General features: G+C 64.2%; 62 protein-coding genes (2 of these 62 cut by a window edge). 26 read left to right on the top strand and 36 right to left on the bottom strand.

Annotation, left to right across the window (positions count from 1 at the left end; genetic code table 11):
* Both ACGYK2_RS16240 and ACGYK2_RS16235 read left to right on the top strand, forming a co-directional pair.
* Nucleotides 1–252: the 3' portion of an ABC transporter permease gene (locus ACGYK2_RS16240; protein WP_209217402.1), read on the top strand. The gene continues 606 nt to the left of window position 1, outside the view; 252 of the gene's 858 nt are visible here — the last part of the coding sequence; its start codon lies off the left edge, out of view; it ends in the stop codon at nt 250–252.
* 4 nt (nt 253–256) lie between these two features.
* Nucleotides 257–1,108, top strand: a complete 852-nt coding sequence (locus ACGYK2_RS16235; protein WP_067261320.1) for an ABC transporter permease — start codon at nt 257–259, stop codon at nt 1,106–1,108.
* Between the two features lie 41 nt (nt 1,109–1,149).
* On the opposite strand, the gene ACGYK2_RS16230 is transcribed toward ACGYK2_RS16235, so the two are convergent.
* The 5 genes from ACGYK2_RS16230 to ACGYK2_RS16210 all read right to left on the bottom strand — a co-directional run bounded on the left by ACGYK2_RS16230 (nt 1,150) and on the right by ACGYK2_RS16210 (nt 6,943).
* Nucleotides 1,150–1,716, bottom strand: a complete 567-nt coding sequence (locus ACGYK2_RS16230) for a poly-gamma-glutamate hydrolase family protein (RefSeq protein ID WP_271689393.1) — start codon at nt 1,714–1,716, stop codon at nt 1,150–1,152.
* Between the two features lie 22 nt (nt 1,717–1,738).
* Nucleotides 1,739–2,674, bottom strand: a complete 936-nt coding sequence (locus ACGYK2_RS16225; protein ID WP_271689394.1) for a class II glutamine amidotransferase — start codon at nt 2,672–2,674, stop codon at nt 1,739–1,741.
* A gap of 164 nt (nt 2,675–2,838) precedes the next feature.
* On the bottom strand, nt 2,839–3,126 hold the full coding sequence (locus ACGYK2_RS16220; protein ID WP_209217398.1) for an SH3 domain-containing protein: 288 nt from the start codon (nt 3,124–3,126) through the stop codon (nt 2,839–2,841).
* A 60-nt stretch (nt 3,127–3,186) separates the two neighbouring features.
* Entirely contained in the window at nt 3,187–5,583 is a 2,397-nt protein-coding gene (locus ACGYK2_RS16215; RefSeq protein WP_271689395.1) for a PAS domain S-box protein, read from the bottom strand.
* Between the two features lie 211 nt (nt 5,584–5,794).
* On the bottom strand, nt 5,795–6,943 hold the full coding sequence (locus ACGYK2_RS16210) for an alpha-D-ribose 1-methylphosphonate 5-triphosphate diphosphatase (RefSeq protein ID WP_271689396.1): 1,149 nt from the start codon (nt 6,941–6,943) through the stop codon (nt 5,795–5,797).
* Nucleotides 6,944–6,990: 47 nt separating this feature from the next.
* On the opposite strand from ACGYK2_RS16210, the gene ACGYK2_RS16205 reads away from it, so the two are divergent.
* Nucleotides 6,991–7,668: a DUF1045 domain-containing protein gene (locus ACGYK2_RS16205; RefSeq protein ID WP_271689397.1), complete on the top strand. Its 678-nt coding sequence runs from the start codon at nt 6,991–6,993 to the stop codon at nt 7,666–7,668.
* Here the strand turns inward: ACGYK2_RS16205 and phnN are convergent.
* From phnN to phnG, 7 genes are read right to left on the bottom strand one after another with little or no spacing between them, the layout of a single operon-like run.
* Nucleotides 7,644–8,192 carry a phosphonate metabolism protein/1,5-bisphosphokinase (PRPP-forming) PhnN gene (gene phnN, locus ACGYK2_RS16200; RefSeq protein WP_271689398.1) on the bottom strand — a complete coding sequence of 183 codons (549 nt, stop codon included), beginning with the start codon at nt 8,190–8,192 and terminating at the stop codon, nt 7,644–7,646. The genes ACGYK2_RS16205 and phnN overlap by 25 nt on opposite strands.
* Nucleotides 8,189–8,872 carry a phosphonate C-P lyase system protein PhnL gene (gene phnL / locus ACGYK2_RS16195; RefSeq protein WP_209217393.1) on the bottom strand — a complete coding sequence of 228 codons (684 nt, stop codon included), beginning with the start codon at nt 8,870–8,872 and terminating at the stop codon, nt 8,189–8,191. The genes phnN and phnL overlap by 4 nt, the downstream gene beginning before the upstream one ends.
* A 52-nt stretch (nt 8,873–8,924) precedes the next feature.
* Nucleotides 8,925–9,695 carry a phosphonate C-P lyase system protein PhnK gene (gene phnK, locus ACGYK2_RS16190; protein ID WP_007117460.1) on the bottom strand — a complete coding sequence of 257 codons (771 nt, stop codon included), beginning with the start codon at nt 9,693–9,695 and terminating at the stop codon, nt 8,925–8,927.
* The gene (locus ACGYK2_RS16185) at nt 9,692–10,561 is read right to left on the bottom strand and encodes an alpha-D-ribose 1-methylphosphonate 5-phosphate C-P-lyase PhnJ (RefSeq protein ID WP_271689931.1); all 870 of its coding nucleotides are present in this window, start codon (nt 10,559–10,561) and stop codon (nt 9,692–9,694) included. Before ACGYK2_RS16185 ends, phnK begins: the two co-directional genes overlap by 4 nt.
* 47 nt (nt 10,562–10,608) lie before the next feature.
* Nucleotides 10,609–11,712, bottom strand: a complete 1,104-nt coding sequence (locus ACGYK2_RS16180) for a carbon-phosphorus lyase complex subunit PhnI (RefSeq protein ID WP_271689399.1) — start codon at nt 11,710–11,712, stop codon at nt 10,609–10,611.
* Nucleotides 11,712–12,272, bottom strand: coding sequence for a phosphonate C-P lyase system protein PhnH (gene phnH / locus ACGYK2_RS16175; RefSeq protein ID WP_271689400.1), 561 nt, complete (start codon nt 12,270–12,272; stop codon nt 11,712–11,714). Before phnH ends, ACGYK2_RS16180 begins: the two co-directional genes overlap by 1 nt.
* The gene (phnG, locus tag ACGYK2_RS16170; RefSeq protein ID WP_271689401.1) at nt 12,272–12,730 is read right to left on the bottom strand and encodes a phosphonate C-P lyase system protein PhnG; all 459 of its coding nucleotides are present in this window, start codon (nt 12,728–12,730) and stop codon (nt 12,272–12,274) included. Before phnG ends, phnH begins: the two co-directional genes overlap by 1 nt.
* 101 nt (nt 12,731–12,831) lie before the next feature.
* On the opposite strand from phnG, the gene phnF reads away from it, so the two are divergent.
* Nucleotides 12,832–13,545, top strand: a complete 714-nt coding sequence (phnF, locus tag ACGYK2_RS16165) for a phosphonate metabolism transcriptional regulator PhnF (protein ID WP_271689402.1) — start codon at nt 12,832–12,834, stop codon at nt 13,543–13,545.
* On the opposite strand, the gene ACGYK2_RS16160 is transcribed toward phnF, so the two are convergent.
* The 5 genes from ACGYK2_RS16160 to phnC form a co-directional block, all read right to left on the bottom strand.
* The gene (locus ACGYK2_RS16160) at nt 13,542–14,156 is read right to left on the bottom strand and encodes a chloramphenicol acetyltransferase (RefSeq protein ID WP_271689403.1); all 615 of its coding nucleotides are present in this window, start codon (nt 14,154–14,156) and stop codon (nt 13,542–13,544) included. The two genes, phnF and ACGYK2_RS16160, sit on opposite strands and share 4 nt — an antisense overlap.
* On the bottom strand, nt 14,156–15,391 hold the full coding sequence (phnE, locus tag ACGYK2_RS16155) for a phosphonate ABC transporter, permease protein PhnE (RefSeq protein ID WP_271689932.1): 1,236 nt from the start codon (nt 15,389–15,391) through the stop codon (nt 14,156–14,158). The genes ACGYK2_RS16160 and phnE (ACGYK2_RS16155) overlap by 1 nt, the downstream gene beginning before the upstream one ends.
* 65 nt (nt 15,392–15,456) lie before the next feature.
* On the bottom strand, nt 15,457–16,335 hold the full coding sequence (phnE, locus tag ACGYK2_RS16150) for a phosphonate ABC transporter, permease protein PhnE (RefSeq protein WP_271689404.1): 879 nt from the start codon (nt 16,333–16,335) through the stop codon (nt 15,457–15,459).
* Between the two features lie 73 nt (nt 16,336–16,408).
* Entirely contained in the window at nt 16,409–17,317 is a 909-nt protein-coding gene (gene phnD, locus ACGYK2_RS16145) for a phosphonate ABC transporter substrate-binding protein (RefSeq protein ID WP_271689405.1), read from the bottom strand.
* Nucleotides 17,318–17,362: 45 nt separating this feature from the next.
* Nucleotides 17,363–18,157 (bottom strand): phosphonate ABC transporter ATP-binding protein, encoded by a 795-nt coding sequence (gene phnC / locus ACGYK2_RS16140; RefSeq protein ID WP_271689406.1) that lies wholly within the window; start codon nt 18,155–18,157, stop codon nt 17,363–17,365.
* 432 nt (nt 18,158–18,589) lie between these two features.
* On the opposite strand from phnC, the gene ACGYK2_RS16135 reads away from it, so the two are divergent.
* The 6 genes from ACGYK2_RS16135 (at nt 18,590) to ACGYK2_RS16110 (ending at nt 20,963) form a co-directional block, all read left to right on the top strand.
* On the top strand, nt 18,590–18,844 hold the full coding sequence (locus ACGYK2_RS16135) for a hypothetical protein (protein WP_209217383.1): 255 nt from the start codon (nt 18,590–18,592) through the stop codon (nt 18,842–18,844).
* Nucleotides 18,841–19,602 carry a ChaN family lipoprotein gene (locus ACGYK2_RS16130; protein WP_271689407.1) on the top strand — a complete coding sequence of 254 codons (762 nt, stop codon included), beginning with the start codon at nt 18,841–18,843 and terminating at the stop codon, nt 19,600–19,602. The genes ACGYK2_RS16135 and ACGYK2_RS16130 overlap by 4 nt, the downstream gene beginning before the upstream one ends.
* 11 nt (nt 19,603–19,613) lie before the next feature.
* On the top strand, nt 19,614–19,931 hold the full coding sequence (locus tag ACGYK2_RS16125) for an antibiotic biosynthesis monooxygenase (RefSeq protein ID WP_209217381.1): 318 nt from the start codon (nt 19,614–19,616) through the stop codon (nt 19,929–19,931).
* 160 nt (nt 19,932–20,091) lie between these two features.
* Nucleotides 20,092–20,268: a hypothetical protein gene (locus ACGYK2_RS16120; RefSeq protein ID WP_271689408.1), complete on the top strand. Its 177-nt coding sequence runs from the start codon at nt 20,092–20,094 to the stop codon at nt 20,266–20,268.
* 5 nt (nt 20,269–20,273) lie between these two features.
* Nucleotides 20,274–20,438 (top strand): hemin uptake protein HemP, encoded by a 165-nt coding sequence (locus ACGYK2_RS16115; RefSeq protein WP_082851946.1) that lies wholly within the window; start codon nt 20,274–20,276, stop codon nt 20,436–20,438.
* 96 nt (nt 20,439–20,534) lie between these two features.
* Nucleotides 20,535–20,963 (top strand): YqaA family protein, encoded by a 429-nt coding sequence (locus ACGYK2_RS16110; protein WP_271689933.1) that lies wholly within the window; start codon nt 20,535–20,537, stop codon nt 20,961–20,963.
* 3 nt (nt 20,964–20,966) lie between these two features.
* Here ACGYK2_RS16110 and ACGYK2_RS16105 read toward each other — a convergent pair whose 3' ends face one another.
* Complete coding sequence (locus ACGYK2_RS16105) at nt 20,967–21,488, bottom strand: cell wall hydrolase (RefSeq protein WP_271689409.1); 522 nt, start codon at nt 21,486–21,488, stop codon at nt 20,967–20,969.
* 182 nt (nt 21,489–21,670) lie between these two features.
* On the opposite strand from ACGYK2_RS16105, the gene ACGYK2_RS16100 reads away from it, so the two are divergent.
* Nucleotides 21,671–22,360, top strand: a complete 690-nt coding sequence (locus ACGYK2_RS16100; protein ID WP_271689410.1) for a UTRA domain-containing protein — start codon at nt 21,671–21,673, stop codon at nt 22,358–22,360.
* A gap of 37 nt (nt 22,361–22,397) precedes the next feature.
* On the opposite strand, the gene hutU is transcribed toward ACGYK2_RS16100, so the two are convergent.
* From hutU to hutI, 4 genes are read right to left on the bottom strand one after another with little or no spacing between them, the layout of a single operon-like run.
* On the bottom strand, nt 22,398–24,065 hold the full coding sequence (hutU, locus tag ACGYK2_RS16095) for a urocanate hydratase (RefSeq protein WP_271689411.1): 1,668 nt from the start codon (nt 24,063–24,065) through the stop codon (nt 22,398–22,400).
* Complete coding sequence (hutG, locus tag ACGYK2_RS16090) at nt 24,062–24,862, bottom strand: N-formylglutamate deformylase (protein ID WP_271689934.1); 801 nt, start codon at nt 24,860–24,862, stop codon at nt 24,062–24,064. Before hutG ends, hutU begins: the two co-directional genes overlap by 4 nt.
* A gap of 11 nt (nt 24,863–24,873) precedes the next feature.
* A complete protein-coding gene (gene hutH, locus ACGYK2_RS16085) occupies nt 24,874–26,412 on the bottom strand; it encodes a histidine ammonia-lyase (RefSeq protein WP_271689412.1) in 1,539 nt (512 codons plus the stop codon).
* Nucleotides 26,409–27,617 (bottom strand): imidazolonepropionase, encoded by a 1,209-nt coding sequence (gene hutI / locus ACGYK2_RS16080; protein ID WP_271689413.1) that lies wholly within the window; start codon nt 27,615–27,617, stop codon nt 26,409–26,411. Before hutI ends, hutH begins: the two co-directional genes overlap by 4 nt.
* Before the next feature lie 85 nt (nt 27,618–27,702).
* Here hutI and ACGYK2_RS16075 point away from each other — a divergent pair, with 85 nt between their 5' ends.
* The 4 genes from ACGYK2_RS16075 to ACGYK2_RS16060 all read left to right on the top strand — a co-directional run bounded on the left by ACGYK2_RS16075 (nt 27,703) and on the right by ACGYK2_RS16060 (nt 31,844).
* Nucleotides 27,703–29,061, top strand: a complete 1,359-nt coding sequence (locus ACGYK2_RS16075) for a formimidoylglutamate deiminase (RefSeq protein WP_271689414.1) — start codon at nt 27,703–27,705, stop codon at nt 29,059–29,061.
* A 108-nt stretch (nt 29,062–29,169) separates the two neighbouring features.
* Nucleotides 29,170–29,388 (top strand): hypothetical protein, encoded by a 219-nt coding sequence (locus ACGYK2_RS16070; protein WP_209217373.1) that lies wholly within the window; start codon nt 29,170–29,172, stop codon nt 29,386–29,388.
* Nucleotides 29,389–29,508: 120 nt separating this feature from the next.
* Nucleotides 29,509–30,498 carry an ROK family protein gene (locus ACGYK2_RS16065; RefSeq protein WP_271689415.1) on the top strand — a complete coding sequence of 330 codons (990 nt, stop codon included), beginning with the start codon at nt 29,509–29,511 and terminating at the stop codon, nt 30,496–30,498.
* A gap of 47 nt (nt 30,499–30,545) precedes the next feature.
* A complete protein-coding gene (locus ACGYK2_RS16060; protein ID WP_271689416.1) occupies nt 30,546–31,844 on the top strand; it encodes a glycerate kinase in 1,299 nt (432 codons plus the stop codon).
* Here the strand turns inward: ACGYK2_RS16060 and ACGYK2_RS16055 are convergent.
* The 6 genes from ACGYK2_RS16055 to ACGYK2_RS16030 all read right to left on the bottom strand — a co-directional run bounded on the left by ACGYK2_RS16055 (nt 31,841) and on the right by ACGYK2_RS16030 (nt 37,791).
* Nucleotides 31,841–32,929, bottom strand: a complete 1,089-nt coding sequence (locus ACGYK2_RS16055; RefSeq protein ID WP_271689417.1) for a Zn-dependent alcohol dehydrogenase — start codon at nt 32,927–32,929, stop codon at nt 31,841–31,843. The two genes, ACGYK2_RS16060 and ACGYK2_RS16055, sit on opposite strands and share 4 nt — an antisense overlap.
* 72 nt (nt 32,930–33,001) lie before the next feature.
* Nucleotides 33,002–34,222 carry a TCR/Tet family MFS transporter gene (locus tag ACGYK2_RS16050; RefSeq protein WP_271689418.1) on the bottom strand — a complete coding sequence of 407 codons (1,221 nt, stop codon included), beginning with the start codon at nt 34,220–34,222 and terminating at the stop codon, nt 33,002–33,004.
* A gap of 120 nt (nt 34,223–34,342) precedes the next feature.
* Nucleotides 34,343–35,146: a 3-oxoadipate enol-lactonase gene (pcaD, locus tag ACGYK2_RS16045; RefSeq protein WP_271689419.1), complete on the bottom strand. Its 804-nt coding sequence runs from the start codon at nt 35,144–35,146 to the stop codon at nt 34,343–34,345.
* Nucleotides 35,147–35,315: 169 nt separating this feature from the next.
* On the bottom strand, nt 35,316–36,287 hold the full coding sequence (locus tag ACGYK2_RS16040) for a threonine/serine dehydratase (protein WP_271689420.1): 972 nt from the start codon (nt 36,285–36,287) through the stop codon (nt 35,316–35,318).
* Nucleotides 36,284–37,105 (bottom strand): alpha/beta fold hydrolase, encoded by an 822-nt coding sequence (locus tag ACGYK2_RS16035; protein ID WP_276154537.1) that lies wholly within the window; start codon nt 37,103–37,105, stop codon nt 36,284–36,286. Before ACGYK2_RS16035 ends, ACGYK2_RS16040 begins: the two co-directional genes overlap by 4 nt.
* Nucleotides 37,105–37,791, bottom strand: a complete 687-nt coding sequence (locus tag ACGYK2_RS16030; RefSeq protein WP_271689422.1) for a haloacid dehalogenase type II — start codon at nt 37,789–37,791, stop codon at nt 37,105–37,107. Before ACGYK2_RS16030 ends, ACGYK2_RS16035 begins: the two co-directional genes overlap by 1 nt.
* Before the next feature lie 195 nt (nt 37,792–37,986).
* Between ACGYK2_RS16030 and ACGYK2_RS16025 the strand changes: the two genes are divergently transcribed.
* A complete protein-coding gene (locus ACGYK2_RS16025; protein WP_394374343.1) occupies nt 37,987–38,424 on the top strand; it encodes a peptidylprolyl isomerase in 438 nt (145 codons plus the stop codon).
* Between the two features lie 97 nt (nt 38,425–38,521).
* Nucleotides 38,522–39,637 (top strand): class I SAM-dependent RNA methyltransferase, encoded by a 1,116-nt coding sequence (locus ACGYK2_RS16020; RefSeq protein WP_271689424.1) that lies wholly within the window; start codon nt 38,522–38,524, stop codon nt 39,635–39,637.
* A gap of 189 nt (nt 39,638–39,826) precedes the next feature.
* Here the strand turns inward: ACGYK2_RS16020 and ACGYK2_RS16015 are convergent, their stop codons facing one another.
* Nucleotides 39,827–40,618 carry an enoyl-ACP reductase gene (locus tag ACGYK2_RS16015; protein ID WP_271689425.1) on the bottom strand — a complete coding sequence of 264 codons (792 nt, stop codon included), beginning with the start codon at nt 40,616–40,618 and terminating at the stop codon, nt 39,827–39,829.
* A gap of 9 nt (nt 40,619–40,627) precedes the next feature.
* A complete protein-coding gene (gene fabB / locus ACGYK2_RS16010) occupies nt 40,628–41,857 on the bottom strand; it encodes a beta-ketoacyl-ACP synthase I (protein ID WP_067261394.1) in 1,230 nt (409 codons plus the stop codon).
* A gap of 163 nt (nt 41,858–42,020) precedes the next feature.
* Here fabB and ACGYK2_RS16005 point away from each other — a divergent pair, with 163 nt between their 5' ends.
* Together ACGYK2_RS16005 and ACGYK2_RS16000 are read left to right on the top strand one after the other, a co-directional pair.
* A complete protein-coding gene (locus ACGYK2_RS16005; RefSeq protein WP_271689426.1) occupies nt 42,021–43,400 on the top strand; it encodes an NAD-dependent succinate-semialdehyde dehydrogenase in 1,380 nt (459 codons plus the stop codon).
* 65 nt (nt 43,401–43,465) lie between these two features.
* Nucleotides 43,466–44,068 (top strand): SDR family oxidoreductase, encoded by a 603-nt coding sequence (locus ACGYK2_RS16000; RefSeq protein ID WP_271689427.1) that lies wholly within the window; start codon nt 43,466–43,468, stop codon nt 44,066–44,068.
* 59 nt (nt 44,069–44,127) lie between these two features.
* Here ACGYK2_RS16000 and fabA read toward each other — a convergent pair whose 3' ends face one another.
* Nucleotides 44,128–44,637 (bottom strand): bifunctional 3-hydroxydecanoyl-ACP dehydratase/trans-2-decenoyl-ACP isomerase, encoded by a 510-nt coding sequence (gene fabA / locus ACGYK2_RS15995; protein WP_067261401.1) that lies wholly within the window; start codon nt 44,635–44,637, stop codon nt 44,128–44,130.
* Nucleotides 44,638–44,800: 163 nt separating this feature from the next.
* Between fabA and irrA the strand changes: the two genes are divergently transcribed.
* Nucleotides 44,801–45,220 (top strand): iron response transcriptional regulator IrrA, encoded by a 420-nt coding sequence (gene irrA, locus ACGYK2_RS15990; RefSeq protein WP_067261468.1) that lies wholly within the window; start codon nt 44,801–44,803, stop codon nt 45,218–45,220.
* A 31-nt stretch (nt 45,221–45,251) separates the two neighbouring features.
* Here irrA and ACGYK2_RS15985 read toward each other — a convergent pair whose 3' ends face one another.
* The 4 genes from ACGYK2_RS15985 to ACGYK2_RS15970 form a co-directional block, all read right to left on the bottom strand.
* Nucleotides 45,252–45,869 carry a class I SAM-dependent methyltransferase gene (locus ACGYK2_RS15985; protein WP_271689428.1) on the bottom strand — a complete coding sequence of 206 codons (618 nt, stop codon included), beginning with the start codon at nt 45,867–45,869 and terminating at the stop codon, nt 45,252–45,254.
* Between the two features lies 1 nt (nt 45,870).
* A complete protein-coding gene (gene pssA, locus ACGYK2_RS15980) occupies nt 45,871–46,650 on the bottom strand; it encodes a CDP-diacylglycerol--serine O-phosphatidyltransferase (RefSeq protein WP_067261404.1) in 780 nt (259 codons plus the stop codon).
* Nucleotides 46,651–46,660: 10 nt separating this feature from the next.
* Nucleotides 46,661–47,353: a phosphatidylserine decarboxylase gene (locus ACGYK2_RS15975; RefSeq protein WP_209217358.1), complete on the bottom strand. Its 693-nt coding sequence runs from the start codon at nt 47,351–47,353 to the stop codon at nt 46,661–46,663.
* 323 nt (nt 47,354–47,676) lie between these two features.
* Nucleotides 47,677–48,546 (bottom strand): hypothetical protein, encoded by an 870-nt coding sequence (locus tag ACGYK2_RS15970; RefSeq protein ID WP_271689429.1) that lies wholly within the window; start codon nt 48,544–48,546, stop codon nt 47,677–47,679.
* A 122-nt stretch (nt 48,547–48,668) separates the two neighbouring features.
* Between ACGYK2_RS15970 and miaB the strand changes: the two genes are divergently transcribed.
* Nucleotides 48,669–49,973 (top strand): tRNA (N6-isopentenyl adenosine(37)-C2)-methylthiotransferase MiaB, encoded by a 1,305-nt coding sequence (gene miaB, locus ACGYK2_RS15965; RefSeq protein ID WP_271689430.1) that lies wholly within the window; start codon nt 48,669–48,671, stop codon nt 49,971–49,973.
* Between the two features lie 55 nt (nt 49,974–50,028).
* Here the strand turns inward: miaB and ACGYK2_RS15960 are convergent, their stop codons facing one another.
* Nucleotides 50,029–50,373 carry a hypothetical protein gene (locus ACGYK2_RS15960; RefSeq protein WP_209217356.1) on the bottom strand — a complete coding sequence of 115 codons (345 nt, stop codon included), beginning with the start codon at nt 50,371–50,373 and terminating at the stop codon, nt 50,029–50,031.
* 457 nt (nt 50,374–50,830) lie between these two features.
* On the opposite strand from ACGYK2_RS15960, the gene ACGYK2_RS15955 reads away from it, so the two are divergent.
* The 5 genes from ACGYK2_RS15955 to ACGYK2_RS15935 form a co-directional block, all read left to right on the top strand.
* Nucleotides 50,831–51,373, top strand: coding sequence for an OmpA family protein (locus tag ACGYK2_RS15955; RefSeq protein ID WP_394374346.1), 543 nt, complete (start codon nt 50,831–50,833; stop codon nt 51,371–51,373).
* Between the two features lie 13 nt (nt 51,374–51,386).
* Nucleotides 51,387–51,710 (top strand): hypothetical protein, encoded by a 324-nt coding sequence (locus ACGYK2_RS15950; RefSeq protein ID WP_197470808.1) that lies wholly within the window; start codon nt 51,387–51,389, stop codon nt 51,708–51,710.
* Nucleotides 51,711–51,857: 147 nt separating this feature from the next.
* On the top strand, nt 51,858–52,841 hold the full coding sequence (locus tag ACGYK2_RS15945; protein ID WP_271689935.1) for a PhoH family protein: 984 nt from the start codon (nt 51,858–51,860) through the stop codon (nt 52,839–52,841).
* Complete coding sequence (gene ybeY / locus ACGYK2_RS15940; RefSeq protein WP_271689432.1) at nt 52,816–53,361, top strand: rRNA maturation RNase YbeY; 546 nt, start codon at nt 52,816–52,818, stop codon at nt 53,359–53,361. Before ACGYK2_RS15945 ends, ybeY begins: the two co-directional genes overlap by 26 nt.
* Before the next feature lie 27 nt (nt 53,362–53,388).
* Nucleotides 53,389–53,428, top strand: partial view of a hemolysin family protein gene (locus tag ACGYK2_RS15935; protein WP_067261410.1) — the 5' end (the start) only. It continues 863 nt past the right edge of the window; only the first 40 of its 903 coding nucleotides appear in the window; it begins with the start codon at nt 53,389–53,391; its stop codon lies off the right edge, out of view.

The following is a 53,428-nucleotide window of genomic DNA, read 5'->3' as shown; positions in this document are numbered from 1 at the left end:
CATGCCATGCCCGGTATTGTGTCGGGCTGTATCGTGGTCTTCATGCTGAGCTTGGGCAACTACCTGACGCCGACGATGCTGGGCGGCAAGGACAGTCTGTGGTTCACCGAAATGATCTATAACCAGTTCATCGTGCGCTCCAATTGGGAGCTGGGCGCCGCCTTTGGCTTTATGCTTTTGGTGCTGTCTTCGGTGATCGTCTGGGGGATGCTCTGGCTGACGGGCCGGACCCTCAAGGAAACGATGGGGTGATCCAATGATCCCGACAATCCCGCAATCGCGCAGCTTTCGCATTGTCTACGGTGGCTATGTGGCGCTGTTCTTTCTCTATCTGGCCCTGCCGCTGACCGTGGTGGCGGTCTTCGCCTTCAACGACAGCCAGTTCCCCTCTCTCCCGTGGGAGGGGTTCACATGGAATTGGTTCTTTGGCGAGGAGCGCCCGCAGATCGGCGTCTTTCACGAACGCGGCATTCTGCGCGCGGTCGGCACCTCGGCCTTTGTGGCGCTTTGCGTGGCGGTGCTTTCCGTCTGCGTGGGCACGACCAACGCCTTTTTGTTCAACCGCTATGAGTTCCGTGGCAAGGGGTTCCTCTATGTGCTGATGCTGCTGCCGCTGGTGATCCCCGGCATCGTCTTAGGCATCTCGGTGCTGGTGTTCTCCTCAACACTGGCCAATGGCGTCTGGGACTTGGCACAGATCGACATTCAGGCGCTGCGCCCCGGTCTGCTTTTGGTGATCCTTGGGCAGTTCAGCTTTATCACCACCATCGCCACGCTTGTAATCTCGGCCCGGTTGCAGAAATTCGACCGGACCTTGGAAGAGGCGGCGCTGAACCTTGGCGCGGACCGGCTGACGGCGGTGCGCACGATCACGCTGCCCTTCCTTGCGCCTGCGATGGTCGGGGCCGTAGTGGTGGCGTTTTTGATGAGCTTCGAGAACTTCAACACAACGCTGATGCTCGTGGGCTCCGACGCGCCGCTGACCATCGCCATGTTCGACCGGCTGAAAGAGGGGTCGACCCCGCTGCTGAACGCCGTGTCGCTGCTCTTGATGCTGGGCTCGTCGCTTTTGGCGCTGCTGGTGATCCTTTTCCAGAAAAAGGGTTAAGCCCCCTCGGCAGGCCCGCCAGCCGGGCCTGCCGCTTTCGGCTAGAGTGCGGCACGCACCGCCCGGCTGAACCTTTCAAGCGAATCCGCATCCTCCGCCAAATGGCGCCTCAGCGACCGGGGCAGTTCAAGCTGCACCCCCGTGCCCTTGCGGGTGCGGTTGCAAATGTTCGTCTCATGCAGGCCGGGCAGGGTGGTGTTTACCTCCGCCCCGAAGCCCGCCGCGCGCAGGGCGGCACCAATGGCATCGCGCATCACGTTGTCCCGCCCGCCAAGCCATACGGTTTCTGTGCCATCGTCTTTGCGGCCATGTACGGCGATGGCCCCCTCGGCGCCGCCGACAAGCGCCAGCGCCTGCGGCTCATCGAAACGGTGCGAGGTGATGTGAAAATCCCCATGCGCCCCCGGCTTTAGCGCCTCGAAGACATAGAACGACAGGTCGCGCCCCGCGATGGCCTTGGCGATCAGGCCCGTCTCGGGTTCGATCGTGCCGCCATGCGGGGCCAGAATGACGACCGCGCTGCCGCGGTCCTCGGCCCGGATGCGGTAATCGACGCCCGCGACCATCTCGGCGGAGAGGTCGGCAAAATTCTGGAAGCGATCTGCCATAAAGGCTCCTGTTAAATGGCGGTTACACGTCGAGCTTGCGGACCGTTTTGCGGATCAGCCCGTCCTTCCGCTCCAGAAACACGATCTCGCCGAATTCGATCTTCAGCCATTCCTCTGCGTTTTCGGTCAGAGGCTCCGACGCGAGGATGGCCGAGGTTGCCTCCCCTTCGGGGCAGGCGTCGATGTCATAGGTGTTCGCATAGTCCTGAAAATTCGCCCCGGTCAGCAGGTAGATCGGCTCGAGCAGCATCGACAGGGGCAGGTCCTCATCCCGCAGCTTTTGCCAATCGCCTGTGACATCCGTCTCGCCCTCATGGCCGCAGCCAAAGTTCGCGCCGATGATCCGCTCCCGGCTGACCAGCGCGATCTTGAGTTTGGTGAGCGCGGCGAGGTCGAGGTCGCGGGCAGCCTTGCAGATCACCTGCAACAGCTTTTCAAACCCGCGCTGCACGTCTTCGTCGCTGTCGCCCTCCAGCAGGGACAGCAGCAGCACATAGAGGAATTCCGTATCCGTCGTGCCGCGCATCTGGGTGAGGTAGCGATCCTTGCAATGGGGCAGGAGCTCGCGCTGCAATTGCCGCCAATGGGGCAGGGCGCCGTTCTGGGCGATGATCCACGGCGTATGGTCAAAGGAGAACGGGTGGCAGTTCTCATCGGCCTGCACCACGCTGGCGTCATAAGAAGCCGCGCGGATATGCGACAGCAGCGTGTGCGCCTGAAGGCTAGGGATCACCGATTTGGCGTTGTCGTCGTGAAAGGCGGCCTTGGGCCGGTGGTAGCGCAGCGGCGCTTCGGGATGCAGAAGATGGTCGCTCCAGGCGGCGAAACCCCATCCGGCCAGTTGCAGGCTCGGGTGCAGTTCCGGGTCGAGGCTTTGGTTCAGCAGGCTGTTCTCAGGCGCAAGGAGCAGCGACTCGATTGGCAGTTCAGGTCCGATATAGGCGAGGAAGCGGCACATGGTTTTCCTTACTCTTGAGATATTTCAGCGACTTCGAAAAAGGGTTTGAAGGGCTGAGATAGAGCAAGGCGCGCGAAAATCGACTTGGGACGCGGCAGCGCAGTTAGGGCGAGGCGCCCGTCGGCTGGGGGCAGCCCGGCAAACGGGCCACCCGAGTTCATAAATCAGATGTCAGAGATATAATCCGCGGAGACATAGCCCTGCACCTCAGGCGCATCGGCGAGTGAGACGCGGCACCACAACTGCCCGATCTCGGTCACGCAGTCCCGGCGGTTCAGGACGGTGCCGTCGGGCAGCCCCATGATGATCCCGAAATCCAAACCCGGCCCGGACCGCAGTTTCAAAAGCTCATCCGGTCCGGTGCGGTGCACCATCACGCGGTCACTGGCCACGCCCGCGCAACCAGCGATGAACATAGCGGTGGAAACGGCTGCGAATGTAATACTGCGCATGATCTGCCTCTCTTTTGTTTTCTTTCTCATAGATCGAAAACCGGGCTGATCCTAGCCGCCTTATTCCGTCGCCGCCTTGCACTGCTCCAACGCCCGTTTCAACGAATGTTCGTCATAGGGTTTCATCAAACTGACATAGCGCGCCGCCTCTGCATCGCCTTCGGCATATTCCCGCGGATCGGCGCCCGAGGCGATGATCACGGCGATCTCGGGGCGCAGCTGCGTCACATGCTGCACCAGTTCCATGCCAGAGCCATCGGGCAGGCCAAGGTCGGTGAACATGACATCGAACCGCTCTGTCTGAAGGCTGCGCTCCGCGGCGGCGACGCTGTCGGCCTCGGTTACCGCATAGCCCAGATCAGAGAGCATATCCGCCGTGGCCATGCAGATCAGCGCATCGTCTTCGACCAACAGCACCTTCGGCGCGTCATCGGTGCTCGGCGCGGTCTCCGCCGCTGGCGGGGCGGTGTCGGCATTGGTTTGGCGCGAGAGGATCTCATGGATTTTCAGCGCCAGCCGTTCGCGGGTGTAGGGTTTGCTCAGCAGATCGACCCCTTCGTCGAGCCGTCCGGCATGAACGATGGCGTTCTGCGTATAGCCCGAGGTAAAGAGCACGCCGACATTCGGCAGATGCGCCTTGGCCTCGCGGGCAAGCTCGGGGCTGCGGATTTTGCCGGGCATGACCACATCGGTGAACAGCAGCTTTATCTGCACCCCGCTTTTGACGATTGCCAGCGCGCTGTCCGCATTCTCGGCGGTAAGCACGCCATAGCCAAGATCGCGCAGTTGATCGACGGCGGTCTCGCGCACGGCGGCATCGTCTTCGACCACGAGGATCACCTCGCCGCGGCCGGTGGGCGTGTCGGTGGTGGCGGGCAGCGGGGTGCTTTCCTCCTTGCGCTGTGTGCGTGGCAGGTAGACCCGCACGGTCGTGCCTTGCTTCTCTTCGCTGTAAAGCTTGATGTGCCCGCCGGATTGTTTGACGAAACCGTAGACCATGCTGAGGCCCAGCCCCGTGCCCTCTCCGGTCTCCTTGGTGGTGAAGAAGGGGTCAAAGACCTTCTCCATGATGTCGGGCGGGATGCCCGTGCCGGTGTCGGTGATCGCCAGCATGACATATTGGCCCGGCGCCACGTTCGGATGGTTCTGCGTATAGGCATCATCCAGCGCGGCATTGCCCACTTCGATCGTCAGCTTGCCGTGATGAGCCATCGCATCGCGCGCGTTGATAGCGAGGTTCAGGATCACATTCTCCAACTGCGCCAGATCGACAAGACAGTTCCACAGGCCCCCCGAGATCACCGTTTCGACCTCGATCCCTTCGCCAAGCGTGCGGCGCAGCATGTCGTCCATGCCCCGCACCAATCGGCCAAGGTTCTGCGGTTTCGGCTCCAAGGGCTGCTGCCGCCCAAAGGCCAGCAACTGCGCGGTGAGCTTGGCCCCGCGCGACACGCCCGCCATGGCATTGTCGACGAACCGCCGCTTGGCGTCGCCCTCGGGCAATTCTTTCGACAGAAGTTGCAGGTTGCTGCCCACCACTTGCAGCAGGTTGTTGAAGTCATGCGCGATGCCGCCGGTCAACTGGCCCACGGCTTCCATCTTTTGCGCCTGCACCAATTGCGCCTCAAGCCGGTCCCGCTCGGCCATGGCCTCTTCGATCTTGGTTTTCAGCGCGTTGTTGAACTCGATCTCGGCATTGCGGGCGCGCAGTTCTTCGCGCAGGTCGCGCACCTCGATCACCGTGCCCACGGTTTTGCCGGTCTCGTCCTTCATCGGGGAGGCGGTGAAACCCACGGGGTAGAAGCTGCCGTCCTTATGGACAAAGGTCTCTTCCCCTTGGGTCTGGTGGTTCTCGGGAAAGGCGCGGTCGATGGCGCAGTCTTCGATGGGAAAGTGCCGCCCGTCCGGATGGGTGTGGTGGATCACATCATGCAGCGGTCGGCCCGCGGTTTCTTCGAACCGATAGCCGGTCAGCTCTTCTGCGGCGCGGTTCATGAAAACGCATTGCTGCTTGTCGTCCATCATGAAGATGGCCATCGTCGTGTTGCTCAGGATGGCGTCCAGCCGGGCCGAGACTTTGGTCAGCGCCGCGTTGGCCTCTTTTTGTTTCGTGATGTCCTGAATGGCCGCGTAGAGGACCGGGTCATTCTCGGTCACGATCAATTGCAGATGGGTCAGCACGTTATAGCGCGACCCGTCCTTGCGCTGGTGGATCGTCTCATATTCCAGCGCCGTCTTCTCACCGCTCAGCAGCGGTTGGACGAGTTCCAGAAACGCTTCGCGCGAGAGTTCGGGCTTGATGTCCCAAGCCGCCATGCCGCGCAGCTCATCCATCGAATAGCCAAGGTTCTCCCGCGCGCCGCGATTGGCGAGGGTGAAGGTGAAATCTTCGACTGAAAACAGGTAAACTTCGCTGGCCGCATCTTCGACGATCTGGCCAAGGCGATCACTCGCCAATCTGAATGCTTCTCGCACCACTTTCCTCAAACTTGTCGGCCATGATGACCGGCTAAATTATTCTGCAAGATGCAGGTTTGCTTAACCTAGCCTTATGGAGCGACAAGACGAGGGCAAAAAGCCGCATTCGTACAAGGGGCGGGTTTTCGCGCAGATAAAAGAGAGAGGCGCACCCGCCAAAACCGGCGGATGCACAGGGGGCCGGGCGCGGTCACGCCACGCGGTTGCCCATGGCATAGACCGAAGCCAGGATCGGCGCGTCTTTCATGATGTCAAAGAGGATCAGATCGGCCCGCGCGCCCAGAGCGATCTCGCCCCGGTCGGTCAACCCTGCATGATGCGCGGGCGTGCGGGTCACGGTGGCGAGCCCGCGTGCCATATCGCCCCATAGGTTGCCCAGTTGCACCGCGCCCAGCAAAAGGGCTGCGGGCACATAGTCGGACGACAGGATATCGAGCAGGTCCAGTTCCGCCAGTTCCTTGGCCGCGACATTGCCCGAGTGCGAGCCGCCGCGCACGAGGTTCGGCGCGCCCATGATCGTGGCGATGTCTTGGGCATGGCACGCCTCTGCCGCTTCGCGGGTGGTGGGGAATTCGGCCAGCCGCACGCCATGGGCATAGCTGGTCGCGACCTGTTCGGCGGTGGTGTCGTCATGGCTGGCCAGCGCTGCGCCATAGCGCGCCGCCGCCGCCACCGCTGCCGCTTCATGTTTCGCGCCAAGCCGGTCCTGCAATCCATGTAGGAAGGTAACGTAATCGCCAAAATCCTCCCGCGGCAGGCCGTTCTTGCCGCAGACGTAGTCCTCGAATTTTTGCACGTCGCGGAATTGCCGCTGGCCGGGGGTGTGATCCATTAGGCTGACGATGCCGACCTTGTCGTCGGGGCCAAACTCGGCCAGTTCCTCCTCCAGCGTTTCCGAACAGATCTCGGCGCGCAGGTGGATATGGTGGCTGATCGCCAGCGCCCCGCTGTCGCGCATCATCAGGATCTCATCGGCCATGTCGCGGGCGTATTTCCCGTAACGTTTGCGCCCTTCGTCCGAGAGGATCGACCCCACCCGGATCGCGTCGAAAACCGTGGTGATCCCGGTGCCCGCCAGTTCGCGGTCATGGGCAATGATTGCGGCACGGTGCGGCCAGTCGACCTTGGGCCGCGGCTTCATATGGCGCTCAAGGTTGTCGGTGTGCAGTTCCACCAAACCGGGGGCGAGGTAGCGCCCCTCGCAATCGACCGCCCCCTGTGGCACGGCGGAGCCTTCGGCGATATCCGCAATCACCCCGTCGCGCAGCACCACGCTGCCGGGGATCACCGCATCGGGCAGGATGATTTTAGCATTGGCGAGAATGGTTTCTTTTGTCATGTGAAGGTCACGCTTGTTGCGCATCCATGGATGCAGGGAGAAGATGAATGAAGTTCGACCGCTACGCGATCTATTACACGCCCAAGGGCGCATTGGCCGAGGCTGGGGCCGCTTGGCTGGGGTGGGATTTGGCGCGCGGGCGTGCCGTGGCGCATCCTGAGGTCGCGGGGCTGGACGTGGCCGCCCTGACCGAAACGCCGCGCAAATACGGGCTGCACGCGACGGTCAAACCGCCGTTCGTACTGGCCGAAGGCACATCGGCTGACGGGTTGCTGGCCAAGTTCAAGACGCTTTGCACGCGGCTTGCGCCCGTCACGCTGGATGGGCTGGCGCTGACCCAGCTGGGCCGGTTTCTGGCGCTGACGCCCGAGGGGGACACCGCCGCGCTCAACACCATGGCCGCCGAGGTGGTGCGCGGCCTTGATACTTTCCGCGCGCCACCGACCGAGGCCGATCTGGCCCGCAGGCGTCAGGCCAATCTGACCCCGGTGCAAGAGGCTAACCTCAGCCAATGGGGCTACCCTTATGTGATGGAGGCGTTCCGCTTTCACATCACCCTGACCGGCAAACTGCCCAAGGGCGATCTGCCGCAGGTCACCGCAGCGCTGGCCCCCTATATCACGCCGCATCTGCCGCAGCCCTTCGTGCTGGACAGCCTGACGCTGGTGGGGCAGGCCCCAGACGGTATGTTCCATGAGGTTCACCGCGCGGCCCTTTCGGGATAAAGCGCCGCCAGCGCCAGTGCCACGGTTTGCTTCAGCGGGCCGGAGTTGTCGATCTCGATGGCGGCGATATGGTCGGGCAAGACCCGTTCGGCGCGCGCCAGCCGGGCGGTGATTTCCGCTTCACTCTCGCGCCCACGGCCCCGCAGCCGCGCGGCCAGCACTTCGGGCGCGGCGGTGAGCGACAGCACCTCGAACCGGTCAAACCTGAGCTTCGCTTCGGTCAACACCGCGCGCGAGAGGTTGGCCAGCACGTCGCGCCCCTCGGCCAGCGCCATATCGACCGCGATGGGGATGCCATAGCGCAGCCCATGCGCGGCCCAGCTGAGGGCAAAGGCGCCCTCCGCCTCCAGCCGCAGGAACGTGGCCTCGTCGATCCCGTCGAAGTCTTCGCCGCCCGCTTCGCTGGGCCGGGTGATGGCGCGGCGGGCGAGGAAGAGATCGGGCTGGGCCTCGGCAAGCGCTTCCATCACGCTGTCCTTGCCCACGCCCGACGGCCCCACAACCGCGATGAAACGCCCGCTCATGCCGCCAATCCGGGGGTGAAGCGGGTCACGTCCACTTCGCGGTCGCAGATTTGGTCGCGGGCGGCTTCGTCGTGGAAGATGCCCAAGATCGCCGTGCCACGGGCCTTGGCCTCTTCGATCAGCGCCAGCACCGTGGCGCGGTTGGTGGCATCAAGGCTCGCCGTCGGCTCGTCCAGCAGCAAGACGGGGTAGGGATGCGCAAAGCCGCGCGCGATGTTCACCCGCTGCTGCTCCCCGCCGGAAAAGGTCGTGGGGCTGAGCTGCCAAAGTCGTTCGGGGATGTTGAGTTGTGCGAGCAATTCTCCGGCCCGCGCCCGTGCCTCGGCCTCGCTGCTGCCCACCGCGCGCAGCGGCTCGGCCACGACATCCAGCGTTGCCACCCGTGGCACGACGCGCAGGAACTGGCTGACATAGCCCAGCACATGACGGCGCAGCTCCAGTATCTCGCGCGGGGCGGCTTGGGCGACATCCAGATCGCCGACCATGATCCGGCCCGAGGCGGTCAGGTAGTTGCCATAGATCATCCGCATCAGCGTCGATTTCCCGGCGCCCGACGCCCCGGTCAGCGCCACGCATTCGCCCCGCGCGACGGTCAATTCACCGCCGCGCATCACCGGGATCACCGCAGCGCCTTGGTTGTGCAGGGTGAAGGATTTGCTCACATTTTCCACGCGTATCATGGTTTAGCCTTGCTCGGTATAATTCTGAAATTGAATGGTTTTCTTTGCATGTTCACACCTGTAGCACGCTAGAGACCAAAAGCTGCGTATAGCCGTGCTGCGGGTCGTCGAGCACCTGATCGGTCAGGCCGGTTTCCACCACATGGCCGTCTTTCATCACCATCAACCGATCCGCCAAGAGCCGCACCACCGCCAGATCATGGGTCACGATGATGGCGCTCAGCCCCATCTCGCGCACAAGCCCGCGCAGCAGGTCGAGAAGCCGCGCTTGCACGCTCACGTCCAGCCCGCCGGTGGGTTCATCCATGAAGACCAGCCGCGGCCCGGTCACGAGGTTTCGGGCGATCTGCAAACGCTGCTGCATCCCGCCAGAGAAGGCCGAGGGCCGGTCGTCGATCCGGTCTTCGTTGATCTCGACCCGGCCCAGCCAATCGGTGGCGCTGGCGCGGATGTCGCCGTAATGCCGCGCGCCCACGGCCATCAGCCGCTCACCCACATTGCCGCCTGCGCTGACGTTCATGCGCAGCCCGTCGCGGGCGTGCTGGTGGACAAAGGCCCAATCGGTGCGCGACAGCATCCGGCGCTCCGGCTCGCTCATCGTCACCGTGTCGCGTAGCCCATCGGCGCGGGTGTCGAAACGCACCGCCCCGCGATCTGGGGTCAGATGCCCCGCCAGCGTGTTCAGCAGCGTCGACTTGCCCGAGCCGCTTTCGCCGACGATCCCCATGACTTCGCCGGGGTAGAGGTCAAAGCTGACATCGGTGCAGCCGATCCGCGCACCATAGAATTTCGCGATGTTTTCAACTTGCAACAAGGGGGTCATGCCATGCCCTCGACCACAGGTGCCGCATCCGCGCCGCGATGTCCCGCCGCCTGACGGGCCGCGCAATAATCGGTGTCGGAACACATGAACAGACGCCCGCCAGCGTCATCGACGATCAACTCATCCAGATAGCTGTCCTCGGCTCCGCAGAGGCCGCAGGGATGGTCGGCCTTACTCGCCTCAAAGGGGTGGTCCTCAAAATCCAGCGAGACGACCTGCGTATAGGGCGGCAGCGCATAGATCCGCTGCTCGCGCCCCGCGCCGAAGAGTTGGATCGCGGCCATTTCCAGTTTCGGATTGTCGAATTTCGGGATCGGCGAAGGGTCCATCACATAGCGCCCCCCGACCTTGACCGGATAGGCATAGGCCGTGGCAATCGCTCCGTGCTGGGCGATGTCTTCGTAAAGTTTCACATGCATCAGCCCGTATTCCTCCAGCTCGTGCATTTTGCGGGTCTCGACCTCCGAAGGCTCAAGAAAGCGCAGCGGTTCGGGGATTGGCACCTGATAGACCAGCACCTGATCCTCGCGCAGCGCGGCTTCGGGGATGCGGTGGCGGGTTTGGATGACGCTGGCCTCGGTCGTGGCTTCGGTCACCGCGACGCCAGCGGTCTTTTGGAAAAAGCGGCGGATCGAGACGGCGTTGGTCGTGTCGTCGGCCCCTTGGTCGATCACCTTGAAGGTATCCTCGGGCGTCAGCACCGCGGCGGAGACCTGCACCCCGCCGGTGCCCCAACCGTAAGGCATCGGCATCTCGCGGCTGGCAAAGGGCACCTGATAGCCCGGGATCGCCAGCCCTTTCAGGATCGCGCGGCGGATCATCCGCTTGGTCTGCTCGTCCAGATAGGCAAAATTGTAGTCGTTCATGCCCCGGTCCTCCTGCAAGTCCTGGTCACTCTGTGTCATGGCAGGGCTCATTCCGCGGCCTCCCGTGGTGCGTCTTGCGCCGCGGCTGTCGCCTCGCGGCGCAGTTTGCGGATCAGTTCGAGTTCGGATTGGAAATCGACGTAATGGGGCAGTTTGATATGCTCCAAGAACCCCGTCGCCTGAATGTTGTCGGCGTGATAGAGCACGAATTCCGCGTCCTGCGCAGGCGCCCCGAGGTTGTCTTCGCCCAACTCCTCCCAACGCAATGCCCGGTCCACCAGCGCCATGGAGATCGCCTTGCGCTCAGACATGCCGAAGACCAGCCCATAGCCGCGGGTGAACTGCGGCGGCTCGGTTTTGGAGCCTGCAAATTGGTTCACCGTCTCACATTCGGTCAGCTCGACCTCGCCGATCTCGATGGCGAAACCCAGTTCGGGAATATCCATTTCGACCGCGACTTTGCCGATGCGCAGTTCCGCGACAAAAGCGTGGTTGCGCGCATAGCCGCGTTGCGTGGAATAGGCCATGCCGAGCACGAAGCCCTCGTCGCCGCGGGTCAGCGCTTGCAGGCGCAGGTCGCGGGTGGCGGGAAGTTCCAAAGGCTCGCGGGTTAGGTCGCGCGGCGGGGTCTTGCTGTCCGTGTCGCGCTGCATCAGCCCTTCGCGGTCGAGGAATTCCATGATGTGCGGCGTCTCCGCGGGCGGCTCGCCCTCGGACGCTTCGGGGGCCGGGGGCACCTCACCATCGGCGGCGAGTTTGAAATCCAGCAGCCGGTGCGTGTAGTCGAAGGTCGGCCCCAAGACCTGTCCGCCCGGCGCGTCCTTGAAGGTGGCCGAGACGCGGCGGTCGCAGGCCATGGTTCCGGTGTCCATCGGGCGCGAGGCCCCGAAACGCGGCAGGGTGGTGCGATAGGCGCGGATCAGAAACACCGCTTCGATCAGATCGCCCCGCGCCTGTTTGATCGCCAGCGCAGCGAGGTCGGGATCATAGAGTGAGCCTTCGGCCATCACCCGGTTCACCGCCAGCGTCATCTGCTCGCGAATTTGCGCGACGCTGAGTTCGGGCACCTTTGCGTCACCGCGCCGCTCTTCGGCAAGCCATGCGTGGGCGTTGTCGATCGCCCGCTCGCCGCCTTTTACCGCTACATACATCAGGACACCTTTGTGTTTCGGGGCAGCGCCGCCAGACGGTCGCCGCAGGTGAAAATGAAATCCAGCCCACGCGGGAAGAGCGCCGCGTTCTGCTGGAAGGCGGCGCGCTCGGGCAGCGACAGTGCCGCAGTATCCTTGATGCCGGGGCCGGAGAGGGTCGCGCCATCGCCGCGCAGATCATCCACCTCGACGATCAGCGTGGCAGAGCGGTCGGGGTAGGCGGCGGTCCCGAGGGGGAAGTCGCCGCGCGGCAGGTCGTCCCATGCGCCCAAGGCGAATTGTGCCGCAGTTGCGGGGGCGAAGGGCGCGCCGGTGTGGAAGGTGATCCAATCGCGCACTTCGGGCCGGTCGAAGCCGGGCGCGAGGTAGAGCGGCGTTTCGGGGTCGCAGAGCGTCAACAGGACGACCCCGGCGGCGGCGGAGAGACCCGCAGGCGGTTCGGCCCCGGTCACGCTGTTGATCTCCCCCGGTTTGGCCATGGCGTTCATCACCGCGCGAAAGGCAAAAGCGGCGTCTTTGGGCGCGTCGCGAAACCCACCTGTCAGCGATAGGGTCTGCATCAGTCTTCTCCTCTGACCATGGTGAAAAAGTCGACCTTGGTGGCGGCGGCCTTGGCGGCACGGCTGGCGCGGTGCTGGCCCTCGATCTCGGCCAGCGGGTCGAGCAGTTTGGCGCGGACCTCATCCGCCGCATCGCCCTGCATCAGCGCGTCGGTAAGGGCTGCTTGCAGCGCCTTGTCGCGGCTGCGGCCCTGCACATAGGCGTGGCCGTCTGCCCCATCCGTCAGCCGGACCGAACAGCGCGTGACCGACATCTCGCCCATGTTGAAGGCATCGCCCACAGCGCCCATGCGGCCCCGCAGCATGACGCCGCCGATCTCAGGCGCGCGGAGCACCTCATGGGCGGGCAGGGGGCCGAAGCCCTCCCAAAGCCGGGCGAGATCGCGGGCCTCGGCCCGTGCGAGCAGGCCCATCCACGCCTGCCTGTCGCGGGACTTTTCCTTGGTTTCAACCGTCATCTAGACACCTTGTGCATTTGTCTAATTTACTATACAACTAGACAAGTATTAGCCGCTGGCCTTCCGCTGGCGCAAGCTTGGATATGTGAAACTTCTGCGACATGGCCCGTACTGCGATCTGGAAAACCATCACCGCCGCCCTGACCCATGACATCGCCGCGGGGAAATACGCCCCCGGTGACCGGCTCCCGACCGAGGCGCAGTTGGCGGCGCGCTTTGGGGTCAATCGCCACACGGTGCGCCGCGCGATCAGCGACATGAACGAGAGCGGGCTGACCTATAGCCGCCGGGGGGCGGGGGTCTTCGTGGCGCAGCGGCCCACGGATTATCCAATCGGCAAACGGGTGCGGTTTCACCAGAACCTCGCGGCGGCGGGGCGGGTGCCAGCCAAGGAGGTTTTGACCTTGGAGACACGCGCCGCCTCGGCCCATGAGGCCGCGCAGTTGGGGCTGGGTGGGGATGCAATGGTGCATGTCTATGAGGGGCTGTCACTGGCCGATGAGCAGCCCATCGCGATCTTTCGCAGCATCTTTCCCGCCGCGCGGTTTCCCGACCTGTTGGCGGCGCTTGAGGCCAGCCGCTCGGTCACCACGGCCTTGGCGCAGGGCGGGGTGGCGGACTACACCCGCGCCTCGACCCGGCTGACGGCGAAACTGGCCAATGCCACGCAGGCGCTGCATTTGCGATTGTCCGAAGGCGCGCCGATCCTGCGCTCGGCGGGGATCAACGTGGACCCCGAAGGCGTGCCGGTGGAATACGGGGTGACGTGGTTCGCGGGTGACCGGGTGACGCTGACGCTCAACCCCGGCGACTAGCCGTATTTCTCAAGAAACGCTTCGGCGGGCAGGGTTTGGAAGTCCTTGAGCGATGCTTGCAGTCGATCATGCGGCCAATCCCACCACGCCAATTCCTCCATCCGCGCGGCGATGCTTTCGGAAAAGCGGCGGCGCAGCGGTTTGGCGGGGATGCCGGCGACGATCATATAGGGGGCGACATCGCGGGTGACGATGGCCCCGCCTGCCACCACCGCGCCGTGCCCGATGGTTACCTCGGGCCGGACCTGCGCGCCGTGGCCCAGCCATGTGTCATGGCCGATCACCGTGCGGCGGCTGCGGCGCAGGGCGAACCAGTCGGCGTCATCCTCGGCCCCGTCGAAGTAGTCCCCGGCGCGGTAGTGGAAGTGGTGCAGGCTGGCCTTTTCCATCGGGTGATCGGTGGCCCCGATGCGCACACTGGCGGCGATATTGCTGAACTTGCCGACTTGCGTGTTGGCGATGTCGCACCAGCGGTCGCAATAGGAGTAATCCCCGATCTCGGAATGGGCGAGGCGCGTGGCGCGCCCGATCTCGACATAGCGCCCGAACTGCGTGTCAGTCACTTCGCAGTCCGGGTGAAGGAAGGGCGCATCCGCTTTGAGACGCGCCATCAGTGGCCCGCCTCATTGCCCGCGATCAGTTTGCGGCGCAGCCAGCCCGAGAAGCTGTCCATCGCCACGACCATCAGAATGATCAGCACGATGTAATAGCTCACCTCTTCCCAGTCTTTCTGGGTGATGATCGCTTGGGTCAGCAAAAGACCGATGCCGCCCCCGGTGATCGCGCCGATGATGGTGGCAGAGCGGGTGTTGGATTCCAGATAGTAAAGTACTTGGCTCAGCAGAACCGGGGTGATCTGCGGGATCACGCCAAAGCGGTAGCGCTGCACGGGGGTGGCCCCGGTAGAGGCGATGCCCTCGATCTGCTTGTCGTCCACATTCTCAAGCGCTTCGGAGAAGATTTTGCCGAAGGTGCCGGTATCGGTCAGCAGGATTGCAAGCGATCCGGTCAGCGGGCCGGGGCCAAAAGCGCGTGACAGCACGATGGTCCAAATCAGCCCGTCGACCCCGCGCAGGAAGTCGAAGAGCCGCCGCGCGGCAAAGCGCAGACCGCCAAGCGGAGAGAAGTTCTTGGCCGCAAGAAACCCCAGCGGCAGGGCGATCATCGCCGCGCCAAAAGTGCCGAGGAAGGCCATGAGAACGGTCTCGACCAGCGCCCAAGCCACATCGCCGTGACGCCACATCTTGTTGGTCCAAAAGTCCTGCCAGATCGCGCCATATTCACCGCTGCGCAACAGCTCAAGCGGGGACATGCCGTAGTAGGGGCTGTCGAGCGTGAAGAAGAACAGCTCCCACCCGTTGAAATAGCGGAAGACCTCGGCGCGGTTGCGGGTGATCGTCAGGCGGCCTGCCTCCGTGGTCACGGCAAGACGGTTTTTCGAGGCGTTGATCCACGCGGGCAAGGGGCCATCGGGCAGGGTGGCGTTGACGCCGCTGCGCCCCGGCGTGGCGGTGATCAGCCCGTAGCCCGGCACGTCATAGCGCACCTCTGGCCCCAGTTTGACGGTATGGCCGTTGCCCAGCTCGACGATAGAAGTCTCGCCCAAGGTGACCCAATCGGGGGCGGTGCCGGGGGCATAGCGGCCCTTGCGCTCGCCTTCGATGGCGATCTCCATCTCGCCGTTGCGGTTGTCGCGGGCGACATGGGTTTTGTAGCTATAGCTGTCGGCCACCAGCGTCTTCATGTTCGACACGTTGATGCGATAGCCCAGCCCTGCCACGTCAAAGGCAAAGAAGACGTAAGTGAGGTAGGCAAGGGTCAGCACCGGGGCGGCAAGGCTCGCCATGCGTTTGCGCCGGAAGCTACGGCTGGCGACCTGCTGAGCGGGGAGGGTGGAAGCGGTAAGGTCGGTCACAGGATGGCTCCCTTGTCCTTATAGGCGCGGCCATGGGTCAGCCGATCACGGAAATGGCTTGAGACTTGGTCGACGATGATGATGGTGCCGAAGAGCAGCAGAAAGATCGCCGCCGCCTCGTCGAATTTGCCTTGGCCCCAAGACATCGTGTTGCGCAGGTCATAGCCGATGCCGCCTGCGCCGACGAAGCCAAGGATGGCCGAGGCGCGGATGTTGATCTCGAACCGCAGCAGCGCATAGGAGAGGTAGTTGGGCGCGACCTGCGGCACGACGCCCAAGACCATCCGTTGCAGCCAGCCTGCGCCAACGGATGCCAGCCCGTCCACGGGTTTGAGAGAGGCGTTCTCGTTCACCTCGGAGAAGAGCTTGCCAAGCGCGCCCACCGTATGCAGCGCGATGGCGATCATCGCGGGCACCGGGCCGCCGCCCAGAAGGAAGATCAGCACCAGCGCGACGACGATCTCAGGCACCGCGCGCAGCACGTCCAGCAGGCGGCGCAGCGGCGCTACGAGCCACGGCGCGGGGGCAAGGCCGCGGGTGGCCAGAAGGGCAGCGAAGAAAGCCAGCAGCGCGCCGATCAGCGTGGCGGCCCCGGCGATGTTCACCGTCTCGATCAGAGAGGGGAGGTATTTCACGAAATAGCCGGGCAGCAGATGGATGCGCTCCCAAGCCTCGCCCAGTACATCGGCGGGGAAGTCAAAGATATTGGGCAGCCCTTTCCAGAAACCGCCTGCGTTGCGGGCATTGGCGGTGCCGAAACCGCCGATCAGCAGGGCCAGGAAAACGACCAGCAGGATCATGTTCATCACCCGCTTTTGTCGGGTGTGGGCAAGGTAATCCGCCGTGATCTGCGGTGCGGTGGTGGTCTGGTGCATCTGTCGTCCCCCTATGACGACAGGCCCCGACAATCGTTGTCGGGACCTGCCAGATGTCTTGTAATCGCTGCGATCAGTTGGATTTCGCCTTGCGCGCTTCGACGATGGAAACATAGGCGTCATGCGCGATCGGATCGAAACCAAGGCTCTCGCCCGCGGCCACGCCGTAGGCGCAATCGGCGTCTTTCTCGTGCAGTTCATCCACCAGTTGGGTCATCGTCGCCTTGACCTCTTCAGGCAGGGCCTTGCGCAGCACGACCGGGCCTTCGGGGATCGGCTTGGAGCGCCAGATTTCCACCAGATCGTTCATGTCGACGAGGCCCGCGTCCACAGCTTTGCGCAGCGCGCCGGAGTTGTAGCCGTCTTCCCAGTTGCCCTGACCGTCGGCCCATGTCACGCCGCCGTCGACGTCACCGTTGTTGACCGCGACGATGGTCTGCTCATGGCCGCCGGTGAATTTCACTTCGCCGAAGTAATCGCCGGATTCCATCGTGGCACCGGTGGTCTGGGGGATTTCGATGGAGGGGATCAGGTAGCCCGAGGTGGAGTTCGGATCGCCAAAGCCAAAGACCTTGCCCTGCATGTCTTCGAGGCTCTCGATGCCCGCATCTTTGCGCGCGAAACCGATGGAGTGATAGCCGTAGGAGCCGTCGAGGTTGATCTTGACCAGCACCGGCTCGACCGCTTCGGGGTCTTGCAGGTGCACGGCGGCATAGGCCGAAGCGCCCAGCCATGCCATGTCGAGCGTGCCGCCCAGCAGACCTTGGATCACGCCGTTATAGTCGGCCGGGGCAAAGAGTTTGGCCGGAACGCCAAGGCGCTCTTCGGTGTAGCCGCGCAGACATTCGTAGGAGTTCATCCGGTCCTGCGCGTTTTCCCCGCCGAGGATGCCGATGCGGAATTCGTCGATCTCGGCACTTTGGGCCATGGCGGTGCCGGTGAGGGCCGTGGTTGCCAAGGCGGCGGCGATGAGCTTTTTCATTGTGTCGTCTCCGTTTACAAAAAATGCCCTTTGGGGCGGGTCGTGTCAGGCTGGCACTTTGTCCAGCGTTTCGATCTCGGTTGAGGTGGCAGCTTCGGAAAAGCTGCTGTCCGCACAGTAGATTTCGCGGGCCATGCTGGTGGTCAGCTGCTCGGGCGTGCCGTCAAAGACGATTTTCCCGTCGCGCATCCCCACCACGCGGTCGCAATAGCGGCGCGCGGTATCCAGCGTGTGAAGGTTGGCGATGACCATACGGCCGTCTTCCTCGTGAATGCGACGCAGCGATTGCATCACCACCTGCGCGTTCATCGGGTCGAGGCTGGCGATGGGTTCATCGGCCAGAATGATCTGCGGGTCTTGCATCAGGGCGCGGGCGATGGCGACGCGCTGTTGCTGCCCGCCGGAAAGCGCCTCGGCCCGTTTGGGAGCGTGCTGTGCGATGCCCAGCCGGTCGAGAATTTCGATGGCGCGGGTGATGTCGGCATCGGGGTAGAGGTTGAAGATGCTGCTGAGCGTCGAGCGACGGTTGAGCGTGCCGTGCAGCACGTTCGATACCACATCCATCCGCGGGACGAGGTTGAACTGCTGAAAGATCATCGCGCATTCCGCCTGCCAGCCACGCCGGGCCGCGCCGCGCAGGGCGGTCACATCGCGCCCTTGAAACAGGATCTGCCCCGAGGAGGCATCGGTCAGCCGGTTGAGCATCCGCAGGATTGTGGATTTCCCCGCGCCGGAGCGGCCGATGATTCCGATCATCTGCGGCTTGTCGACCTCTAGGTTGGCGCGGGCCACCGCTGTGTTCGCGCCGAATGTTTTGGTCAGTTCAGAAATGACGAGCATAAGTCCCCCGGGGTTTGCGGGGCGAGCTATCGCAGCGGTGAATGTCACGAATGTTTAAGTTTGACGAAGCTTTTGTAACGCGTCCCTTTTTGCGGAACGGCTGTCCAAGCGTGCGCGTTTGTGCTTGTTTTATATGCGGTTGTGCGACGCTCCTTCCGCTGCGCCGGGGGGCGAGAGCGGCGAAGATGCGGGGACCGAGAGGCCGCCAATCCCAATGAACCAAGGGTCTGCGAAATAAGGCTTGCGGAACAAAGCGCCGGGATTAATGCTTTCTCTCTTAAGGCGGTTCAGATAGGGCCGCATCTGGTCAGGCCGCGCAATTGGCGCAGCGACCGTTAAGATCTTTGGCCGGATCACCGCGCGCGCAGTGTCCTCCACCCGCGCCCCCTATGGTGAGACAGGCCCCCGACAAGCATTCAAAGGAGCGCGTTCATGGACGCCCAAGTTATCGCATTTCTGATTCTGCTGCCGATCACGCTGGTTTTCGTCTACGCAGGCATCCACGAGTTTCGGCGCTACAAAAGCGAGGGCAAGGCGAACTACGGGTTGGTCTTTGACGAGGAAAGCGGCACCACCCATGTCAGCGGCATCGCCGAAGACGAAGACCCGTTCGACCCCGAAGACTTTGACCCCAACGATTACAACGACCCCGAAATCAAAACCGACACGGATGAGCGCAAATCGTGAGCGCGAAGCGTCTTTGCGCTGCGCTGCTGCTCTGGTCGGCGCTGCCCGCGAACGCTGACACCCCCGCCGAGATCGTGATCTTGGGCGAGGTGCACGACAATCCCCATGCCCATCTCGAACAGGCCGCCGCATTGAAGGCGCTGCGTCCTACGGCTGTGGTGTTCGAGATGCTCACCGCCGAAGAGGCGGCAAAGGCCGACGCCGATCGCAACCAGATTGCGCAGGCTTGGGCGGCGAGCGGGTGGCAGCGCTTCGATATCTATGCCCCGATCTTTGACGCTTTGGGAGACGCCCGCATCATCGGCGCCGCCGCTCCGCGCGCTGCTGTGCAGCGCGTGTACCGCGAGGGGGCAGCCGCGCTCTTCGGGTCTGATGCGCCGCGCTTTGGCCTTGACCAAACCTTGCCGGAGGATCAGCAGGTCGCGCGGGTAGAGTTGCAATTCGCCGCCCATTGCGAAGCCATGCCGCGCGAGATGATGGGCGGGATGGTCGCCGTGCAGCGCTACCGCGACGCCACCTTCGCCCGCGCCGCGCTCGACGCGCTCAAAGCCTACGGCCCGCCGGTGGCGGTGATCACCGGCAATGGCCACGCCCGCACCGACTGGGGCATTCCCGCCCTCATCGCCCGCGCCGCGCCCGAGGTCACGACCCATGCCATCGGCTTTGTAGAGGCCGAGACCGCGGTGCCTCTCGATGAGATCCGCCTCATCCCGCCCGCCGAGCGCGACGACCCCTGCAACGCCCTGATTGAGAATTAAAGGACAGGCCCATGTATCTTGCCATGAACCGTTTCACCGTCTTGCCCGAGAATGCCGCCGCTTTCGAAGCGCTTTGGCTGAACCGGGAAAGCCACCTGAAGGAGAGCGAAGGGTTCGTCTCCTTCCACATGCTCAAAGGGCCGGAGGCGGAGGGGGCGATCCTCTATGCCTCTCACACCGTTTGGGAGAGCGAGACGCATTTTCGGGCTTGGACGACCAGCGATGCCTTTCGCGCCGCCCATGCGCGGGCGGGACAGACCCGCAAGCTGCACGAGGGTTCACCGCAGTTCGAAGGCTTTAGCGCCATTCAAAAGATCGACGCGGAATAACGCGGAAGGGCCGGGGTTTCTATACTTGACTAAAATAATCAGATTAAGTAGCCGTTAAAGGAACCCGGGCGTTTCGCCGGGGTATGTACGACTTTACGCCGAAACCGTCCAAGCCACCGCGCGTCGGAAGCCCGGATGTCAATGGAAAGGAGCCCGCCCCGTGAGGACACCTGTGACCACGCCCGAGCCAATGAGCCATGCCCGGCTACAGACCCCATCCAACAACAGCTGGCGCGACATCGCGCTTGGCAGCAACGATGCCGCAGCCTGCGACGGTTTTGGGCTGGAGCATCTCATCGATCTGCAACGCGCCCGCCAAATGGGAGAGATGGCATGAGCCTGATGCAAAAACTGCCCGATCCATCGCCCGCCGCCCAACCGGCCCAAGAGGCCGTGCATGATGCCCGCGCCTTGGTGCCCAATGGCTCGACCGCGAATATCGTCTTAGACGGCCAGACCTATACGCTGCGCATCACGCGGGCGGGCAAGTTGATCCTGACCAAATAAGCCTGCGCGCTTTCCCAAAGCGCGGCTTGCCCTGTGGGCGCGGCGTCTTTACTGACGCGCCATGCCCTGCCGTCTTTGCCCACTCTTGCCGCTGACATGCTGGCCCTGCTGAGCCTGTTCTTCGCGGCGCTGCTGGCGGCCACCCTGATCCCCGCGCAATCCGAAGCGGTGCTATTGGGGCTGATGTGGTCGGGCGCTCATGCCACGGCGCTTCTGTGGCTGGTGGCGACGCTGGGGAATGTGCTGGGATCGCTGCTGAACTGGTGGCTGGGCCGCTACCTCAGCCATTTCGCCGATCACCGCTGGTTTCCCTTCTCGGCCAAGCAGATGGCCCGCGCCTCTGGCTGGTATCGGCGTTGGGGCTATTGGAGCCTGCTGGCCAGTTGGGTGCCGATCATCGGCGATCCGCTGACCTTGGCCGCGGGCATGTTGCGCGAACAGCTTTGGCGGTTTTTGCTGATCGTCACCCTTGCCAAGGGCGGGCGTTACCTTGTTCTGATCCTGATCGCCCGCGGAGTTCTGTGACCCTTAGTGCGGGGTGATCCCTTCGAGCGGCGGCAGCGGGTTGGGCGCGGTCACAAGATGGGCGCGGCGCTTTTCGTAAAAGGCGTTGCCGCCCGCGGTCACCACATAATGCATGTTGTTGTAGTTCGCATTGTACCACGCCGCGTGAAAGAATTTCGCGCGGGTGACTTTGGGGTGACGCTCTCCCTGCAGCACCGCCAGTGCCGTGGCGCGGGCCAGCGGGGCGCCGCGGTCGGTCATCGGTTTCGTCATCACGCCGGGGGCGAATTGATTGGGCTGACCGACCACGCCGCAGACCGTGTCAGGGAAGGCGTCGGAGTGGACGCGGTTCAGCACCACCGTGCCCACGGCCACCATCCCGTCGCGGCTGGAACGGTTGGATTCGAAATACATCGCGCGGGCCATACACTCCACCTCATCCGCCGGGACCGCGACGACTTCGGTCTGCTTGCCACCGCAGGCGGCGAGCAGGCCAAGGCCCAAGAGCAAAGCGGCAGTGCGGAGTTTCGGGGGCTGAACGCGCATGGGCGGCCTTTCTGGCTGAGGGGGCAGGTGGGACATAATTTTCCAGCAAACACGGGCAGAGGCAAGACCCGCGCCCGGCTCCGGCGGTATCCCTCCGGGCGGGGCGCGCGGGGGGCGCTTGGGCTGGGGATTGATCTAGTGTAATGCTTGGTCAAACAGTCATGATCGCAGCAGGCCGCCCTATGAAAGTCACCTACCGGGATGTGAAAACCGACATCCTGTCAAAGATCACCAAGGGCGAGTGGCCATTGGGCAGCCTTGTGCCCAATGAGGTCGATCTGGCCGAGACCTATGGCTGCGCCCGGGCGACGGTCAACCGCGCCATGCGCGAATTGGCCGAAGAGGGGTTCATCGAAAGGCGGCGCAAGGCGGGGACGCGGGTGCGCATGGCCCCCCTGCGGCAGGCCCGTTTCGACATTCCGCTGGTCCGGGCCGAGATCGAAGAGAAGGGCGCCGACTACCGGTATTCGCGGGTGAGCCACCGGGTCGAGCCTGCGCCCGACTGGCTGCGCGCCCGGCTAAAAATGGGCGCGGGGTGCGAGGCGTTGCATCTGGTCTGCATGCATTACGCCGATGGCGACCCCTATCAATTTGAGGACCGTTGGATCAACCTCGCCACCCTGCCGCAGGCGCGGGAGGAGAGTTTCACCGATGTCGGGCCGAACGAATGGCTGATCTCGGCCATTCCCTTTTCGGATGTGGAGATCAGCCTTTCCGCTGGTCTGGCCGATCAGCGGTTGAGCGAATACCTCGCCTGCGGCTTGGGCGATCCGGTCTTTACGGTGGAGCGGTCGACGTGGTGGGAGGGGCAGGCGGTGACCTATGTGCGGCTGTCCTACCGCCCCGGCCACCGCCTGACGACGCGCTATTAAACTGCCGCCGCCGCGGGTGGGCGGCGGCGCTCAGCGCTCAAAGGATACCCGGCAGGTTCAGCCCATGTTCGCGGGCGCAATCGCGCGCTTCGTCATAACCCGCATCCGCATGGCGCATCACGCCCGTTGCCGGGTCGTTCCAGAGCACCCGCTCGATCCGGCGGTCGGCGTCCTCGGACCCGTCACAGCAGATCACCATGCCAGAGTGCTGTGAGAAGCCCATGCCGACCCCGCCGCCGTGGTGCAGCGACACCCAAGTCGCCCCCGAGGCGGTGTTCAAAAGTGCGTTCAGCAGCGGCCAGTCCGACACCGCATCAGAACCGTCTTTCATCGCCTCCGTCTCGCGGTTGGGCGAGGCGACGGAGCCACTGTCGAGGTGGTCGCGGCCAATCACCACCGGCGCGCTGAGTTCGCCTGTGCGGACCATCTCATTGAAGGCCAGCCCCAGCTTGTGGCGCACGCCTAAGCCCACCCAGCAGATCCGTGCGGGCAGCCCTTGGAAAGAGATACGCTCCCGCGCCATGTCGAGCCAGTTGTGCAGATGCGTGTCCTCAGCGAGGATTTCCTTCACCTTGGCGTCGGTCTTGTAGATATCCTCAGGATCGCCCGACAGCGCCGCCCAGCGGAAGGGGCCGATGCCGCGGCAGAACAACGGGCGGATGTAGGCGGGCACGAAACCGGGGAAGTCGAAAGCGTTCTGCAACCCTTCCTCCAGCGCCATTTGGCGGATGTTGTTGCCATAGTCGACCGTGGGGATGCCCGCGGCGTGGAAATCGACCATTGCCTGCACCTGCACCTTCATCGAGGCACGGGCGGCTTTTTCGACGGCTTTGGGATCGCTCTCACGTTTCTCGCGCCATTCGCCCATCGTCCAGCCCTGCGGCAGGTAGCCGTTCACCGGGTCATGGGCCGACGTCTGGTCGGTCACGATATCGGGGCGGACCCCGCGTTTCACCAGTTCGGGAAAGACATCTGCCGCATTGCCCAGAAGCGCCACGGACTTCGCCTCGCCCGCGGCAGTCCAGCGGTCGATCATCGCCAGCGCTTCCTCAAGGCTGTCGGTCTTTTCATCGACATAGCGGGTGCGCAGGCGGAAATCGATGCTGTCGGGATTGCACTCCACCGCCAGACAGCAGGCCCCGGCCATGACCGCGGCCAAAGGCTGCGCGCCGCCCATGCCGCCCAAGCCCCCGGTGAGGATCCATTTGCCTTTGAGATCACCGCCATAGTGCTGGCGGCCCGCCTCGACGAAGGTCTCATAGGTGCCTTGGACGATGCCTTGGCTGCCGATGTAGATCCACGATCCGGCGGTCATCTGACCGTACATCGCTAGACCCTTCTTATCGAGTTCGTTGAAATGGTCCCAATTCGCCCAATGCGGCACGAGGTTGGAATTGGCGATCAGCACGCGCGGGGCGTCCTTATGGGTTTGGAAAACCCCCACGGGCTTGCCCGATTGCACCAGCAGCGTTTGGTCCTCTTCCAGCGCGCGCAGGGAGGCGACGATCTGGTCATAGTCCTCCCACGTCCGCGCCGCGCGCCCGATGCCGCCGTAGACGACCAGCTCATGCGGGTTCTCGGCCACGTCGGGGTGCAGGTTGTTCATCAGCATCCGCAGCGGCGCTTCGGTCAGCCAGCTTTTCGCCGAAAGATCGGTGCCGGTGGCGGGATAGACGTCACGGGTGTTCTTGTGCGGATCGCTCATGCTGTGCCTTTCAGGGTAGGGGCCAGTGCGGCCAGAGTTGTCAGGATATCGGTCAGATGGACGCGCAGCCGCGCGGCCTTGTCGGGGTCATAAGGCCAAGGCGGAGCCTCGGCGCCGAGGTAGCTGCTTTGCGCCAGTTCCATCTGAATCGCGTGGAGCCCTTCGGCGGGGCGGCCATAGTGGCGCGTGGTCCAGCCGCCTTTGAAGCGCCCGTTGGTGACGGCGGTGTAGCCGGGTGCGGCGGCGCAGATCTCGGCGACGGCGGCTTCGATCTCCGGCGCGCAGGTGGCGCCGAGGTTCGTGCCGATGTTGAAATCGGGCAGCGGGCCGTCAAAGAGGAAGGGGATCAGCGAGCGGATCGAGTGGCAGTCATAGAGGATCGCGACCCCATGCAGGTCGCGAACGCGGGCCAGTTCAGCCTCAAGCGCTGCGTGATAGGGCGCGTGGTATGCCACGCGGCGGGCCTCAACCTCGGCTGCGTCGGGCGGGGGGGTCCAGATGTCCTGCCCGTCGAAATCCGTCAACGGCACCAGCCCGGTGGTGTTCTGCCCGGGGTAGAGCGATGCGCCCGAAGGGTCGCGGTTGGCGTCGATGACATAGCGGTGGAAGGTCGCGCGCACCGTGGTCGCGCCGGGCAGCAACCCGTCGTAGAGCCGGTCGATATGCCAATCGGTATCCGCCAATTCCCGCCCGCGCGGGTTCAGGTCGCGCCGAATGGCCTCGGGCAGGTCGGTGCCGGTGTGGGGCAGGCCGAGCACGATGGGGCTGTCGCCGCGGGTGATCTCGACGGGGGTGATCTCGACGGGGGTCATGTGGAAAGCCCCGGCATGTTGCAGGCGGCGGCGCGGGTGATCTCACCGCTCGCCACCATCCGTGCCGCGCGTTCCAGATCGGGGGCGAGGTAGCGGTCTTCCTCCAGCGTCGCGACCTCTTCGCGGACCCGCGCGACCACCCGCTGCAAGGTCTCGCTGGTGGCCAGCGGCGCGCGAAAGTCGATGCCCTGCGCGGCGCAGAGCAGTTCCACCCCAAGGATGCGGTTCAGGTTCTCGACCATTTGCCCGAGCCGTCGCGCGCCATGGGCGGCCATGCTGACGTGATCTTCTTGGTTGGCCGAGGTCGGCGTGCTGTCGGTAACGCAGGGGTTGGCGAGATGTTTGTTCTCGCTCATCAGGGCGGCGGTGGTGACTTCGGCGATCATATAGCCGCTGTTGAGGCCGGGGGTCGGCGTCAGGAAGGGCGGCAGGTTGAAGCTGAGCACCGGGTCCACGATCAGCGCCACCCGGCGCTGCGCGATGGCGCCGATCTCGGCCACGGCCAGGGCGATCATATCGGCGGCGAAACCCACCGGTTCGGCATGGAAATTCCCGCCCGAGACGATGAGGTCCGCCCCCGTCAGCACCAGCGGGTTGTCGGTGGCGGCATTGGCTTCGACCTCCAGCGTGGCGGCGGCCATGCGCAGCACGTCCATCGCGGCCCCCGTCACCTGCGGCTGGCAGCGGATGCAATAGGGGTCTTGGACACGGGCATCATTCGCCACATGGCTTTCGCGTATTTCCGAACCTGCAAGCAGGGCGCGCATGGTCTCGCCCGCCTCGATCTGGCCCCGGTGGCCGCGTAGGGCGTGAATTTCCGGTTGCAGCGGCGCGGTGGAGCCCATGATCGCATCCGTCGACAGGGCCGAGATCACCAGCGCCGAATTTGCCGCGCGCCATGCGTCGAACAGCCCCGCCAGCGCGAAGGCGGTCGAGAATTGTGTGCCGTTGATGAGCGCCAGCCCTTCCTTGGGGCCGAACTCCAGCGGGATGAGACCAGCGGCGGCCAATGCCTCTCCACCCGGCATGACGCGGTCTTCGAACTCCGCCTCACCGTGGCCCATCATCGCGGCGGCCATATGGGCCAAGGGGGCCAGATCGCCCGAGGCGCCAACAGAGCCTTGCGCCGGGATCACCGGGGTCACGCCTCGCTCAAGCATGGCTTCGATCAGGTCCACGACCGCCAGCCGCACGCCCGAGGCACCGCGCCCGAGGCTCAGCAGTTTCAGCGCCATCAAGAGCCGCGCATGGCCGCGCGGGATCGCGGGGCCGACACCGCAGCAATGCGACAGGATCAGGTTGCGTTGCAGCGCCGCCGTATCTTCTGCCGCGATCTTGACCGAGGCGAGCTTGCCGAAACCGGTGTTCACGCCGTAAACGGCATCCTCGCCCGCCACGGCCCGAGCGATGCGGGCATGGGCGTCTTCGATTGCGGGGCGGCAGGCGGGGTCGAGCCGCACCGATGCCTCTTCGCGGTAGATGCGGGCCAGATCGTCCAAAGTGGCCGCGCCGGGGGTGAGGGTCAGGGTGGTCACGATTGGCCTCCGAAAATGCGGGAATGAAGCGGGTTGAAGCCGATGCGATAGGCAAGCTCGGCCGGGTGTTTGATGTCCCAAACGGCGAGGTCGGCGCGCAGGCCGGGGCGGATCATGCCGCAATCCGCCAGCCCGAGCGCGCGGGCGGCGTGCTGCGTGGCGCCGCGCAGCGCCTCTTCCGGCGTCAGGCGGAACAGGGTGCAGCCCATGTTGAGCGTCAGCAGCAGCGAGTTCAGCGGCGAAGAGCCGGGGTTGATATCCGTCGCCAGCGCCATCGGCACGCCATGGCGGCGCAGCAGGTCGATGGGCGGCGACTGGGTCTCGCGCAAGGTATAGAAGGCACCGGGCAGCAGGACGGCGACGCTGCCCGCCTCGGCCATCGCGATCACGCCGCTCTCATCCAAATATTCGATATGATCCGCCGAGAGCGCGCCATAGGAGGCCGCGAGCCGCGCGCTGCCCAAGTTCGACAATTGCTCGGCATGAAGTTTCACCGGCAGGCCCAATTCCCGCGCCACGTCAAAGACCCGCGCGATTTGGGCGGGCTGAAAGGCGATGCCCTCGCAGAACCCGTCGACCGCATCTACCAGCCCTTCGGCATGAGCCGCACGCAGGGCGGGGAGGCAAACATCGTCGATATAGGCATCCGCGCGGCCTGTGTATTCGGCAGGCACCGCATGGGCGCCCAGGAAGGTGGTGGAGACGCGGATCGGGCGCTGCTGGCCAATGGCGCGGGCGGTGCGGAGCATGCGCAGCTCGGTCTCGATATCCAGACCATAGCCGGATTTGACTTCGATGGCCGTGACCCCTTCGGCGATCAGCACGTCGACGCGGCTCAGGGCATCGGCCAGCAACTCTGCCTCATCGGCGGCGCGGGTGGCGGTGACGGTTGAGACGATGCCGCCCCCGGCGCGGGCGATTTCTTCATAGCTGGCCCCCTCCAGCCGCATCTCGAACTCTCGCGCGCGGTCGCCGCCGTGCACGATATGGGTGTGGCAATCGATCAGCCCGGGGGTGACAAGCCGCTGGCCCAGCGATTCGGCGGGCAGGTCGCGGTAGCCTTGCGGCAGATCACCGCGCGGGCCGACCCATGCGATCTGGCCCTCGGCAATCGCGATCGCCGCATCTTCGATCAAACCATAGGGCTGTGGGCCATCCATCGTCGCCGCCGTGAGGTCGACCAAGACCCGATCCTGCGCTGTCATCCTATCGCCTCCTCCTAAGGTTTCGCTTTTCTACATCGGTTTTATTTGCTATATGTCTATACATAAAAAAGCAAAGGGCCGTCAAATGATTTTCGCTACACATGCAAAGCTGCCGCAGGGATGGGCGCGTGACGTTCGGATCACGGTTGCCGATGGGCGGGTGACACAGGTGGAAACCGGGCAGACACCGCAGGCCGATGACACCCGTGTCGACACCCTGCTGCCCGCGCTGGCCAATCTCCACAGCCACAGCTTCCAACGCGCCATGGCCGGGATGACCGAGACGCGCTTGGCCGGAAAGGACAGTTTCTGGACATGGCGCGATTTGATGTATCGCTTCACCGCCCATCTGACGCCCGCGCATATCGAAGCCATCGCGGCCTTCGTCTTCCTAGAGATGCAAGAGGCCGGTTTCGCCAGCGTGGGAGAGTTTCACTACCTCCACCACCAAACTGACGGCACGCCCTATGACGATCTGGGGGAGCTATCGGCCCGGATCGCGGCGGCGGCGGCGCAGACGGGGATCGGGCTGACCCATCTGCCGGTGCTCTATACCTATGGCGGGGCGGGGCAGCAGCCCTTGCAGGCGGGGCAGGCGCGTTTTGGCAATGGGGTGGCGCGCTTCGGCACGCTGGTTGAGCAAGCGCAGCGGGCGGTGCGGGACCTGCCCCCCGATTGCCGCGTCGGCATCGCGCCCCATTCGCTGCGCGCCACGGCCCCTTCGGAGTTGACCGAGGTGCTGGCCGCCCATCCCGATGTGCCGGTCCATATCCACCTCGCCGAACAGCCCAAAGAGGTCGCGGATGTCTCCGCTTGGCTTGGCGCGCGCCCGGTCGAGTGGTTGCTGGCCAATGCCGAGGTTGCCGAGAACTGGTGCCTGATCCACGCCACCCATATGACGGAAGGTGAGACCGCTGCCATGGCCCGCAGCGGCGCGGTGGCTGGGCTCTGCCCGGTGACGGAGGCCAATTTGGGCGATGGGCCGTTCAACGGGCCGGGCTACCTTGCCGCCGGGGGGCGATTTGGCATCGGATCGGATTCAAACGTGTTGATTTCGCTAACTGAGGAATTGCGCACGCTGGAATATTCGCAACGTCTGCGGGATTTGGCACGCAATGTGATGGTGGCGGGTGAAGGCTCGGTCGGGGCGGCGCTTTACACAGGTGGGGCGCGTGGCGGGGCCCAAGCGCTTGGCCGAGGCCGGGGCGAGATTGCCGTGGGCGAATGGGCCGATCTTGTGGCGATCGACAGCCAAGACCCGGCGCTCTGCGCGCTGCGGCCCGACCAATTGCTCGACGGTCTGGCCTTTGCCGCCAAGGACCGGGTGGTGACCGATCTGTGGTCAGCGGGCCGCCATGCGGTGACGGGCGGGCGGCACCGGCAGCGGGATCGGATCGTGGCGGGTTACCGTCGCACCATGGCAGAGGTGATGGCGCTTTTGTGAAACCTTCCCTTCCGGGAACTTTAGCGCGGTCTGCCGGGTTGGCCCGGTAACGAAGACCGCGCGAAGTGCTGCGCGGCATAGCCCGAAGACAGCGAAAGGGAGCGGATCATGAGTCCACCAGACACGAACCTCAAAAAACAGGAAAGCCGTCACAAATGGCCCCTGATCGGCATGGCGCTTGTGGTGATCTTCGGCGTCGGGATCATCGTCTATTGGACGGGCGAGGAAGTCGCCACCGCGCCCGAGACGGAAGAAGAAGTGATCGTCGACGAGGAAAACGTCATTGAGGGCGACGATGAAGCATCGGTGCCGATCGCCCCTGATTGATCCAAACGGACAGCACCCAAATGCGAAACCCGGAAGCCTCGGCTTTCGGGTTTTGTTGTTTGACCTCGGCCGCGCGGGCGGGCCATCTTGCACCGGTATCAAGGGCAGCAGGGCAGGCACATGTGGTATTTGGTAGGGGACATCGGCGGCACCAATCTGCGCCTCGCAGCGGTAGACCCGGCGGGGGCGGTGGTGGAACGCCGCAGCCATCCCACCGACGGGCTGACCACCTTGCCCGATGCCTGCGCGACGCTTTGTGCCGAAATGGGCCGCCCGCCCGAAGGGGTCGCCATGGCGGTGGCCGGGGTGGTTGTCGACGGGCAGGTGCGGATGACCAATGCGGCGCGCAGCATCTCGCGCGATGATCTGGCGCGGGCCTGCGGTTTGGACCCCGCCAAGGTGTTGTTGCTCAATGATTTCGAGGCGGCGGCTTGGTCCTTGGCCACGCTGGATGCGGATAAAGTGACCTATCTTCAGGGCGGGCCCGACCCGGAACCAGGGGCGCGGGTGATCATCGGCCCGGGGACGGGCCTTGGCGTTGGGTCTTTGGTCTGGCAGGGCGCCCGGCCCACGGCGGTGCCGGGCGAAGGCGGGCATCTGCGGCTCACCCCCCATAGCGCCGAGGAAGTGGCCTATTTCGAAGCCCTAATCGCGCTTTGGCCCGAGGTGCAGATGGGTGAGGGGCTGGCGGTCGAGGCCGAGGCGATCCTGTCGGGCACCGGCATGCCCTATTGGTATCGCGCCATCGCCTCCGCCCGGGGCGAGGCGGCGCATTTAGAGGGGGCGGCGGCGATCTTTGCGGCGGCCAAGGACGGGGAGGACACGAGCGCCTGTCGCGCGGTTGCCTTGATGGTGCAGTATCTTGGCGGGGTCGCGGGGGATCTGGGCTTGGTCATGGGCGCGCGCGGGGGGGTCTTCATCACGGGGGGCGTGGCGCAGCAGAACCCGTGGATGCTGGATGACAGCTTCCGCGCCGCCTTCAACGCAGGGGGGCGGCACAGCAAATGGCGCGCGGCGATGCCCTTGGGCCTGTGCAGCGACCCCGACTTTGGCCTGCTGGGCGCGCGCAACTGCCTGTTTGTCCAGAATGAACGCCCCCTGCCGGATTGACAGCAGACAACGGGCCGCCATGATTGCCGCAGCAGTCGGAGTGCCCTATGCCAAACCTCAATGACCCGAAACGCCAGTTCTTGGCCGAATTGTTCGACACCGCCGTCGCCGCCGCCGATCCGCATTTGATCCTGAAAGACCAGCTGCCGCCGCCGCCCAAAGGGCGCACGGTGGTGATCGGTGCGGGCAAGGGGGCGGCGCAATTGGCGCAGGCGTTCGAGGCCATCTGGCCGCACCCCTATGACGGTGTCGTGGTCACCCGCTACGGCTATGGCGCGCCCTGCGAGCGGATTAAGGTGCTGGAGGCCGCCCATCCGGTGCCCGATCAGGCCGGGGTCGAGGCTGCCCGCGCCTTGCAGGATGCGGTGCAAGGTCTGGGGCCGGAGGATCAGGTGATCGCGCTGGTCTGCGGCGGCGGCTCATCGCTTTTGCCCGCTCCGCCCGAGGGGCTGACGTTGGAGGATTTGCAGGCGTTGAACGCGGCGCTTTTGGCCTCGGGCGCGCCGATTTCGGTCATGAATGACATCCGCAAGCAGTTCAGCACGGTCAACGGCGGACGTCTGGCGGAACTGGCCCATCCCGCGCGGGTGGTGAGCCTTGTGGTCTCTGATGTGCCGGGGGATGATCCGGGGGCCGTGGCCTCCGGCCCCACGGTGCCGGGCTGGCGTACTGCGGCGGCGGTGTTGGAAGAGGTGGCCGCGCGGGGGTTGGAACTGCCGGGGCGCTGCATGGCGTTTCTGGAAAAGGCGGCAACGCAGCCTCAGGAGGATGCGCCAAGCACGACGCAGACCCATGTCATTGCCTCCGCCGGTCTGTCCCTTGCCGCCGCGGCCAAGGCCGCGCAGGCGCGGGGGGTGAACGCGTGGATCCTGTCGGACGCGATCGAGGGTGAGGCGCGGGAGGTGGCGCTGGTCCATGCGGCCCTCGCCCGGCAGGCGCAGGAAAGCGGTTTTCCCCATCCCGCGCCGCTGGTGCTGCTCTCGGGCGGTGAGACGACGGTCACCCTGCGCCACAAGGGGCGCGGCGGGCGGAATGGTGAGTTTGCGCTGTCCCTCGCGCTGGCGCTCGAAGGGCAGGAGGGGATCACGGCCTTGGCCGCGGATACCGATGGTATCGACGGGTCAGAGGATAACGCGGGCGCTTTCGTGGAGGCAGGCACGGCGGCTGCGATGCGCGCGGCGGGGGTGGACCCGCGCGGCGCTTTGCAGCGCAACGATGCTTTCGGGGCCTTCGAGGCGATAGATGCACTGTTTCACACCGGCCCCACCGGGACCAATGTGAATGATTTTCGCGCCCTTCTGATCGGCGATCTGCCGGACCTTTCGCCCGCCACGGGGCAGATTTAGGACCGGTCGAAGACGATCACATTGCGCCGCGCGGCCCCGGTCTTGGTGTCGGCAATCGCCTCGTTGATCTGATCCAGCCGCCAGCGGCCAGAGATCAGACTGTCGAGTTGCAGGCGGCCCTGAAGATAGAGGTCGACCATCCACGGAATGTCGCGCTGGATCACCACATCGCCCATTTTGGAGCCGACCATGCCTTGCCCTAGGGCGGCGAGGACCACCGGTTCATAGCTGGCCTCGGCCCCGCTGTGGGGCATGCCGACCATGATCACCCGGCCCCCGGCGGCGAGGTAGCGCGGCGCGGTTTCATAGGCGGGGATCGCGCCCACGGTGACGATCACGGCATCCGCCCCGCGCCCCATGGCCTTGAAGGCCGCGCGCCACGGCTTCGCCTCGGTCGCGAGCACAGTGTCGGTCGCGCCGAATTCGCGGGCGATGGCGAGTTTGTCTTCGGTCATGTCGACCGCCACGATCCGCCGAGCGCCCGCGATGCGCGCGCCCTGGATGGCGTTGAGGCCGACCCCGCCCGCGCCGATCACCACCACGTCTTGTCCCGCCCGCAGGCCCGCCGCATTGACCACGGCGCCGACGCCGGTGATCACGCCGCAGGCGATCAGGCAGGCGGCGTCTTTGGGAATGTCATGCGAGATTTTCACCACCTGCGACCGGTCTACGACGACCTTCTCGGCGAAACCGCCGGTGTTCATCGCTTGAACGAGCGGTGTGCCCTCCGCCGTTTGCAGCGGCCCTTCGGGCGCTTGCGGGGTTTCGCAGATCGTCGGCTGGCCCGAGGCGCAGTTGGGGCAGCTGCCACAGGCGCGGATCAGGGTGACCACCACGCTGTCGCCTTCGGCCAGACCCTGCACATTCGGCCCCACCGCGCTGACCCGACCTGCGGCCTCATGCCCATAGACGGCGGGCAGGGTGCCACCCCAGCCGCCTTCGGCAAACAGAATGTCGGAATGGCAGATCGCCACGGCATCCAAGGTCACTTCAACCTCGCCCGATTGCGGTGCGTTGATGCGGATGTCTTCGACGCTCAGCGGTGTGTCAAAGGCATGGCAGACGGCGGCTTTGATGGTTTGCAATGGCCTGTCCCTTTCTTTCAATTTTCGCCAGCCTGACGCGGATGGGCCGGTGGCGCAAGACGGGGAATGGGCCTACTGCGGGGAAGTTTCACCTTGTGACGTGGAGGTAGGGCGGCTGGCAAAGAGCGCCAAGCCGCCAAGGGTCAGCAAAAGCGCCAGCAGGAAGGGCGCGCCGGGCAGGTAGAGCGCAGCTTCCGGCGCGGTAAAATAGGCGAAAACCGCCGTCATCGTCAGCGGCGAGAGGATCATCGCCAGCGCGGTGGAGGAACTGAGCGCGCCGTGCAGCTCCCCTTGGGCATCGGCGCTGACGCGGGCCGACATGATGCCTTGAAGCGCGGGCGGGATCACACCGGCCAGCGCGGCGAGCGGGGTCATGATCAGCGCCCAAGTGCCTGAGGTCAGCACGGTCAGCGCGGCAAAGGCGGCAAGGGCAAAAACATGGCCCAAGATCACCGTGGCGCGCGCGCCCAAGCGGCGGATCACGGGGCCGATCAACGCGCCTTGGACAAGCGCCATCAACACGCCGAAGAGGCCCAGAGACAGGCCGATCATCGTCGGCGACCAGCCAAAACGCTCGACCCCGAAATAGGCCCAGACCGCCGGATAGGCGGCAAAGCCCACATGGTAGATGAAATAGACAGCCAAGAGCCTGCCGACCTCGGGCAGTCGGCCAAGGGCGCGCAGCGCGCCCAGCGGATTGGCCCGCCGCCAGTCGAAGGCGCGGCGTTGCGTCGGGGGCAGGGTTTCGCGCAGCACGGCCCAGCCAAGCACCGCATTGCCCGCCGCCAGTACCGCTGCCGCCCAAAAGGGCGCGCGGGTGCCATATTCGCCCAAGACGCCGCCCATCAGCGGCCCCAGAACAAAGCCCGCGCCAAAGGCCGCGCCGATCAGCCCGAAACGCGCCGCGCGGTCCTGCGCCGGAGAGATATCGGCCATATAGGCCGAGGCCGTGGCATGGGTCGCCGCCGTGATGCCCCCCACGAGCCGCCCGATCAGCAGCAGCCAGATGCTGCCCGCGAGTGCCATCACGCCATAATCCACCGTCATCACGATCAGCGCCAGCAGCAGGACCGGGCGGCGGCCAAAACGGTCGGAGAGCCCCCCCAGTACCGGGCCGAAGAGAAATTGCATCGCGGCAAAGCCCGTGGCCAACACCCCGCCCCAAAGGGCCGCATCGCTCAGCCCGCCGCCGCGAACTTCGCGGATCAGGTCGGGCATGACGGGCAGGATCAGGCCGACGCCCATGGCATCGATCATCACCGTCACAAGGATAAAGATCAGTGGCAGCGGCATTCGGTCAGATGTGATCCGCGCAGGGGCCAAAGGCAAGGGCGGACGTCGCGATATGGCGTGAATGCGGCGCGCGTTGCAGGCGTTTGACCCGCTCGCTGCCGGAGACACTTGCCGCCACGATCAGCCCTGCGCCTTCGGGATATGCCCGACACTGGCGAGAAAATCGTTCAACGTTTCTGCGTATTCCTGCGGCTGCTCGACACAGGGCAGATGGCCCGCGCGGCGGATCAATTTGAATTTCGAGGCCGGGATCAGGTCCATCAATTCGCGCACCAGATCTGGCGGGGTTGAGCCATCTTCCGAACCTGCGATGCCAAGCGCGGGCAGGCGTAGACCGGAGGTTGGCGTCATGAAATCACTGTGCGAAATCGCCGCCGAACAGCCCGCATAGCCCGCGTCGGGCTGCCGCGTCAGCATGTTGCGCCAGAGCGCCAGTTCCGGCGTGGCGCGGAACCTGGTCGAGAACCAACGCTCCATCACCGCATCGGCGAGGCTTTCGATGCCGCCCTTTTCGACCTCCGCGATCCGCGCATCCCAGATGTCGCGGTTGCCGATCTTGGTGGCGGTGTTGCTCAGCACCAGCGCGCGGATCATGTCGAGCCGTTTGACTGCCAGCCCCTGCGCGATCATCCCGCCGATCGAGAGGCCGACGAAGACGCAGCTGCGCACCTGAAGGTGGTCGAGCAGGCGTTCGGTATCTGTGATAAGCGAGCCCATGGAATAGGGCGCGGGCGGGCAGGACGACAGGCCATGGCCGCGTTTGTCGAAGCGGATGATGCGCAGACCGGGCGCGAGCAGCGGCAGGATCGGGTCCCACAGGCGCATGTCGGTGCCGAGCGAGTTGGCGAAGACTACGGGCGCGCCGTCCTCGGGGCCGTCGACGCGGTAGTGCAGTTGCACCTCGCCGGTGTCGAAAATCTGCATGGGGGTCTCCTTTGGGCGGCGTTGAGGGGCAGCATATCGTGCGAACGCGGGAGGTCAAAGACGGGACAGTTCGAATAGGTACCGCCCGGTGGCGCAGCGGGCAGCGCCGACCCGCCCCCCTGGGGCGGCGCTTTCAGCACCACCCCGCGGGCCGGCGCTGCCCTAATCGCTACCCCAGCGTCTTCAGCGCGCGGGCAAACATATCCGCGTCAACGTTCCCCCCAGAGATGGTGACGATCACATCGTCGCCCTCGATCTCCCCGCCCCGGAACAGCGCTGCCGCAAGCGCCACGGCACCGCCCGGCTCGGCCACGAGTTTCAACCGGTTGAAGGCATGACCCATAGCCTGCAACGCCTCATCGTCGCTCACCACCAGCCCCGGGCCCACCAACCGCTGCATGATCGGAAAGGTCAGCTCCCCCGGCGCAGGCGTGACGATGGCGTCGCAGATCGAGCCGAGCGCCTTCGCATTCCGTTCGATCTGGCCGGAAATCAACGAGCGGGCGGCATCGTCGAAGCCTTCCGGTTCCGCCGGGCGCACGCGGAACCCCGGCGCCTCGGCCTCCAGCGCCAGCGCGATGCCGGAGGTCAGGCCACCGCCGCCGCAGCAGACGATCACCTGGGCCTCTTCGATCCCGGCCTCGGCGGCCTGCTGGGCGATTTCCAGCCCCGTGGTGCCTTGCCCCGCGATGACCTGCGGCTCGTCATAGGGTTTGATCAGCGTAAGGCCGCGTTCCTCGGCCAAGGCCGCACCGATCTCCTCGCGGCTCTCATTCGCGCGGTCATAGAGCACCACCTCGGCGCCATAGGCGCGGGTGTTGGCGATCTTCAGGCGCGGGCTGTCCTCGGGCATGACGATCACGGCAGGCGCGCCGTGCATCTTGGCTGCCAGTGCCACGCCTTGGGCATGATTGCCGCTGGAATAGGCGATGACGCCCTTGGCGCGCTGCGCGCTCGGCAGGGCCGAAAGCGCCGACCACGCGCCGCGGAACTTGAAGCTGCCAGTATGCTGCAAACACTCGGGTTTGACCCAGACCCGGCGGCCCGCGATCTCGTCCAGAAAGGGGGAGTTCAAGAGCGGCGTGCGCCGCACATGGCCCTTGGCGCGGTCGGCGGCGGCGCGGATCATGTCGATGTTCATTTGATTTGTCCTATCCATTCGTGCAGCGCGGCGAGCGCTTGGGGTTCGTCGAGAAAGGGCACATGGCCGCGGTCCGGCACTTCGGCCACGATCATATCGGGGCGGCGGGCCTGCATCTGCATCAGCGTCTCGCGGCTGAACAAGGTGGAATTGGCCCCGCGGATCGTGACCAGTGGCAACCCTTGCAGCGCATCGAAGAACGGCCACAGATCGACAGCCTGCTGGCCTGCGGCGGCCACGGCATCGCGCAGATGCGGATCATAGGTGATTTTCAGCCCATCGTCGGTCGCCCTGTAGTGACGCTTGACCTCCTCAAGCCAGCGGCTCTCGGGCACGCCGTGAAACTCGGGGAAGGCGCGGGCCATGGCGGCGGCGGCTTCTTCATAGGTTTTGGCGGCGGGGTTGCGACCGAGATAGCCCATGATGAATTCAACGCCCTTGGGGTCAAGCTCGGGCCCCACGTCATTCAGCGCCACGCCCAAAAGGTGATCATGGGCGATCATCGCCAGCGCCATGGCATTCAGCCCGCCGCGCGAGGTGCCGATGAGGGCGACCTGTTCCAGCCCCAGATGCCCGAGCAATTCCAACACGTCGCGGCATTCCACCGAGAGCGTGTAGTTCCGCCAATTCGCGTCGAAATCCGAGCGGCCCCGCCCGCGGTAGTCCATGCGGATCAGCCGGTGATCAGCCAAATGCGGGGCGAGGTAGTCGAAATCCGCGCCCGTGCGGGTGAGACCGGCAAGGCAGAGGATCGGCAGGCCGCGGCCCTCATCCGTGTAATGCAGCGACAGCCCGTCGGAAGTGGTGAAACGCGGCATCAGAGCCCCGCCAATGCGGGAATGCCGCTCAGCTCGCGCAACTGATGCGCGGGTTTCCACGGCAACCGGTCCACCGGATCGCCGCCCCGGTTTACCCATGCGGTGGTGAACCCATAGCCCGTCGCCGCTGCCGCGTCCCAGCCGTTGGAGGACACGAACAGCACCTCGTCCTTGGCACAGCCGAAGTGTGCCCCGACAAGGTCATAGACCGACGCATGCGGTTTGAAGACGCCGACGCTTTCGACCGAAAGCGAGACATCCAAAAGTTCATCGATTCCCGCCGATTGCACCGCCCCGTCCAGCATCGCCGGGGCGCCGTTCGACAAGATCGCGGTGTTCAGGCCCCCGTCTTTCAGCGCGCGCAGCATGGCGGGCACCTCGTTATAGGCGCGAAGCTCCCAATAGAGCGCCAGCAGGCGCGCACGCAGGGCGGGGTCATCGGCGAGGTTCATCTTCTCCAGCGTCCAATCCAGCCCCTCTTGGGTGACTTGCCAGAAATCGTCATGCGCCCCGGTCACGGCCCGCAGCCATGAATACTGCAACTGCTTGAGGCGCCAGTGTTCTGCTAGTTCCGGCCAAGTCTCGGCGATGGCGGCGAAAGCGGGTTCGGCTGCGGCCTCACGGGCGGCGGCGGCCACGTCGAAGAGGGTTCCATAGGCGTCGAAAACGCAGGTCGTGATGGGCATCTGACAGGCTCTCCCTTTCCGTGTCGCGGCAGAGTGGCACGCAGGCGCGGCGGCGAAAAGGGGCGAATTCCGCGATCGGCCCGGACGGGGGGTTTACTCTCGGGGTCACAATCTTCATGCTGTCGCGGAATTTGGAGCACCCGCGCAGATACGCGGCCTCCTTCCCTTTTTTCCCCTACAGATTGGAGACACCCGATGGCTGAGGTCAAATCCGGCGACACAGTACAGATTCACTATACCGGCACGTTGAAAGACGACACCACATTCGACAGCTCCGAGGGCCGTGACCCGCTGGAGTTCGTCGTGGGTTCGGGCCAGATCATCCCCGGTCTCGACAGCGCACTTCCGGGCATGATCGAGGGCGACAAGAAGGTCGTTCAAGTGCCCAGCGAAGAGGCCTATGGCCCCGTGAACCCCGAGATGCGTCAGGCCGTGCCGCGCGAGGGCATCCCGGCGGACATCCCGCTCGATCCCGGCACGCAGCTGCAGATGCAGACCCCCGAAGGTCAGGCGCTGCCGGTGACCGTGGTTGAGGTTGACGAGACCACCGTCACGCTCGACGCCAACCACCCGCTGGCGGGCAAGGACCTGCAGTTCGACATCGAACTGGTCAAGATCGCTTCGGCGGCCTGATATCGGTGGCCGGGGGGCTTCCCCCCGGCACGCCCCAAAGACGTCTCCAGCGTCTTTTCCCCTCGCACGCCCGCGCATTGGCGCTTATGCAGGGGCCATGGATACCCCAGATACATTCGAGATTTTCTTTGTCTGCCCGCCCGGGCTTGAGGATTTGCTCTGCGCCGAAGCGCAGGAAAAAGGTTTTGCAGCAGCGCAGGCCCAGCCCGGTGGCGTGACCGTTCAGGGCGGCTGGCCCGAGGTCTGGCGCGCAAATCTGGAGCTGCGCGGCGCCGCGCGCGTGCTGGCGCGGATCGGCGGTTTCATGGCCTTCCATCTGGCGCAGCTGGATAAACGCTGCCGCAAGTTTCCCTTCGGCGATGTGCTGAGGGCCGATGTGCCGGTGAAGGTGCAGGTGACCAGCAAGGCGTCGAAGATCTATCACGCCGGGGCCGCGGCCCAGCGGGTCGAGACCGCGCTGCGCGAGAGCCATGGCATCCCTGTCGATGCCGAGGCCGCGCTGGTGCTGAAGGTGCGCATCCACGACAATCAGGTGACCTTCAGCCTCGATACCTCCGGCGAGGCGCTGCACAAACGCGGCCACAAGGAGGCCGTGGGCAAGGCGCCAATGCGCGAGAACATGGCGGCACTGATGCTGCGGTCCTGCGGCTATGCGCCCGGCGAGCCGGTGGTCGACCCGATGTGCGGCTCGGGGACGTTCCTGATCGAGGCGGCCGAGATCGCGGCGGGGTTGAAGCCCGGGCGCTCGCGGCGCTTCGCTTTCGAGGATCTGGCGAGTTTCGATGCCGGGGCGTGGGAAGAAATGCGCGCTGCGGGGGCGGAGGCCGAGCCTGCCGTGCGGTTCCACGGCTCCGACCGGGATGCGGGCGCGATCCGCATAAGCACGGCCAATGCCGACCGGGCCGGAGTAGGTGGCTGGTGTGATTTTGCCTGCCACGGGGCAGGGGAGGTGCAGCCGCCCGAAGGCCCGCCCGGGCTGGTGATCGTGAACCCGCCCTACGGCGGGCGGATCGGCAACAAGAAGCTGCTTTATCCGCTCTATGGGACGCTGGGCGAGACGCTGAAGGCGCGGTTCCGCGGCTGGCGGGTGGGGCTGGTGACCTCGGAGCCGCCGCTTGCCAAGGCGACCGGGCTGCCGTGGAAGGGGCAGGGGCCGGCGATTGCCCATGGCGGGATGAAAGTGTGGCTTTGGAAGACCGAGGCGTTGCGGTAGCAATTGAGGGCCATCGCCTGCCCGTGGGGTGGCGATCCTGACGGTGATCCGTCCCACTTTATGGTGCAGCGTGAGTGTGCCCTCACAAAGGCGCGCCTAGCCTCACCAAATCGCCTCCCCGCCGGGACGGGCAGGCGATGGCCCGGCGCCTGCGGCTTGATTCCGGGCCGGGGCCAGTCGAAGCCCGTCTTAAAGATGCTCCGCCTGCGGCATCCCCAGCACGTGGAATCCGCCATCCACACGGATAATCTCGCCCGTCGTACAGGCACCTGCGTCGGACGCGAGATACACCGCCGTGCCGCCCACAGCCTCGAGCGTCGCGTTGGACCGCAGCGGCGCGTTCTGATCCGTGTGCTTGTAGGTCTTGCGCGCGCCGCCGATGGCAGCCCCCGCCAGCGTCTTCATCGGCCCCGGCGAGATCGCGTTCACCCGGATGCCTTCCGGCCCCAGATCATTCGCCAGATAGCGCGTCGCACTTTCAAGCGCCGCCTTGGCCACGCCCATCACGTTGTAATTCGGGGTCACCCGGTTCGAGCCCATGTAGGTCAGGGTCATCAGCGTGCCGCCGTTCTCCTTCATCAGCGGATGCGCGCGGCGCGCCACGTCGATGAAGGAATAGGCCGAGATATCCATCGAGTTCTTGAAGTTCGCCCGGCTGGTGTTCAGAAACCGCCCCGTCAGTTCGGATTTGTCCGAAAAGGCAATGGCATGGACGACGAAGTCGATGGTTGGCCAACGCGCGCCAAGCTCCTCGAAGGCGCGGTCGAGCGAGGCGTCGTCGGTCACATCGACATCGACCATGAAGTCGGAGCCGACGCTCTGCGCCAGCGGCTCCAGCCGCTTGCCAAAGGCTTCGCCCTGATAGGTGAAGGCCAGTTCCGCTCCGGCCTCGGCCATCGCCTTGGCGATGCCCCAAGCGATGGAGCGTTCATTGGCCACACCCATGACGAGGCCACGTTTTCCTGCAAGTAAACCAGACATGCCCAGCCCTCAGCCTTGGTACTTCGACAGGATCATCGACCCGTTTGTGCCGCCGAACCCGAAGGAGTTCGTCATCACCGAGTCGAGGCCCGCGTTGTCGACACGCTCCAGCGCGATCTCGGAGGGATCGAGCGCGGGGTCGAGGTTTTGCACGTTGATCGACTTGGCGATGAAATCGTTGTCGAGCATCAAGAGCGAGAAGATCGCCTCCAGCGCGCCGGCAGCGCCCTGCGCGTGGCCGGTCATCGACTTGGTGGAGCTGACGGGCGGGGTGTTGCCCTGACCGAAGACACGGCGCACCGCTTCGATCTCGCCCACGTCGCCCACCGGGGTCGAGGTGCCATGGGCGTTGATGTAGCCCACCTTGCGGCCCTCGGGCAGGGTCTCCAGCGCCAGACGCATGGCGCGCTCGCCGCCCTCGCCCGAAGGGGCCACCATGTCATGCCCGTCGCTGGTGGCGGCATAGCCGGTCACCTCGGCGTAGATTTTCGCACCGCGCGCCAGCGCGTGGTCGAGGTCTTCCAGCACCAGCATGCCGCCGCCGCCGGAGATCACGAAACCGTCGCGGTCCGCGTCGAAGGCGCGGCTCGCTGTCTCGGGCGCGTCGTTGTATTTTGACGACATCGCGCCCATCGCGTCGAAGAGGCAGCTGAGCGTCCAATCCAACTCCTCGCCGCCGCCGGCGAACATCACGTCCTGCTTGCCCAGCATGATTTGCTCGGCCGCGTTGCCGATGCAATGCAGCGAGGTGGAGCAGGCGGAGGTGATGGAATAGTTGATGCCCTTGATCTTGAAGGCGGTCGAGAGGTTCGCGCTGACGGTCGAAGACATGCACTTGGGCACGGCGAAGGGCCCGATGCGCTTGGTCGCCCCGGTGTCCTTCACGATGTTATGCGCGGCGAACATGGCGGAGGTCGACGGCCCGCCCGAGCCTGCCACCAGACCGGTGCGCGGGTTGCTGATCTGCGCCTCGTCGAGCCCCGCGTCCTTGATCGCCTGATCCATGGCGACATAGGCATAGCCCGCGCCCGGCCCCATGAAACGCAAGGTCCGCTTGTCGATGTGATCGGCGAGGTTGATCTTGAGTGTCCCGGCGACGCGGCTGCGGAACCCGTGTTCGGCCATCTCCGGGCTGGCTTCGATCCCGGAGGTGCCGTTTTTCAGTGCTTCGAGCACTTCTTCGGCGTTGTTTCCGATGGATGAGACAATCCCCAACCCTGTGACGACGACGCGGCGCATGCGCAGCACTCCTTTGTTTTGGCAGCCCCGGTGTATGCCAGCACGCCCATACGGCGCAAGCGGTTTGCCGATCCTCTGCGCGCGAAGGTCGCGGTCAAGGTTCTGTGATGGAACGGGGCGGTGGCAGGCGGTGTTGGCTTTGCGAGACATAAAGGAGATTAGAATGCCCAAGATCAATACGGTAAATCCCGCCACCGAAGAGGTGCTCGACACCTATGACGTGATGTCCGAAACCGAAGCGACCCAAGCGGTCGAGGCCACGCATGAGGCGTTCAAGGAATGGCGCAAGCTGACCCATGCCGAACGCGCGCCCTATCTAAAAAAGATCGCCGAGAAGCTGCGCGAGAATAAGGAAAGCCTGTCGGAACTGATGACCCGCGAGGTCGGCAAGCTCTACAAAGACGGGCTGACCGAGGTCGAACTCTGCGCGCAGATCTTTGAATATACCGCCGAGAACGGCCCCGACATGCTGAAGGACGAAGAGCGCAAACACGCGGGCGGCAAGAAGCGCGGTGTGGTGACCTATCAGCCCATCGGCGTGATCTATCAGATCCAGCCGTGGAACTTCCCCCTCTACCAACCCGTGCGCGTGCTGGCCGCGAACCTGATGACCGGCAACGGCTGCGTCCTGAAACACGCGGAAATCTGCACCGGCAGCGGCTTGCGTCTGAAAGAGATCTGCGAAGAAGCGGGCCTGCCCAAAGACCTGTTCAACGTTATCATCATTGACCACGATACCTCCGACAAGCTGATCGGCCATAAGCTGGTGCGCGGCGTGACCATGACCGGCTCTGACAGCGCGGGCAGCCATATCGGGTCCGAGGCTGCGAAACATCTGAAGAAGTCCGTGCTCGAACTGGGCTCGAACGACGCCTATCTCGTGCTCGACGACGCCGATATCGAAACGGCGGTGAAATTCTCGACCATGGGACGGCTTTATAACAACGGCCAGACCTGCGTCTCGGCCAAGCGTTTCATCGTGACCGAGAAGAATTACGACGCTTTCGTGAGTGCCTATGTCGATGCGATGAAGGCGATCCCGATGGGCGATCCGATGGACGAAGACACCAAACTCGGGCCGCTGTCGAGCCAAGAGCAGTTCGAATCCGTCCGCGATCAGGTGAAAGAGAGTGTTGAGAAGGGCGCCGAGGTGCTTTGCGGTGGCGAAGTGCCCGACCGCACAGGTGCCTATTATCCCGCAACCGTACTGGCCGAGGTCAAGCCGGGCATGCCAGCCTATGACGATGAAATCTTCGGACCCGTCGCCTCGGTTATCCGGGCGAAGGATGACGAAGACGCGATGCGCATTGCCAATGACAGCCGCTATGGTCTGGGCGGCGGCATCTTCTGCACGGATGAAGAGCACGCCCTGCGCCTTGCGCGGGATGAGTTCGACACCGGCATGGTGCGGATCAACAACTTTGGCGCCGCCGATCCGAATATGCCCTTCGGCGGGGTAAAGAATTCCGGCTACGGGCGCGAACACGGCGGCTTTGGCATGAAAGAGTTCGTCAACGCCAAGTCGATTTTCCTGCCGTCGTAACCGGAAAAGGCGGGCGGCGCGAGGCGCCGCTCGCCCGTATCAAACTAAATTCCGAGAGGTTCCATATGACCATGAAAATACTTGTCGCCGGTGCGACCGGCAAAACCGGGCGTCTGCTCGTCAGTGAATTGAAAGACCGCGGGGCCGAGCCCATCGCACTGGTGCGCGACGGCTCCGATACCTCTGTTCTGCCCGAGGGCACCGAAGAGCGGAAAGGCAATCTGACCAACCTGCAAACGGGTGTATGCGACGGTGTAGACGCCGTTGTTTTTGCCGCCGGATCAGGCGGCAGCACCGGGCCGGAGATGACCGAAAAGGTTGACCGCGAAGGCGCGCAGCGTCTGGTCGATCTGGCCCGCGAGGCTAAGGTCGACCGCTTCGTGATGCTGAGTTCGGTGGGCGCCGATAACCCGCCTGAGGATCATGAGATGACACATTACCTCAAGGCGAAACAGGCGGCGGATGAACATCTACAGGCCTCTGGCTTGACCCATTCGATCCTGCGGCCCGTGGCGCTGACCGATGACCCCAAGACCAATGCGGTCAATCTGGGCGAGGGGGTCGATCAAAAGGGCGAGGCGCATCGTGCCGATGTGGCAGCCGTGCTGGCCGAGGCCGCGGTTACCGGGCGCCATGACGGTAAGGTGCAGGAAATGCAGACGCTTTGAGCGACAATGCAAAAGGGGGCCGCGCGGCCCCCTTTTCATATCCGTAAAGTCGCAGCGCTTCAGCTCTCGCTAAGGGCGACTTTCATGTCTTTCACTTGATAGATCACCTCGCCATCGGCTTCGACGATGCCGTCGGCCACGCCCATGGTCAGGCGGCGGGTTTGGATCGCCTTAGTGAAATCAATCTTATAAGTCAGCATCTTGCGGTCCGGGCGCACCATCCCGGTGAGCTTCACCTCGCCTACCCCAAGCGCATAGCCGCGCCCCTGCCAGCCGCGCCAGCCGAGGTTGAAGCCCGTGAGCTGCCACAGACCGTCAAGGCCAAGGCAGCCGGGCATGATCGGATTGCCGGGGAAGTGGCATTCAAAGAACCACAGGTCCGGGGTGATATCGAACTCGGCGGTGATATGGCCCTTGCCATGGGCGCCGCCATCGGCCGAGACATCGGTGATCCGGTCCATCATGAGCATCGGCGGGGCGGGAAGCTGTGCGTTGCCGGGGCCGAAAAGCTCACCGCGGGCGCATTTCAGCAGATCTTCCTTGTCGAAACTCGTGGGGTAGTCGGCCATCCTGCGGCTCTCCTGCTGCTCTGTTATAACATCCGGCCCCGTTTAGCACCCCGCCGCCGCGTGCCGCAAGGGCGCGGCAGGGACGCTGCGACGATTGGTGCAAGGTTTTCAATTGAAAACCGGGGATTTCCTCCTTTATATGACCCTGAAAGGCAGGGAACTGATGTCCGCAGAGGTACAAGAGGTCGGAACGCGCTGGTTGGCTCAGGCCGGGCTGCGCCCCACGCGCCAACGTGTCACGCTGGCGAGCCTTCTGGTGGGCGATGGGCAAGACCGCCACGTCACCGCCGAAAGCCTGTTTGAGGCTGCGAAGGGGCAGGGCGAGGCTGTTTCGCTGGCCACGGTCTACAACACACTGCGGGCGTTCTGCGATGCCGGGCTGTTGCAGGAGGTGACCGTGGATGGCTCGAAAAGCTATTTCGACACCAACACCCACGATCACCCACATTTCTTTTGGGAAGACGACAGCAAGCTGACCGATGCGCCCTCGGAAGAGTTGGTGATCGCGCAGCTTCCCGATGCCCCCGAGGGGGCCGAGATTGCCTCGGTCGATGTGGTGATCCGGCTGCGCCGGAAGACCTGAACCGGCGGGGCAACCCCCGCCGCCTGCGTGATCAGCCGCGTTTTCGCAGTACCAGAAAGGTCATCATGCCCATGGGCGGCAGCGCGCGTTCGTCTTCGACTTCCAGCGCATCTTGTTGCAACACGGTTTCCATCTCGAAATCCGAATGCCAGCCGAGCGTATTCGCAAAGGGGGCCGAGACTTTTTCCAGGAAGCCCAGCACGCCCGTGGTGCGCATGAAATGGTTGGCGATGACCACCTGACCGCCGGGTTTAAGTACGCGGGCGATTTCCTCCATCACGCGCTCAGGCTCGGGCACCACGGAGAGCACATGCATCGCAGCAATCGTGTCGAAACTGGCATCGGGGAAGTCGAGGTCGCGCGCGTCCATCTGGCGCAGGTCAGCTACATGTTGCAGCCCTTCGCGGGTGACGCGCTGGCGGGCCTTGGCGAGCATCTCGTCGCTGAAATCAATGCCTGTGACGGAGAGGTGTGGCGCGTAGTGGGGCAGGGACAGGCCGGTGCCGACACCCACTTCGAGGACAGAGCCGCTGCCCTTGTTGATATGGGCCACGACATGACGGCGACCGCCACTGGTCAACGCGCCGAAGGTCTTGTCGTAGATCGGTGCCCAACGGGCATAGGATGTCTCGACCGCCTTGATGTCCATTTCAATTCCTTTTGGTTAAACTCGTTTTCCGTGCTCTCAAAAGCCCCCAGATCACCATGCCGATATAGGCCAAGCAGAGCACGACGAGCGTGGTCCAAGCGTAGGTGGCCAAGGCGGCGGCGAAAATTGCCACGCCCACCAGCAGGTATTTCACATGACGTCGGGAGACTTTGGTGGTTTTGAAAGACCATGTGGGGATGCGGCTGATCATCAGAAAACCGATCAGCACCATATGCAGGCAGATCATCCAATCCGGCAGGATCGGCCGGTTGTGAAAGGCAAAGGACAGCGTCATCGGCAAGAGCACCAGCAGCGCGCCCGCGGGCGAGGGGATGCCGGTGAAGAAGGAGCCGGATTCGCCCACCGCATCGCCATTCTTGGCCTTGGCGGCTTCGGCCTTGTCGTTGACGTTGAATCGCGCGAGCCGCACCACGCAGCAGACCGCGTAGACGAGCACGGAAATCCACGCCGCGCTGCGCATGTCTTGCAGCGCCCAGAAATAGAGGATCAGCGGCGGGGCCACGCCGAAGTTCAGGAAATCGGCCAGCGAGTCCAATTCCGCCCCCATCGGGCTGGAAGACCGCAAAAGCCGCGCAAGCCGCCCGTCCAACCCATCCAGCACGCAGGCCAGAAGGATCAGTTGCACCGCCAGCACATAGTTGCCCTGCACCCCAAAGCGGATCGCCGAAAGCCCTGCGCAAATCGCGGTGATCGTCAGCGCATTGGGCAGAAGCTGGATCAGCGCAAGGTCCGCGCCGGTCTTTTCAGAAGGGGGGCGCATGGGGTCTTTCCTAAAGCGGGGCGGTCTCTATGACCGGCTGTTTCAACTCGGCCAGCACGGTTTCCCCGGCGACCATGGTCTGCCCGATGCGCACCATCGGGTCGACGCCTTCGGGCAGGTAAACATCTAGCCGGGAGCCAAAGCGGATCAAGCCGAAGCGTTCGCCGGTCTCAAGCCCGTCGCCGGATTTCACGAAGCAGACGATGCGCCGCGCCACGAGGCCTGCGATCTGCACCACGGCGATGTCGCGCCCGTCGTCCATGCGGATGCACAGGCTGTTGCGCTCATTGTCGGCGCTGGCCTTGTCGAGCGAGGCGTTGAAGAACTTGCCCGGACGGTAGGCCACGGCCTGCACCTTGCCCGCGACGGGGGCGCGGTTGATGTGGCAGTTAAAGACGCTCATGAAGACGCTGACCCGGGTCAGCGGCACATCCGGCATCCCCAGCTCGGCGGGCGGCACCGCAGGCTCGATGAGTGAGACGATGCCGTCGGCGGGGCTGACGATCAGGTCGGGCCGGTCGGGGGTGACACGCTCGGGGTCGCGGAAGAAGTAGTAGCACCAGATCGTCAGGCCCACGCCGATCCAGCCGAGGACTTCTTCGATGGCGAAGAGCACCAGCGTGACAGCGGCGAAGATCGCCACGAATTTGATGCCCTCGCGGTGCATCGGTTTGATGAATGTGTCGAGCAAGTTGACGGCCATCGGACCCTCCCGTTCAGGCTGTCTTCCGTCATAGGTGCATGGCGGGTGAGTGCAAGGAGGTTTTAGGCGGGCGCAGGTTTTGGGCGGTTGCGGGCTGAGTGTAGCGGATACCGGCGGCGTCTTGTCCGGGCATCGAAAAGGTTAGCCGCCATGTGCTGAGGGTGTCGCCCTCCCTGGGGGGGCGATGAGCGGTCGCGTGGTTTGGGACGGTCATTCTGGACCGTGGCTGGCCCGTCTGCCGAAACGTTGCAAGATCGCCCTCCGGGGGGAGGGAGGGCGATGCCCGTGGTTCCCACGGGCGGGACAGTTGAGAGGAGAGCCTGTCAAAACCACTGCCCCGGCTCTATCAAGCCCAGATCCATCAACTGCCGGGAATGCCACTCGAACGGCTCGGAGTTGTGCCACTGGAATGTAGCGATGTCATAGCGGCTGCCGGGATTGCGCTTCAGCGCCTTGGCCGTGCGGAACGAGCAGATCGCCGCCGTGACGTTGTGGTGCCATTCGCAAGCGTAGGTGTTGTATTCCTCGTCGTTGAACCTGTGGTCGCCGCGCAGCTTCAGCCCCGGTTTGGCGCGAAACAGCGGAATACGGTCGATCTTGCGGCTTTGCGGCGGCACATGTTCCTCGAACCGCCAGCGCAGCCCGCCAAAGAAATCAAGCTGCCGTTCCTTGGGATGCCCCTGCCGGGCCGCATCCTTGCGCGCCAGCGCGTAATAGCCCGAGCGGTCCAAATGCGCCTGCTCGAGTGAAACGGCATTGGGGTGTTCCTTGAGGTCCAGCGCATAGAGGTCCACCACATAGGCCAGCATGGAATCGCGCCGCTCTTCGCTGTGAAAGGCCAGCAATTCCTTGACGTTACGTGTCTCGCTGAAGGGGTGGAACAGGTATTCGGCGTTGTAGCAGTAATAAAGCCATTGCCCCGGCACCGCCGCGATCATGCGGTTCACGGCCCGCTCCAGCGCGGCTTCGGCGGTGGTGTCATAATCGACCCGCAGCACGCTTTCCTCTAGGTCGCGGGGCAGGTCGAAACCGGAGGGCATCAGCGCCACGACGCTGTCGAACCCCACCTGCTGGTGGTGGCGCAGGGTGGTGTCGACCTCAATCTCATCCTCGACCAAGATCATGGCGATGGGGCCTGTGTTCAGCGCCGTGCGGGCCTCTTTTATAAGCTGGTCGAGATCGCGATACCGCATAGGCCCCCGCTGGAATTTGCCGCCGGTAAAGTCGGCCAATTCCGGGTGCATTGCAAGACGCGGCCACCGCTGTTAGACGACGCCATCTGCCCGAAATCCGTCAAAACCCTTGGATGCCCGCCATGACCCAACCGAAAAAGCTGTTCATCAAGACCTATGGTTGCCAGATGAACGTCTATGACAGCGAACGCATGGCCGAGAGCCTTGGCGGGCAGGGCTATGTCACCACCGACCGCGCCGATGACGCGGATATGATCCTGCTCAACACCTGCCACATTCGCGAGAAGGCGGCGGAGAAGGTCTATTCCGAACTGGGCCGTCTGAAACCGCTGAAAGACGCGCGGCCCGATCTGAAGATCGGCGTGGCGGGCTGCGTGGCCCAAGCCGAGGGCGAAGAGATCATGCGCCGCCAGCCCGCCGTCGATCTGGTGGTCGGCCCGCAAAGCTACCACCGTCTGCCGGAGATGGAAGCGAAGGTGCAGGGCGGGCAAAGCGCGCTCGACACCGATTTCCCGGCAGAAGACAAATTCGACCACCTCAAGGGCCGCCCCAAGGCGAAACGCGCCCCCGCGGCTTTCCTGACCGTGCAAGAGGGCTGCGACAAGTTCTGCGCCTTCTGCGTGGTGCCCTATACCCGCGGCGCCGAAGTCTCCCGCCCCGCCGAGAAGGTGCTGGACGAGGCCCGCGATCTGGTTGAGCGCGGCGTGCGCGAGGTCACCTTGCTGGGGCAGAACGTCAACGCCTACCACGGCGGCATGACGCTGGCCGGGTTGATCCGCGCACTGGCCGAGATCGACGGGTTGGAGCGTATCCGCTACACCACCAGCCACCCCAACGACATGGGCGACGATCTGATCGCGGCCCATGGCGAGGTGCCCGAACTGATGCCCTATCTGCATCTGCCGGTGCAGTCGGGCAGCGACCATATCCTGAAACGGATGAACCGCAGCCACACCGCCGAAAGCTACCTCAAGCTGCTTGAGCGCATCCGCGAAGCGCGGCCCGACATCGTGCTGTCAGGTGATTTCATCGTCGGCTTCCCGGAAGAAACCGAGGCGGATTTCGAGGCCACGATGGAGCTCGTCCGGCAGGTGCGCTACGGCTATGCCTATTCGTTCAAATACTCCACCCGCCCCGGCACGCCGGCCGCCGAACGCCCGCTGGTCGATCCAGCCATGGCCGACGACCGTTTGCAGCGTCTGCAAGGGCTGATCACCCAGCACCAGCAGGAAATCCAGCAGTCGATGGTGGGGCGCGAAGTCTCGGTTCTGGTTGAGAAGAAGGGCCGTCTACCCGGTCAGATGCTGGGCAAGTCGGAGTATCTGCATGCGGTGCATATCGAAGATAGCACGGCACAGATCGGTGATATCCAGCGCGTGCGGGTGACCGAGGCCAAGACGAACTCTCTGGCCGCCGTTCTGGTCTGATCCGCAGCCCCAAGGGGGCTGCAACGGGTGCGCGTCGCCGCGCACCCTTGGCTTGTCAGTAGTTGTGTTTGCGGTGCGACGCGGCATCCGCAAAGATCCGCTTCATCGTCGCTTTCAGCCCCTCAGGGTTGCCGACGAGTGTGTGATCCCGGCAGACCCGTTCTGCCACGGCATGGGCGGTGGCAAAGTCATAGCCCACGGCCACGAGGCTATCCACGAAGACCGAGTTTGGCCGGTCCCAGATCACGTCGTTCCACGGGCCGCGGTAGCAGCTGACGTGGATCACATTGCCCGTGGGATGGGCCACACCTTGGTTGTGATAGGCGTATTTCACGCCCCCCGCGAAAGCGGGCAGCGCAAGCAGGCCGGTGACGGCGGTGGCGAGTAGCGTTTTCATCATAAGTTGGTCCCCCAGTTTTCATTGCAGCAATCAAGATCGGCAAAGCCGCGCGAAGTCCCACCCTCGCGATCCGATGGAAAGAGGTTTAGGTCTAAAGGTGCGATTTTCAAGAAAATTCAATGGCAGGGGCTGGTGTTTGCGAACAATCCCAAGGGCTTGCGCGGGATTGTCGCCAAGCCGTCGTCAATAGCCTGTTTTCGGCGGATCGGGGCAGGGTGAAATGGCCGCGCTCCGAAGCCGTTTTGCCGCTACCCCGCGGTGGATTCGTTGTAAGCCGCCAAGGTTCGGCCACAAAATGTTGATTTCACAGCTTCACAGCGAGACCGTTTTTACCTAACCTGACCCTATACTCAAAAGGCGCGGGTCCGGGGAGGGGTCGCATTTGCCAAAGATAAGAACCAGAAATTAGAATAGGACAAACGCTGTGGGACCCACTATTTCCAAAGCACTGCGCGCCATGGCCAGCCTGACGATGGCAGCGGCGCTGATCGTGGCCAGCACCTCGGTCGATGCGCAGACACCCTCGCAACAGGGCCGCGACAAGGGCGTTTACACGCCGACCATCTGGGTCGACCCGGATGGCTGTGAGCACTGGGTTATGGATGACGGGGCAGAGGGCTATATGACCCCCCATGTCACCCGGCAGGGCATTCCGGTTTGCCGCCGTGGCGATGTCTGCGGTGTGATGGAGGCGGATCAGTTCTTTGCCACCGACAAATACAGCATCTCGCCGCAAGGCCGGGCGCGGCTGGCGAACTTCTTCCAATCGACTGGGGCGGTATCCTACATCATCACCGGCCATACCGACAGCCGCGCGTCGGACGCCTATAACATGCGCCTGTCCTACAACCGGGCCAATGCCGTGGCGCGCATCGCCAATCAAGTGGGTGCCAAGATCGCCGATGTGCGGGGCTATGGCGAACGGATGCCCGCCGTGCCGAACAATTCCGCTGCGAACATGGCCAAGAACCGCCGTGTCGAAATCATCTGCATTCGCTGAAGGGACCGTAAAAGTGATTAAGACAAAACTTCTCATGGTCACAGCCTGTGCCGTCGGCCTTTCGGCCTGTACCGATTACGAAGGCGGTCTGGGCCGGGGCTACCCTTCGGACAAGACCTTTGACCGGGGCATCGACAAAAAGCACCTGAGCAACCTTCAGGCGGGCATCTGGGTCGATCCGAACGGTTGCGACCACTGGATCATCGACGACGGGGTCGAGGGCTATCTCTCGGCACGGCTCGATAAATTCGGGAAGCCGGTCTGCTCGGGCGTGGCGCCACCGACACATACCGCAGGCCACTTCAAAGGTGGCTCCAACATCAAAGACCCGAATTGACCTTGGCGGGCCATATCACAGACCCCGGGCCGGAGCGCGTTGCGCTTCGGCCCTTTTTGTCGCGACGGGTTGGTAAATCGATCCGGTCTGACTATTTCAACATTTAGTGCTTCACAAAGGATACGCGCATTGCCTTCAACTGATCTGATGACACCGGAAACCGCGGCCGAACGGGTGGTGGAATTTCCCGATAACCGCCTTTTGATCGACCTCTGCGGCGCCTATGACGCGCATCTGGCGGCCATCGAGAAATCGCTTGAGGTGCAGATCATCCGGCGCGGCAATCACCTGCAAATTCTGGGCGAGGCTGTTGAGAAGGCCGAGAGTCTGCTTAACGCGCTCTACGTCCGGCTGGAAAGTGGCCGCGCGGTTGAGCCTGCGGATGTGGACGGTCTGCTGCGCATGGGCAACTCCGGCGCGGGCACCGGCGTGCGTCAGGGTGACCAGCTTGAAATGCCGATCTCGGATGCGATCGAAATCCAGACCCGCAAGAAACGGGTTGAGCCGCGCACCGATGCGCAGAAAGCCTATGTGCAATCGCTCTTCGACAACGAGCTGGCCTTTGGCATCGGCCCTGCGGGCACCGGCAAGACCTATCTGGCTGTCGCCGTGGGCGTGTCGATGTTCATCGGCGGCCATGTGGACCGGATCATCCTCAGCCGCCCCGCGGTCGAGGCGGGCGAGAAGCTGGGCTATCTGCCGGGCGACATGAAGGACAAGGTCGACCCCTATATGCAGCCGCTCTACGACGCGCTGAACGACTTTTTGCCGAGCAAGCAACTGGCCAAACTGCTAGAGGAAAAGCGCATTGAGATCGCGCCGTTGGCCTTCATGCGGGGGCGAACGCTGTCCAACGCTTTCGTGGTGCTGGACGAGGCGCAGAACGCCACTTCGATGCAGATGAAGATGTTCCTGACCCGGCTGGGGCAGAACTCGCGCATGGTGATCACCGGCGACCGCACCCAGATCGACCTGCCGCGCGGGGTGCAGTCGGGGCTTCAGGATGCGGAGCGCTTGCTCAAGCAAATCCCCAGCATCAGCTTCAACTACTTCTCGTCCAAAGACGTGGTGCGCCATCCGCTGGTCGCCGCGATTATCGAAGCATATGAGGCCGATAGCGGTGCCGCTTGACGTTATGCTGGAAGATTTCGACATCGTGATCGAAGACGACCGCTGGGCGGCGGTCGACCTTGAGGCGCGCGCCCATGCCGCGGCGCGGGCTACCTTGGGCCATCTCGGCCTTGATGCCGAAGCCGCTGAGATGACCCTGCTGGCCTGCGACGACAGCCGCATCGCCGCGCTGAACGAAGATTTTCGCGGCAAAGCGCGGGCGACCAATGTGCTAAGCTGGCCTGCCGAGGAACGCGGGGCGGTCACCCCGGGCGGCGATCCGCTGCCTGTCGCCCCCGGCATTGACGGGATGCTCGAACTGGGCGACATCGCCTTGGCTTTCGAGACCTGCGCCGCCGAAGCCGCGGCAGCGGAGAAGCCATTAGATGCCCATGTGACCCATTTAATCGTGCACGGGCTGTTGCATCTTTTGGGCTATGACCATGAAAATGACCCCGACGCGACGTTGATGGAGGGGTTGGAGCGCGAAATACTTGGCAAAATGGGTTATGATGACCCATATAAGGAAAATGGGCCTTGAGGGGCTTTGTAACACAGACGGGACCCAATGGGCGATACAGACGGATCATCTGACGCGGCGCAGAGCG

The sequence above is a fragment of the Sulfitobacter sp. 1A10359 genome (assembly GCF_043558145.1).
GTDB classification, from domain to species: domain Bacteria; phylum Pseudomonadota; class Alphaproteobacteria; order Rhodobacterales; family Rhodobacteraceae; genus Sulfitobacter; species Sulfitobacter faviae.
This window is presented reverse-complemented; position numbering and strand designations above follow the sequence as displayed.

Bases quoted from the DNA above. Each gene is read 5' to 3' on its own strand.
- ACGYK2_RS16235 (WP_067261320.1), top strand. From the start codon at position 257: ATGATCCCGACAATCCCGCAATCGCGCAGCTTTCGCATTGTCTACGGT.
- ACGYK2_RS16035 (WP_276154537.1), bottom strand. From the start codon at position 37,105: ATGCCGCGTTTCACCACTTCCGACGGGCTGTCGCTGCATTACACGGAT.
- ACGYK2_RS16180 (WP_271689399.1), bottom strand. From the start codon at position 11,712: ATGTATGTAGCGGTAAAAGGCGGCGAGCGGGCGATCGACAACGCCCAC.
- ACGYK2_RS16100 (WP_271689410.1), top strand. From the start codon at position 21,671: ATGAAAGTCACCTACCGGGATGTGAAAACCGACATCCTGTCAAAGATC.
- hutU (WP_271689411.1), bottom strand. From the start codon at position 24,065: ATGAGCGATCCGCACAAGAACACCCGTGACGTCTATCCCGCCACCGGC.
- ACGYK2_RS15945 (WP_271689935.1), top strand. From the start codon at position 51,858: ATGACACCGGAAACCGCGGCCGAACGGGTGGTGGAATTTCCCGATAAC.
- ACGYK2_RS16030 (WP_271689422.1), bottom strand. From the start codon at position 37,791: ATGCCCATCACGACCTGCGTTTTCGACGCCTATGGAACCCTCTTCGAC.
- ACGYK2_RS16220 (WP_209217398.1), bottom strand. From the start codon at position 3,126: ATGCGCAGTATTACATTCGCAGCCGTTTCCACCGCTATGTTCATCGCT.
- ACGYK2_RS15955 (WP_394374346.1), top strand. From the start codon at position 50,831: ATGGCCAGCCTGACGATGGCAGCGGCGCTGATCGTGGCCAGCACCTCG.
- ACGYK2_RS15960 (WP_209217356.1), bottom strand. From the start codon at position 50,373: ATGATGAAAACGCTACTCGCCACCGCCGTCACCGGCCTGCTTGCGCTG.
- phnC (WP_271689406.1), bottom strand. From the start codon at position 18,157: ATGCTCGTCATTTCTGAACTGACCAAAACATTCGGCGCGAACACAGCG.
- phnG (WP_271689401.1), bottom strand. From the start codon at position 12,730: ATGACGGTTGAAACCAAGGAAAAGTCCCGCGACAGGCAGGCGTGGATG.
- phnK (WP_007117460.1), bottom strand. From the start codon at position 9,695: ATGACCCCCTTGTTGCAAGTTGAAAACATCGCGAAATTCTATGGTGCG.
- ACGYK2_RS16020 (WP_271689424.1), top strand. From the start codon at position 38,522: ATGGATACCCCAGATACATTCGAGATTTTCTTTGTCTGCCCGCCCGGG.
- ACGYK2_RS15970 (WP_271689429.1), bottom strand. From the start codon at position 48,546: ATGCGGTATCGCGATCTCGACCAGCTTATAAAAGAGGCCCGCACGGCG.
- miaB (WP_271689430.1), top strand. From the start codon at position 48,669: ATGACCCAACCGAAAAAGCTGTTCATCAAGACCTATGGTTGCCAGATG.
- ACGYK2_RS16050 (WP_271689418.1), bottom strand. From the start codon at position 34,222: ATGCCGCTGCCACTGATCTTTATCCTTGTGACGGTGATGATCGATGCC.
- phnF (WP_271689402.1), top strand. From the start codon at position 12,832: ATGGCCCGTACTGCGATCTGGAAAACCATCACCGCCGCCCTGACCCAT.
- ACGYK2_RS16040 (WP_271689420.1), bottom strand. From the start codon at position 36,287: ATGAACATCGACATGATCCGCGCCGCCGCCGACCGCGCCAAGGGCCAT.
- irrA (WP_067261468.1), top strand. From the start codon at position 44,801: ATGTCCGCAGAGGTACAAGAGGTCGGAACGCGCTGGTTGGCTCAGGCC.
- phnN (WP_271689398.1), bottom strand. From the start codon at position 8,192: ATGAGCGGGCGTTTCATCGCGGTTGTGGGGCCGTCGGGCGTGGGCAAG.
- ACGYK2_RS16025 (WP_394374343.1), top strand. From the start codon at position 37,987: ATGGCTGAGGTCAAATCCGGCGACACAGTACAGATTCACTATACCGGC.
- phnD (WP_271689405.1), bottom strand. From the start codon at position 17,317: ATGAAAAAGCTCATCGCCGCCGCCTTGGCAACCACGGCCCTCACCGGC.
- ACGYK2_RS16135 (WP_209217383.1), top strand. From the start codon at position 18,590: ATGGACGCCCAAGTTATCGCATTTCTGATTCTGCTGCCGATCACGCTG.
- ACGYK2_RS16230 (WP_271689393.1), bottom strand. From the start codon at position 1,716: ATGGCAGATCGCTTCCAGAATTTTGCCGACCTCTCCGCCGAGATGGTC.
- fabA (WP_067261401.1), bottom strand. From the start codon at position 44,637: ATGGCCGACTACCCCACGAGTTTCGACAAGGAAGATCTGCTGAAATGC.
- ACGYK2_RS16065 (WP_271689415.1), top strand. From the start codon at position 29,509: ATGTGGTATTTGGTAGGGGACATCGGCGGCACCAATCTGCGCCTCGCA.
- ACGYK2_RS16205 (WP_271689397.1), top strand. From the start codon at position 6,991: ATGAAGTTCGACCGCTACGCGATCTATTACACGCCCAAGGGCGCATTG.
- ACGYK2_RS16060 (WP_271689416.1), top strand. From the start codon at position 30,546: ATGCCAAACCTCAATGACCCGAAACGCCAGTTCTTGGCCGAATTGTTC.
- ACGYK2_RS16005 (WP_271689426.1), top strand. From the start codon at position 42,021: ATGCCCAAGATCAATACGGTAAATCCCGCCACCGAAGAGGTGCTCGAC.
- pssA (WP_067261404.1), bottom strand. From the start codon at position 46,650: ATGCGCCCCCCTTCTGAAAAGACCGGCGCGGACCTTGCGCTGATCCAG.
- ACGYK2_RS16000 (WP_271689427.1), top strand. From the start codon at position 43,466: ATGACCATGAAAATACTTGTCGCCGGTGCGACCGGCAAAACCGGGCGT.
- pcaD (WP_271689419.1), bottom strand. From the start codon at position 35,146: ATGCAGATTTTCGACACCGGCGAGGTGCAACTGCACTACCGCGTCGAC.
- phnE (WP_271689404.1), bottom strand. From the start codon at position 16,335: ATGCACCAGACCACCACCGCACCGCAGATCACGGCGGATTACCTTGCC.
- ACGYK2_RS16110 (WP_271689933.1), top strand. From the start codon at position 20,535: ATGCTGGCCCTGCTGAGCCTGTTCTTCGCGGCGCTGCTGGCGGCCACC.
- ybeY (WP_271689432.1), top strand. From the start codon at position 52,816: ATGAGGCCGATAGCGGTGCCGCTTGACGTTATGCTGGAAGATTTCGAC.
- ACGYK2_RS16075 (WP_271689414.1), top strand. From the start codon at position 27,703: ATGATTTTCGCTACACATGCAAAGCTGCCGCAGGGATGGGCGCGTGAC.
- ACGYK2_RS16160 (WP_271689403.1), bottom strand. From the start codon at position 14,156: ATGGCGCGTCTCAAAGCGGATGCGCCCTTCCTTCACCCGGACTGCGAA.
- hutI (WP_271689413.1), bottom strand. From the start codon at position 27,617: ATGACAGCGCAGGATCGGGTCTTGGTCGACCTCACGGCGGCGACGATG.
- ACGYK2_RS16105 (WP_271689409.1), bottom strand. From the start codon at position 21,488: ATGCGCGTTCAGCCCCCGAAACTCCGCACTGCCGCTTTGCTCTTGGGC.
- phnL (WP_209217393.1), bottom strand. From the start codon at position 8,872: ATGATACGCGTGGAAAATGTGAGCAAATCCTTCACCCTGCACAACCAA.
- ACGYK2_RS15985 (WP_271689428.1), bottom strand. From the start codon at position 45,869: ATGGACATCAAGGCGGTCGAGACATCCTATGCCCGTTGGGCACCGATC.
- ACGYK2_RS16070 (WP_209217373.1), top strand. From the start codon at position 29,170: ATGAGTCCACCAGACACGAACCTCAAAAAACAGGAAAGCCGTCACAAA.
- fabB (WP_067261394.1), bottom strand. From the start codon at position 41,857: ATGCGCCGCGTCGTCGTCACAGGGTTGGGGATTGTCTCATCCATCGGA.
- phnH (WP_271689400.1), bottom strand. From the start codon at position 12,272: ATGCAGACCCTATCGCTGACAGGTGGGTTTCGCGACGCGCCCAAAGAC.
- ACGYK2_RS16210 (WP_271689396.1), bottom strand. From the start codon at position 6,943: ATGACAAAAGAAACCATTCTCGCCAATGCTAAAATCATCCTGCCCGAT.
- ACGYK2_RS16125 (WP_209217381.1), top strand. From the start codon at position 19,614: ATGTATCTTGCCATGAACCGTTTCACCGTCTTGCCCGAGAATGCCGCC.
- phnE (WP_271689932.1), bottom strand. From the start codon at position 15,391: ATGGCGAGCCTTGCCGCCCCGGTGCTGACCCTTGCCTACCTCACTTAC.
- ACGYK2_RS16185 (WP_271689931.1), bottom strand. From the start codon at position 10,561: ATGAACGACTACAATTTTGCCTATCTGGACGAGCAGACCAAGCGGATG.
- ACGYK2_RS16225 (WP_271689394.1), bottom strand. From the start codon at position 2,674: ATGTGCCGCTTCCTCGCCTATATCGGACCTGAACTGCCAATCGAGTCG.
- ACGYK2_RS16115 (WP_082851946.1), top strand. From the start codon at position 20,274: ATGCAAAAACTGCCCGATCCATCGCCCGCCGCCCAACCGGCCCAAGAG.
- ACGYK2_RS15975 (WP_209217358.1), bottom strand. From the start codon at position 47,353: ATGGCCGTCAACTTGCTCGACACATTCATCAAACCGATGCACCGCGAG.
- ACGYK2_RS16015 (WP_271689425.1), bottom strand. From the start codon at position 40,618: ATGTCTGGTTTACTTGCAGGAAAACGTGGCCTCGTCATGGGTGTGGCC.